This window comes from Delftia sp. Lp-1, assembly GCF_020523835.1.
Taxonomy (GTDB): domain Bacteria; phylum Pseudomonadota; class Gammaproteobacteria; order Burkholderiales; family Burkholderiaceae_C; genus Comamonas; species Comamonas acidovorans.
The window spans coordinates 1-55,714 of sequence record NZ_JAJALJ010000003.1; the positions used below are offsets into that span (position 1 = coordinate 1).

Here is a 55,714-nt window from a genome sequence, read left to right on the forward strand (position 1 = left end):
TCCCGTGTGAAAGTAGGTCATCGTCAGGCTCTTACAGCCCAAGAAACCCCGTAGCCCAAAGCTACGGGGTTTTTTGCATTGGGGTGCAGGAAACGGGGAAACAGGCTGAACAGCCAAAACGGATAGCCAAACGAACATCCAAAACGGACATCCCAGAAAAAGAGAGCGCTGACGCGCTCTCTTTTTTCATCCTGAATGCGCAGTGCTTCAGAGCGGCAGGCATTCACCCTGTACAAAGACCTTGAGTTCGCCCGACTGGATTGATGTCCAGGTTTCATTCTTGGTCAACGGCGCTGTGACGATGATGGCCACACGGTCCTGTGGTGTGGTCTCTCGCGCGAAGTCCACAGTCAGGTCCTCATCCGACAGATGGGCCTGGGCAAAGGGGTGGCGACGCTCGATGTAGCACAGGTGTGTGGTGGCATGGGCCCACAGCGCTTCGCCGTTGGACAGCAGGAAGTTGAAGGTGCCGTGCGGCGAGATGCGCTTGGCCAGTTCGCGCAGCGTGTGCGTGAGTTCCTGCACGCTGGGCAGGCCGGCATGGGACTTCCAGAGCTCCTGAAGAATCCAGCAGAAGGCCTGCTCGCTGTCGGTGTTGCCTACCGGATGGAAGTGGGCGTGCAGTTTGGGTGCGAAGCCCTTGAGATCTCCGTTGTGGGCAAAGACCCAGTTGCGACCCCACAGTTCACGCACGAAGGGGTGGCAGTTCTGCAGGCTTACCGCGCCCTGCGTGGCCTTGCGGATGTGGGCGATGACGTTGCGGCTCTTGATCGGGTACTCGCGTATCAGCTTGGCGATGGGTGAGTCGATGGCGCGCTCATAGCCGACGAAGTGGCGCAGGCCCTTGTCCTCGAAGAAGGCGATGCCCCAGCCGTCCGTATGGTCGCCGGTATTGCCCGCCCGTTGGGTGAACCCCGAGAAGCTGAAGCGCACGTCGGTGGGCGTGTTGCAGTTCATTCCAAGCAGCTGGCACATGGCGGTATCGTTGTTTGCGTAGTTCAAGCCATAGCCTAACGCCTGGCGCGGCAGCTGCAAGCACAATGCGGGGCAACGGCAAAAAAACGGAACACACCCATGCCCATCCTTTGTCTGCATACGGCGCACAGCAACGCCGTGATCTTCGAGCAGGCTGCTGCCGAACTGGGCTGGCCGGCTCACTCGATCACTCATCAGGTACATGAGGCGCTGCTGTTGGAAGCGGAGGCTGCAGGTGGCATGAATGCGTCGCTTCGGCAGAAAACGGCAGGGCAGCTCGATGCACTGGCAGACCATGCCGATATCGATGCCGTGCTGCTGACCTGCTCGACCCTGGGCCCGGCCGTGGCGGATTGCCGCAGTGGCAAGGTCTGGCGTGCCGATGGCATGCTGGCCCGCAAGGTGGCCGCTGCCTTGCAAAGTGACCCCGAATCGCGCATTGCACTGCTGTGCGCCGCTCCCACAACGTACGAAGCCACGCGCAATCTGTTCATGGGAGAACTGCAGCAAGGTAACGCAGATCAACGCATGCAGCTGCAATGTGTTGAAGGGGCCTGGGCTCTTTTTCGCAGTGGTGATGTCGCCGGCTATGTGGCGTGCATGGCCGATGCGGCTGTTCAGGCCCATGCTGCCGGTGCTACCCAGGTAGCCCTGACCCAGGTGTCCATGGATGGCGTTGCCAGGCACTGGAAGCCAGATGCCTCCATGCCTGTGCCCTGGACGGTGGCTGGGAGTGCACTGCAGGCACTCATGGAAATACGGGATTAAAGACCAGGTTTCATGAAAAAAGGCAGCCAAAGCTGCCTTTTGCATGCATTGAGCGAAAGATCCTCAGCTGCGTTCGGACCAGAGCTTGCCGCCCGTGGCCCAGTTTTCGCGCTTGATGTCGGTGATCAGGATGTCCACCGATTCGGGCGAGCCACCGAGGACTTCGACCGAGACGCGCGTGATCTCTTCGACCAGCTTGCGCTTTTGTTCGACGGTGCGGCCTTCCATCATTTCGACGTGGTACGTGGGCATGTCAATCTCCTCAGGGATCAAGTTCTAGGGGTTGGGTCGGCGACATCATATCGGCCGACGCGGGCGGTCGAGGCTTGTCGGTGCCGAGAGCGCAGGCGGGGCACAGGCAGGCCTTGTTGCGCATGGGCTCCGGAATGCGGGCCAATGCATCGGGTGCCACTGGCGTGTCCATGCACCAGCAGTTCAGCGGATCAACGCCCGCAAGAATGGCGCATTGATTGCTGCGGCCGCACAGCGGACACAGGCTGGCATCGGGGGGAGGGGCACTCATCGTGATTCCGAGTGTAGGCCCATGAAAAAAGCACCTCAGGCAAGCCTGGGTGCTTTTGCAGCCTTGGGCGCCGCCAGGTGTCAGGCGGCTGCCTTGACCTTCAGGCGCCAGGCGTGCAGCAGGGGCTCGGTGTAGCCACTGGGTTGCTCCTTGCCCTTGAAGACCAGGTCACAGGCGGCCTGGTAGGCCATCGAGGTATCGAAGTGGCCGGCCATGGGCTTGTACAGCGCATCGCCCGCGTTCTGCTGGTCAACCACGGCGGCCATGCGCTCGAAGGTCTCGCGCACCTGGGCCTCGGTCACGATGCCGTGCTGCAGCCAGTTGGCGATGTGCTGGCTGGAGATGCGCAGCGTGGCGCGGTCTTCCATCAGGCCCACGTTGTGGATGTCGGGCACCTTGGAGCAGCCCACGCCCTGGTCCACCCAGCGCACCACATAGCCGAGGATGCCCTGGACGTTGTTGTCCAGCTCCTGCTGCTTTTCAGCCGCGCTCCACTTGTCTTCCTTGACCACGGGCACCTGCAGCAGGTCGGCCAGGATGGTGGCGCGCTCGGCGTCGGCATTGGTCTGCTCCAGCTGCTTTTGCACTTCGGCCACGTTGACCTGGTGGTAGTGCAGGGCGTGCAGCGTGGCGGCCGTGGGCGAGGGCACCCAGGCGGTATTGGCGCCGGCCTTGGGGTGGCCGATCTTTTGCTCCAGCATGGCCTTCATCAGGTCGGGCATGGCCCACATGCCCTTGCCGATCTGCGCCTTGCCGCGCAGGCCCAGGCCCAGGCCCACGAGCACGTTGCTGCGCTCATAGGCGGCCAGCCAGGCGCTGCCCTTCATGTCGGCCTTGCGGACCATGGGGCCGGCATACATGGCGGTGTGCATTTCGTCCCCCGTGCGGTCCAGGAAGCCGGTGTTGATGAAGGCCACGCGCGATGCGGCGGCGGCGATGCAGGCCTTGAGGTTGACGCTGGTGCGGCGCTCCTCGTCCATGATGCCCAGCTTGACGGTGTTCTCGGGCAGGCCGAGCACCTTTTCCACGCGGCCGAACAGCTCGCTGGCGAAGGCAGCTTCCGCGGGGCCGTGCATCTTGGGCTTGACGATGTAGACGCTGCCCGTGCGCGAGTTGCGGATGCCGTTGGCGCCCAGACCCTTGATGTCGTGGACGGCGATGGCCGTGGTGACCATGGCGTCCAGGATGCCCTCGGGGATTTCCTTGCCGTTGCCCCAGAGGATGGCCGGGTTGGTCATCAGGTGGCCGACATTGCGCACGAACATCAGCGAACGGCCATGCAGCTTGACGGGCTTGCCATCGGCACCCGTGTACTCGCGGTCGGCGTTCAGGCCGCGCGTCATGCTCTTGCCGCCCTTGTCGAAGGTTTCGGTCAGCGTGCCCTTGAGGATGCCCAGCCAGTTGGCATAGCCGACCACCTTGTCCTCGGCATCCACTGCGGCCACGGAGTCTTCCAGGTCCAGGATGGTGGACAGGGCGGCTTCGACCACCACGTCGGCCACGCCGGCGGCATCGGTCTGGCCGATGGCCGTGGTCTTGTCGATGCGGATGTCGATGTGCAGGCCGTTGTTGAGCAGCAGCACGGAAGAGGGCGCCGCGGCTTCACCCTGGTAGCCGACGAACTGGGCGGTGTTCTTCAGGCCCGTGGTGCCGCCGCTCTTGAGCGCGACGACCAACTGGCCAGTTTCCACGCGATAGCCGGCGGCATCCTTGTGCGAGCCCGAGGCCAGCGGGGCTGCCTGGTCCAGGAAATCACGTGCGAAGGCGATCACCTTGGCGCCGCGCACGGGGTTGTAGCCCTTGCCCTTTTCCGCGCCGCCGTCTTCGCCGATGGCGTCCGTGCCGTACAGCGCGTCATACAGCGAACCCCAGCGCGCGTTGGCGGCGTTCAGCGCATAGCGGGCGTTGAGAATGGGCACGACCAGCTGGGGGCCGGCCTGGATGGCCAGTTCCGCATCCACGTTGGTGGTGGTGGCCTTGGCATCCTTGGGCTGCTCGACCAGATAGCCGATCTGCGTCAGGAATTGCTGGTAGCCGGCCATGTCGGTGATGGGGCCGGGATGGGCCTTGTGCCAGGTGTCCAGCTCGGTCTGCAGGCGGTCACGCTCGGCCAGCAGGGCGGCATTGCGAGGAGCCAGATCGTTGACGATCGCGTCGAAGCCTTTCCAGAACGCCTCGGGAGCGACACCGGTGCCCGGGAGCACTTGTTCATTGATGAAACGGTGCAGCTCTGTAGCGACCTGCAGGCTGTGGGCTTGGGTGCGATCGGTCATGGTGGGAACCCCGGGTTGGATGGATGGAAAGGCTTGGCAGACCCTTTTCGGGCCTGACTATAAGGAATACTTTATTAGATTTATTTGCGTACATAAATAGACCATAAATCTTAAAACTCGTGACTTTTACGCAAAAATGTGGGAAGGTTATGCGCGCGCCAAAACCGGCCGGCTTTGGCGCGCAGCCCTATGCATGGTGCACATGGAGGACAGCCAGTGCCCACTATGCAAAAAGGCGAGTCACAGGAGACGGGTGTGCGGTCGCATGCCCCACAAGAACACGGAAAAGAAACGGACAGCGGTCATGGACAAGCTCAAGGCATTCGAGTCATTCGTATCGGTGGCAACGCGCGGCAGCCTCACGGCAGCGGCCAAGGCGGAAGGCGTGGCGCCGGCCATCATGGGGCGGCGCCTCGATGCCCTGGAAGAGCACCTGGGCGTCAAGCTCATGGTGCGCACCACGCGGCGCATCTCCCTCACGCATGAGGGCAGCGCCTTTCTTGAGGATTGCCAGCGCCTGCTGTCCGATGTGTCCAACGCCGAGGCCAGTGTCAGCGCGGGCGGGGTCAAGGCCACGGGCCACCTGCGCATCACGGCGCCGGCGGGCTTTGGCAGGCGGCACGTGGCGCCCCTGGTGCCGCTCTTTCGGGATCTGCACCCGGATGTGACGATTTCCCTGAACCTCAGCGACCGCGTGGTCGATCTGGCCGGCGAAGGCTTTGACTGCGCGGTGCGCGTGGGCGATCTGCCCGACTCGGCCCTGGTCAGCGTGCGCATTGCCGACAACCGGCGCCAGTGCGTGGCCACGCCTGCCTATCTGGAGCGCCGGGGCACGCCGCGCCACCCGAGTGAGTTGACCCAGCACGACTGCCTGACGCTGTCCAGCGACGCTTCGCAGACGCGTGGCTGGGCCTTTCGCATCCCCCATCCCGACAGCGGCACCAGCGAGGTCGTGCACTTCAAGCCGGGCGGCCCGCTGGACTGCTCCGACGGCCAGGTGTTGCACGACTGGTGCCTGGGCGGCTGGGGCATCGCCTGGCGCAGCACCTGGGAGGTCGAGGCCGAGATCACCTCGGGCCGCCTGGTGGCCGTGCTCGAAACCTTCGCGGCACCGCCCAATGGCATTTTTGTCGTCTTTCCCCAGCGCAAGCACATGCCGCTGCGTGTGCGGCTGTGGATCGACTATCTCAAGCACCACTACGAGCAGCCGGATTTCTGGCGGCGTACCCACGCGGCCTGAGCGGGCCGCCCAGCAAGGAGGAATGAGCATGGCAGTGTCGATCGCGACGAAAGCGGTATCCGCAACGCAGGGCGCGGCCCCAGGACGGCGGCGCTGGATGCGCATGGCGCTGGGAGCCGCCTGCCTGGGCATGGTGGCGGGCTGCGCCGTCCAGGGGCCGGGGCAGGGCCGGCCGGACGGGATGCGGCAGGGCGCGGTGCCTGCCGGCATCGTGAGCGTGACCTTTGACGATCCCTCGCGGTTCGACGCCGGGCGCAACGGACCCCAGGAGTCCGAGAAGGCGCGCCGCGCCTGGGTCGATGCGCTGGCCCAGTTCCTGGCCGAGCGTGCCGCGCCCAGGCTGCCCCAGGGCCAGCGGCTTGAAGTTCACCTCACCGATGTGCAGCGCGCAGGCGGCTTCGAGCCCTGGCGCGGGCCCCAGGCTGCCGATGTGCGCATCGTGCGCGACATCTACCCACCGCGCATCGACCTGCGCTTCAAGCTGCTGGGAGCCGATGGAAAGCTGCTGCGAGAAGGCAGCCGCCAGCTGCGCGACGCCAGCTTCATGATGCGCCCGGACCTCTATCCCAACGATCCCCTGCGTTACGAAAAGACGCTGCTGGACGACTGGGTGCGCGCGGAACTGGGGCGCTGACCGGACCGCAGTGGTCTACCGATTGCCTCGGACATCACGATGGCAGTCCCCGTTTCTGGCGTAATGGACGCTTGGCCCAAGAGGCCCAATTTCTATACGGATTCCCCATGACGATAGAAGCCATCCTGGCCAGCCTCCACCTGCTGGCCATCCTCACCTTCGTGGTGTTCCTGTCCAGCCAGGCGGCGCTGTGCCGCAGCGAGTGGATGAGCGCCGCCGTGGTGCAGCGTCTGGCGCGGCTGGACATGATCTATGGCCTTGCCGTGGTCTTCCTGGTGCTGACCGGCATCGCCCGTCTGGTGTGGGGCGTCAAGGGCATGTCCTGGTACGTCTCGCAGCCACTGTTTCATCTGAAGATGACTTTGTTTGTCGTCGGCGCGCTGCTGTCGATCAAGCCCACGCTGGCCTTCCGGCGCTGGCGCCGCGCGCTGGATGCCGGCCAGGGCCTGCCCCAGCCGGCCGAGGTCGCCAGCACGCGCCGCTGGGTGATGTGGCAGGCCCATGTGGTGCCCGTGATCGCCGTCGTCGCGGTGTTCTGGGCGCGGGGCATGTAGGCTCCGTTTTCCTGTCCGGCGGCATGGGGTGGGCCTGCCACGTAGAATCCGCCGATGCTCTCCGTCAAACAGGAACTGCTCGCGGCTCTGGCCGGCGAGCTTGAAACTTTGTCGCCCGGCGCCGGTGCCCGTGCCGCTTTTGAATCCCCCAAGGTGGCTGCCCATGGCGATTTCGCCTGCACGGCCGCCATGCAGCTGGCCAAGCCGCTCAAGCTCAACCCGCGTTCGCTGGGCGAGCAGCTCAAGGCTGCACTGGAGGCCACGCAGTCCTTCCAGCGTTGGGTCGATGCCATCGAGATCGCCGGCCCCGGCTTTCTGAACATCCGCCTCAAGCCCGCCGCCAAGCAGCAAATCATCCGCGAAGTGCTGGAGCAGGCCGAGAAGTTCGGCTGGCTGGCCGACCGTGGCGCAAAGATGCTGGTCGAGTTCGTCTCCGCCAACCCCACCGGCCCGCTGCACGTAGGCCATGGCCGCCAGGCCGCGCTGGGCGATGCCATCTGCAACCTCTATGCCACCCAGGGCTGGGGCGTGCACCGCGAGTTCTACTACAACGACGCGGGCGTGCAGATCGACACGCTGACCAAGAGCACGCAGCTGCGTGCCAAGGGCTTCAAGCCCGGTGACGAATGCTGGCCCATCGATCCCGAGAATCCGGCAAGCAAGGCCTTCTACAACGGCTCCTACATCCAGGACATCGCCGACGACTTCCTGGCCTGCAAGACCGTCAAGGCCGATGACCGCGAATTCACGGCCAACGGCGATGTCGAGGACTACGACAACATCCGCCAGTTCGCCGTCGCCTATCTGCGCAACGAGCAGGACAAGGACCTGCAGGCCTTCAACCTGCACTTTGACGAGTACTACCTCGAATCCAGCCTCTACACCAACGGCTATGTCGAGGACGCGGTGCAGCGCCTGATCGCGGGCGGACATACCTACGAACTCGACGGCGCGCTCTGGCTCAAGTCCACCGACTACGGTGACGACAAGGACCGCGTGATGCGCAAGCAGGACGGCAACTACACGTACTTCGTGCCCGATGTCGCCTACCACATCCAGAAGTTCAAGCGCGGCTACTCCAAGGTCGTCAACATCCAGGGCACGGACCACCACGGCACCATCGCGCGCGTGCGCGCCGGCCTGCAGGCCGCCGACGTGGGCATCCCTGCCGGCTATCCCGACTATGTGCTGCACACCATGGTGCGCGTGGTGCGCGGCGGCGAGGAAGTCAAGATCAGCAAGCGCGCCGGCTCCTACGTCACGCTGCGCGACCTGATCGAGTGGACCAGCAAGGACGCGGTGCGTTTCTTCCTGCTGTCCCGCAAGCCTGACACCGAGTACACCTTCGACGTGGACCTGGCCGTGGCCCAGAACAACGACAACCCCGTGTACTACGTGCAGTACGCCCATGCGCGCATCTGCTCGGTGCTGGCCGCCTGGGGGGGTGACGCGGTCACGCTCAAGGACGTGGACCTGTCGGCGCTGGAAGGCCCGCAGGCCCAGGCGCTGATGCTGCAGCTGGCCAAGTACCCGGCCATGCTGACCTCGGCCGCAGAAGGCAATGCGCCGCACGACGTGACGTTCTACCTGCGCGAACTGGCCTCGCTGTACCACAGCTACTACGACGCGGAACGCATCCTGGTGGACGACGAAAAGGTCAAGCTCGCCCGCCTGGCGCTGATCTCGGCCACGCGCCAGGTATTGCACAATGGCCTGGCAGTGCTGGGCGTCTCGGCCCCGCAACGCATGTAACTTCGAGCGACAAGCGATCTATGAAGACACAGCAACGTGGGGGCACCGTCATCGGTCTCATCATCGGCATGATCGTCGGGCTGGCAGCAGCCCTGGCCGTCGCCGTCTATGTGACCAAGGTGCCCGTGCCCTTTCTCTCCAAGGGCGGCAAGACGGCCGACCAGGACGCGGCCGAGGCCCAGCGCAACAAGAACTGGGACCCCAACGCGCCGCTGCAGGGCAAGAACCCGGCGCCGCCACCACCGGCCGCCGTCACGCCCAGCCTCCCTGGCAGCACCGCACCAACCGCCCCCACCCCGCCCGCCGTGGCAGGAGGCGTGACTCCGCCACCCGCGCCCGTGGACCCGGCCAAGCCGCCCGCCAAGCCCGAAACCAAGGCCGATGGCAAGAGCTCGGCCGATCCGCTGGGTGACCTGGTCAAGTCGCGCTCCGCCGCCGCCGAGAAGGCGGAAAAGGCGGAAAAGGCCGACGCCGCCTTCAACTACTTCGTGCAGGCCGGCGCCTTCCGCAGCCAGGGCGATGCCGATGCGCAGCGCGCCAAGCTGGCCATGCTGGGGTGGGAGGCGCGCGTGAGCGAGCGCGAGCAAAACGGCATCACCATCTTCCGCGTGCGTGTGGGTCCGTTCACCAAGCGCGACGATGCCGAGCAGCTCAAGCAAAAGCTCGATGGCGCCGGGGTCGAGTCCACGCTGGTGCGCGCCGCACGCTGAAAGCGCGTTGCGACAAGAGCGCTGAACTTTTGGCGGGCCCCTGCCTCCTAACCTGCAGCATTGAACGAGGAGTTTGTTTTGATGAATCGCCGCGACTTTTCCCTGGCTGCCTCGGCAGCCGCTGCCAGCGCACTGACGCTGGGCACTTCCGCCGCACAGGCCCAGGCCGCAGCGCCCAAGGAGGGCAAGGACTACATCAAGCTGGCCAAGCCCGCACCCACCAGCGCCGGCGCCGGCAAGGTCGAGGTGGTCGAGTTCTTCTGGTACAGCTGCCCGCACTGCAATGCGTTCGAGCCCACCTTTGCCGCCTGGAAGAACCAGGCGCCGGCCGACGTGGTCGTGCACCGCGTGCCCGTGGCCTTCAACGCCAGCTTCGTGCCCCAGCAAAAGCTCTACTACGCCTTCGAAGGCATGAACCTGCTGGACACCATGCATGCGCGCGCCTTCCACGCCATCCATGTGGAACGCAACCGCCTGGCCAAGGACGACGAGATCTTCGCCTGGGTCGGCAAGCAGGGCGTGGACGTTGCCAAGTTCAAGGAGGTCTACAACTCCTTCAGCGTCTCCAACCAGGTTCGCAAGGCCACCCAGCTGCAGCAGGACTATGACGTGGAAGGCGTGCCGGCCATGGGCGTGGCGGGCCGTTACTACACCGACGGCACCAAGGCCGGGAACATGACCAATGTGCTGCGCGTGGTCGATCAGCTGATCGCCACCAGCCGCAAGGGTTGAGGCCCGGGCCTCGGCCCAGCCAAGCCGCGACAGGCCCGCCATTGCGCGGGCCTGTCGCTTTTGGAAACCTCTTTTTGTGCCTTTGTGTCAGCGCTTTCCGTGCGCGTTGAAAGACGCCAGGAACGGTTGCGCGCGACACCCCCTACAATGGATGCAAGAAGCGTGCCCTCCATGAAACAACGACTTTCCTCCCTCCTGCTCGCCGCCGCCCTGGCGGCTTTCGCCGGTATGGCCCAGGCCGAAAAGGCCGACAGCACCAAGCCCATGAACATCGAGGCTGATGCGCTGCGCCATGACGAACTCAAGCAGACCAGCGTCTTCACTGGCAACGTGGTGATGACCAAGGGCACCATCGTGCTGCGCGGCGCCCAGCTCGATGTGCGGCAAGACCCTGAAGGCTTTCAGTACGGCGTGGTGACGGCCGAGGCGGGCAAGCGTGCCTTCTTCCGCCAAAAGCGCGATACCGTGCCGGGCCAGCCCGAGGAGTTCGTGGAAGGCGAGGGCGAGGTCATCGAATACGACGGCAAGGCCGACCTCGTGAAGTTCATTCGCCGCGGCGAACTGCGCCGCTATCGCGGTGGCCAGCTCAGCGACGAGATCACCGGCTCCATCATCGTCTACAACAACCTCACCGACGTGTTCACCGTTGATGGGCAAAAGACCAGCGGTGGCCAGCCCAGCTCCACGGCCGGCCAGGGCGGTCGCGTGCGCGCCGTGCTGGCGCCCAAGGAAGGCACGCCGGGCTCGCAGCCGCGCGCCCCCGCAGCGGGCACGCCGGGCACGTCCCTGCAGCCCAGCAACAGCCTGGACAGCCTCGGCGGTACCAAGCGATGAGCGGGCAAGCCGCAGCCCCGGCTGCCACTGCACGCGCCGACCAGGGCAGCAGCCTGCAGGCACGCCATCTGGCCAAGTCCTACGGCAGCCGCAAGGTGGTCAAGGATGTGTCGCTGTCCGTGAAAAAGGGCGAGGTCGTGGGCCTGCTGGGCCCCAACGGCGCGGGCAAGACCACCTCGTTCTACATGATCGTGGGCCTGGTGCGCAGCGACGGCGGCGACATCTTCATCGACGGCCAGGCCGTGGGCAACATGCCCATCCACCAGCGCTCGCGCCTGGGCCTGTCCTACCTGCCGCAAGAGGCATCGATCTTCCGCAAGCTCAGCGTCGAGGACAACGTGCGCGCCGTGCTGGAGCTGCAAAGGGACGAGCAGGGCCGGCCGCTGGCGCGCAGCGTCATCGAGGAGCGCCTGACGGCGCTGCTGCAGGAATTGCGCGTGGACCATCTGCGCGCATCGCCTGCGCTGGCGCTGTCGGGCGGCGAACGCCGCCGCGTCGAGATCGCGCGCGCCTTGGCCACGCAGCCGCGCTTCATCCTGCTGGACGAGCCCTTTGCCGGCATCGACCCCATCGCCGTGATCGAGATCCAGCGCATCATCGGCTTTCTCAAGGCGCGCGGCATCGGCGTGCTGATCACCGACCACAACGTGCGCGAGACGCTGGGCATCTGCGACCATGCCTTCATCATCAGCGACGGCCACGTGCTCGCCCAGGGCACACCCGAGGAGATCGTGGACAACGCCGAAGTGCGGCGTGTCTACCTCGGCGAACACTTCCGGATGTAGCGCCATGCCCTGCCTGGCCCGTCTGCGAGACTGTCTGCGCGAAGGAGCTGCCGCTTGAAGCCCGGTCTGTCGCTGCGCGTCTCCCAGCATCTTTCGCTCACTCCCCAGCTGCAGCAGTCGATACAGCTGCTGCAGCTGTCCACGCTGGAGCTGGCGCAGGAAGTGGAGCAGATGCTGGGCGACAACCCCTTCCTGGAGCTGGCGAACGAGGAAGGCGATCACGATGCGGCTGCCGGCACCCGCGAGCCTGCCGCGCCCGGCGCCGAGGCCACGGAGTCCTTCCAGGAAAGCCGCGCAGACCAGCCTTCGGCGGCGGTGGAGTGGGAGCCCTCGTCGGACGCATCCTCCGGCGATGCCGTGGAGACTTCCGGCACGGCCGAGTCCCTGAGCTGGGAAGGCGACGGCCAGACCAACTCGGGCAACGATGACCGCGACTGGGGCAGCGATGCGCCCTCCAGCCGCACGCGCGGGCAGGGCGAGGAAGACGAGGCCGATGCCACCGAACTGGCACGCAGCGCCGAAAGCCTGACCGACCACCTGCACCGCCAGGCCCTGAGCCTGCGCCTGGGCGAGGTGGACCGCGCCGCACTGCGCTTTCTGATCGAGAACCTCAACGACGACGGCTACCTGGAAGACCCGCTCGACGAGCTGGCACAGGGCCTGGCGGGCGACGATCTGGAGGAGTGCGAGGAACTGGTGCACCGCTTCACCGTGGCGCTGCGCCTGCTGCAAAGCCTGGAGCCCGTGGGCGTGGGCGCGCGCGACCTGGCCGAATGCCTGACGCTGCAACTGCGCGACCAGCTGGCCGATGCCGAGCGCGAAGGCAACGGCAGTGCCGAGGACGAAGACCGGCAGGCCGTGCTGCGCACCGCGCTGGACATCTGCGCCCAGCCCATGGACCTGCTTGCGCGGCGCGACCTGCGCAAGCTCGCCAGCCTGTGCGGTGCGCGCGAGGAGCGGCTGCGCGAGGCGCTGGTGCTGATCACCCGACTGGAGCCACGCCCGGGCCGGCGCTTTGCCGACGTGCAGCGCCAGATCGTCGTGCCCGACGTCATCGTGCGCCCCGTGCGCAGCGGCGCGGGCCGTATGGACTTCAGCGTGCAGCTCAACCCCGACGTCATGCCCAAGCTGCGCGTGCACGACATCTATGCCAGCGCGCTGCGCAGCCACAGGGGCAGCGAAGGCCATGCAGCGCTGCAGCAGCGGCTGCAGGAGGCGCGCTGGTTCATCAAGAACATCCAGCAGCGCTTCGACACCATCCTGCGCGTGTCGCAGGCCATCGTGGAGCGCCAGAAGAATTTCTTCGTGCATGGCGAGCTGGCCATGCGCCCGCTGGTGCTGCGCGACATTGCCGATGCGCTGGGCCTGCATGAATCCACCATCAGCCGCGTGACCACGGCCAAGTACATGGCCACGCCGCAGGGCACCTACGAGCTCAAGTACTTCTTCGGCTCGGGCCTGGGCACCGAGGCCGGTGGCAATGCCTCCAGCACTGCCGTGCGCGCGCTGATCAAGCAGTTCGTCGCGGCCGAAGATCCCAAGAAGCCGCTGTCGGACAACCAGCTCGCCGACATGCTCAAGGAGCAGGGTATCGAATGCGCGCGGCGCACGGTGGCCAAGTACCGCGAGCTGCTCAAGATCCCGCCGACCACGCTGCGCAAGGCGCTGTAGCCCAGGCGCGCAAACTCGCCATCGCGCCACCGTGGTGTCTATGGCGTTCGACCGGCCACGGCATCCCACTTCAAGCCGAATTTCAGCAGGTACTTGCGCAGGCGGTCGGCATCGTTGAGCACGCTGCGCTGGGTGCGCGACCGGTCGAACAGACGGCGCCCCGCATCGGACAGCGAAGGTGACTCCCGGCACACGCGCAGCACCGCTTCGAGCTGCATGCGGTCGAACAGATCCAGCGGCTCCAGCACTTCGGCAGACAGCAGGCTTTGCAGGCTGGCGCCGGCCGGTTGCACGGCATCGCCTCTTTGCCACAGCCACTTCAGGCGCTGGATCTCGGCATCGACCAGGGCCGTGGAGATGCGCCCCCCGTCGGCCAGCGTCGCCAGGCGCGTCATGCTGGCCGACAGGTCGCGGAAGTTGCCGCTCCACAGCGCCTCGGGCGAGCGCGCAAAGCGCAGATAGCGCTCGCGGGCCTCTACGTTGAAGCGCACCATCTGGCCAGTCTCGTCGGCCGAGCGCGCGAGCAGGTGGTCCATGTTGGGTTCTATGTCCTCGGGGCGCCCGGCCAGGCCCGGCAGCGCGTAGGACCACAGGTTGATGCGCGCGAACAAATCCTCGCGAAAGCGCCCCTGCGCCACGTCGATGCGCAGGTCGCGGTGCGTGCCGGCGACCAGCTGGAAGTCGCTGCTGACCTCGCGGTCGCTGCCCATGGGATAGAAGCGCCTTTCCTCCACCGCCTTGAGCAGCATGGCCTGTTCGTCCAGCCCCAGCTCGCCGATTTCGTCCAGGAACAGCACGCCCTGGTGCGCGCTGCGCAGCAGGCCGGCGCGGTCGGCCGCAGCGCCCGTGAACGCCCCCTTCTTGTGGCCGAACAGCACCGAAGCCGCTCCATCGCCGCGCAGCGTGGCGCAATTGACCTCCACGAAGTCGCCCTGCACCTGGTGCCTGGCCTTCTTCAACTCGTACATGCGCCGCGCCAGATGCGACTTGCCCGCGCCCGTGGGACCCGTGAGCAGGATGGGCGCGCGCGAGCGCACGGCCACGCGCTCGATCTCGTCGATCAGCGCGTTGAACCCGGCATTGCGCGTGGCGATGCCGCTCTTGAGAAATTGCACGGCCTCGCTCTGCTCGGCGCCGAAGCGCTGGGCGATCACGTCGTAGCGCGACAGGTCCAGGTCGATCAGCGCATAGCTGCCCGGGTCGCCCATGCGCTGGCGCCGGGGTGGCGAGGTCTGGGCCAGCACGCCGGGAATGCGGCGCGACTCCACCAGCAGGAACAGGCAGATCTGTGCCACGTGCGTGCCCGTGGTGATGTGCGTCCAGTACTCCTCGCGCTCGGGGTCGAAGCGGTAGGCCTGCGTCCAGTCGAACAGCCGCGCATAGACCTCGCCGAAATCCCAAGGATCGGCAATGTCCATGGGCACGAGGTTCACCTGGGTCTCGGGCGATGCCGTGGCGATGTCGCCCTGCAGCAGCTGCGCCAGGGCCAGATGGGGCGGCGTGTAGAGCAGCTCCAGCCGCTCCACCACCAGATCCTCGTGCTGCATGAGGGAGAGGGTCGGCCGCCATTTTTCCCAGCGCCCCGCGCCCCTGCCGGAGTCCAGCTGCGTACCCAGAAAGCCGATGACGACCTTTTTCTTTTCCATGTTTCTGTCTAGTTGAATAGCTGAAATTCTAGTTTCTTTGGATCGAATACGAATTCAAGAAAAGTGTGATTTGAGATTTATCCAAATAAATCAATGGGTTGAAGAATTGTTTGGCGCCTGAGGCCAGGCTGGCACGCATCTCGCAATAACCAAGGCATCCAGTGCAGGCGGTGACCGCTCACAGGCCGGGGTTGGGGCAAAGGCCCGCCCCGCCGGTGCTGGAAGTCCGGGCCCTCAGGGGCTTGTCGATTTCCCGCATGCCGCACGCCGCAGGCGCTGGGTAACGGCAAGGTTGTGGAAACCGTCTCGCAAGGGACGCCTGGTTCGACTCCAGGCTTGCCAGCCACTGGTAGCTCAGTCTGGTAGAGCACCCTCGCAAGAGGACTGTCGCAGGTTCGATTCCTGTCCACTCTTCCGGCCGCAAGGCCGGGCTATTGAAACGGTCGAAAGACCACCCGCCGAACGCGGGAGGTGGCCACCGGGTTGCGATGCAGCCCCAGGCCGCCACCCGTCAGCGGCGGCGGCTGTGCCAGGTCCAGGCACGGTCCGCGCCCGCAGCTAGCCACGCTGCAACCTGTTTCCAGGGTTGCCGCCACGGCGCACTGCAAGGCCCGGGCCGTGCCCCCTGGAACCCCGCCGCTGCTGTAACGGCACCCCTGTTGATTGCGGCGAAGACGCCGAACGAGGAGAAGAAGAAATGCTGAAGATCCAACGCATCACCGTCAAGAAGAACGAACGCGCCCTGCTGCTGCGCAATGGCGATTTCGAGCGCGTGCTGCACAGCGGCCGGCACTGGCTGTTTGCCGGCACCGACCAGCTGCGCGTGGAAACCTTTGCCCTGGAGCAGCCCGCCTTCACGCACGGCCTGGCCGACTACCTGATGGCCCAGGAGCCCGCCGTGGTGGCCGCCGAATTCCTGCGCGTGGAACTGTCCGAGACCGAGGCGGGCCTGCGCAGCGAAAACGGTGTGCTGGTCGAGATCCTGCCGCCCGGCACGCGCCGCCTGTACTGGAAGGGACTGGTGGATGTGAGCGTGCAGGTGGTCGACCTGCAGGCCGGCGCCGAGCTGCCCGCCGCCCTGGCGGCGCGCCTGACCCAGACGCAGCTGCGCCAGCGCAGCGTGTCCGGCCTCAACGGTGTGCTGCAGGTGCAGGTGCCCGCAGGCCAGTGCGCGCTGCTGACCATCGACGGCAAGGTGGACCGCCTGCTGCAGGCCGGCAGCCATGCGTTCTGGAAGTTCGGCCGCAGCATTGCCGTGGAGCTGGTGGATCTGCGCCTGCAGGCCGTCGAGGTCTCGGGCCAGGACATCATGACCCGCGACAAGGTCAGCCTGCGCCTGAACCTGAGCGCCACCTATCGCCACACCGACGTTCTGCGCGCCTTTGCCCAGCTGCAAAAGCCTGCCGAGCACCTGTACCGGGAGCTGCAGTTCGCGCTGCGCGCCGCCGTGGGCACCCGCACGCTCGATGAGCTGCTGGAGAACAAGACGGTGATCGATGACGTGGTGACCGCGCACATGGCGGCCAAGCTGCAGCCCTTCGGCATGGTGGTGGAGAGCGTGGGCGTGAAGGACATCGTGCTGCCCGGCGAGATGAAGGCCATCCTGACCCAGGTGGTGCAGGCCGAGAAGCAGGCCCAGGCCAACGTGATCCGCCGCCGCGAGGAAACGGCCGCCACGCGCTCGCTGCTCAACACGGCCAAGGTCATGGAGGACAACCCCGTGGCCCTGCGCATGAAGGAGCTGGAGACGCTGGAGCGCGTGGCCGAGCGCATCGACAAGATCTCCGTGTTCGGCGGGCTGGATCAGGTGCTCAACGGGCTGGTGAAGATGCGTTGACCGGCAGGCTGGTCGGGACACAACGGACAACGAAGAAACAAAAGAGAGGTACGGCCATGGCCGCATTCGAAGAACTATGGAGCTATGAGGTGGGCAAGGCGGGCTGGGCGACGTTGAAGTTCAGCACGCCCGAGGAGGACCTGGTGTGTGCCGTGTCCTACCTGCATGATTCGCTGGGTGATCTGGCCGCCATGGCGCTGGCCTTGGCCAAGGGCGCGCACCGCGCTGCCGCCGTGTTCATGGACGAGCCCGGCGAAGTGCACCTGAGCATGGAGGGTGACCGCGACACCCTTTCATACGAGCTGCGGCAGTACGCGGACTGGGCCAGCTGGGGCATCACCGCCATGGATGACTATGAAGTGCTGGCCCGTGGGCAGGTGGCCCGCGAGGACGTGGTGCGCAGCGTGTACCGCGTGCTGGACGGTATTTATTGCGGCATGGGTGTAGAGGAATACAGAAAGCGCTGGCTGGAGCATGAATTCCCGCTGCGGGACTATCAAAGCCTGGGCAGCGCCATCCGCAAGCGGGACCTGTCTCGCCTGATGCGTGGATGAGCCGCGCGGCAGCAAGACCTAAACAAGACGAACAGACAAGAAGACTGAAGGACAACGCAATGAACTACCTGCAACACAACGTGGAAAACGGCGTCCCCATCAAGATGTGGACCAAGGGTGTGCCCGTCGAGGACGAGGCGCGCAAGCAGCTGGAGAACGCCGCGCGCCTGCCCGTGGTGTTCAAGCATGTCGCGGCCATGCCCGATGTGCACCTGGGCATAGGCGCCACCGTGGGCTCGGTGATCCCGACCATCAAGGCCATCATCCCGGCGGCCGTGGGCGTGGACATCGGTTGCGGAATGATGGCCGCCAAGACCACGCTGCGCGCCGAGGACCTGCCCGACAACCTGGGCCCGCTGCGCTCGGCGATAGAGCAGGCCGTGCCGCATGGCTCGGTGCCGCGCCACCGGGGCCGTGATCCCGGCAGCTGGGAAAACCCGCCCGTGTCGGTGGACCAGGTCTGGGCCACGCTGGCCGATGAGTTCGACCTGCTGTGCGAGCTGCATCCACGCCTGGCCAACACCAACAACCGCAAGCACCTGGGAACGCTGGGCAGCGGCAACCACTTCATCGAGATCTGCCTGGACGAGGCGGGCTTCGTGTGGTTCATGCTGCACTCGGGCTCGCGCGGCGTGGGCAATGCCATCGGCACCCATTTCATCGAGCTGGCCAAGAAGGATGCAGAACTCCATCAGCGCAACCTGCCCGACAAGGATCTGGCCTATTTCGAGGAAGGGGCCCGCTACTTTGGCGACTATGTGCGCGGCGTGTCCTGGGCGCAGAAGTTCGCCATGCGCAACCGCGAGGTGATGATGGCCAACCTCATCGCCACGGTGCGCAAGGTGATCGCCAAGCCCTTCGAGTCGCATGTGGAGGCGGTGAACTGCCACCACAACTACGTGCAGCAGGAGCGCCATTTCGGGCAGGACGTGTTCATCACCCGCAAGGGCGCGGTGAGCGCGCGGCGCGGCGAGCTGGGCATCATCCCGGGCAGCATGGGCGCGCGCAGCTATATCGTGCGCGGCCTGGGCAACCCGGAGAGCTTCGAGAGCTGCAGCCACGGTGCGGGCCGCGTGATGAGCCGCACCAAGGCCAAGAAGATGTTCAGCGTGGCGGACCACATCAAGGCCACCGAGGGCGTGGAATGCCGCAAGGATGCCAATGTGGTGGACGAGATTCCCATGGCCTACAAGGACATCGATGCGGTCATGGCCGCGCAGCAGGATCTGGTGGAGGTGGTGCACACCCTGAAGCAAGTGGTGTGCGTGAAAGGGTGAGTGGATGAGGGCCCCGGGCTCTCATCCTCCAGAACAGAAAGCAGGATGAGAGCATGAGGGAAGAGAAGGTATTGAGCGCGCATCCGGTCTCCGACGCCATGCGCGCCACGGTGCTGGCAAACCTGGCCGAGGTGGAGCGCAGGCACGAGGTCACGGTGCTGTTTGCCTGCGAGTCGGGCAGCCGCGGCTGGGGCTTTGCCTCGCCCGACAGCGACTATGACGTGCGCTTCATCTATGTCCACCGCCTGCCCTGGTATCTGACGGTGGCGCCGGGCCGCGATGTCATAGAGCAGCCGCTCAGCGGCGAGCTCGATGTCAGCGGCTGGGAGCTGCGCAAGGCGCTGGGGCTGCTGCGCGCCTCCAACCCCACGCTGCTCGAATGGCTGCGCTCGCCCGTGGTCTACCGGCAGGAGCAGCCCTGGGCCGAGCGCCTGCATCTGCTGGCCGAGCAGGGATTTTCGCCGGTGCGCGGCTACCACCACTACGTGGCCATGGCGCGCAAGAACCTGCGTGCCCACTTGCAGGGTGATGTGGTGCGCTACAAGAAGTACTTCTACGTGCTGCGCCCCTTGCTGGCCGCGCGCTGGATACGCGAGGGGCGTGGTGCGCCGCCCATGCGCTTTGCGCAGCTGGCGGCGGGCACGCTGGAGGATGCAGTCCTGCTGGCCGAGCTCAACGAGCTGCTGGAGCTCAAGATGCGCCTGGGCGAGGCCGCCAAGGGGCCGCGCCGGGTGCGCGTCCATGATTTCCTGGAGCGCGAGCTGGCCCATGCCATGGCCCATGCGCCCGATCCGGGGGAGCAGGCCGATGCGGCGCCGCTGGACCGCTATCTGCGGGATGCCGTGGCGCGCTTTGGCGGCAATGAATGAAAGAGAAAAATGAAAGTGATCGAGATCGACGGCTCCGCCGGGGAGGGCGGAGGCCAGCTGCTGCGCAGCGCGCTGGCGCTGTCCATGTGCACGGGTCAGCCCTTTGCCATGCAGCGCATCCGTGCTGGGCGCGCCAAGCCGGGCCTTATGCGCCAGCACCTGGCCTGCGTCAATGCCGCCGCCGAAATCTGCGGCGCGCAGATGCAGGGCGCCGAGATGAATTCGCAGGCGCTGCAATTTGCGCCGGGGCCGGTGCGTGCGGGCGAGTACCGCTTCGTGATCGCCTCGGCGGGCAGTTGCACCCTGCTGCTGCAGACGCTGTGGCCCGCGCTGATGCTGGCTAACGGCGAAAGCCGCCTGACCCTGGGCGGCGGCACCCACAACCCGGCCGCGCCGCCCTTCCACTTCCTGGAGCGCAGCTATGCGCCGCTGCTGCACAGGCTGGGCGCGCGCTGCGAACTGCGGCTGCGCCGGCTGGGCTTTTATCCGGCCGGTGGCGGCGAGATGGACGTGACGATCACGCCGGCAACCAATGGGCTTATGCCTTTCGATATCACCGAACGCGGCGCCCCCGTGGCCAGCCATGCCGAATGCTTTGCGCCCGCGCTGCCACGCGCGGTGGCCCAGCGCGAACTGGACCATCTGGGCCAGGCCCTGGGCTGGTCTGGCGAGCAGCTGCAGGTGGCTGCCGTGCGCCAGAACGAGGGGCCGGGCAACGCGCTGCTGGCCACGCTGGCCTATGAGCACCTGTGCGAAGTGTTCACGCAGTTCGGCATGAAGGGCATCAGCGCCGAAAAGGTGGCGCATGACCTGGCGCGCGAGGTGCGCCGCCACCAGGGCTGCCGGGCCGCGCTGGGCCCGTACCTGGCCGACCAATGGGCCCTGCCGCTGGCGCTGGCCGTCTGGCGCAGCGGGCGCGGTGCCAGCTACACCTGCACGGAACTGACGCCGCATGCGCGCAGCAATTTCGAGGTGATCGAGCGCTTTGTGCCTGTGCGCTTCGCCACAGATGCAGCGGGCGACGGCTGGCGTGTTTCGCTCTCGCCAGCCTGAGCGGCCTCAGCGATCGGCCCGCACCAGCGTGCTCTTGCCGAACAGGCTCTCCAGCAGATCCACCACCAGTTCTGCCGTCTGGTTGCGCACATCCAGCGCGGGATTGAGCTCCACCAGATCCATCGAGCCCAGGCGTCCGGTGTCGGCCAGCATCTCCATGCACAGCTGGGCCTCGCGGTAGCTGGGGCCGCCGCGCACGGGGGTGCCGGTGCCGGGCGCGATGTCGGGATCAAGGTAGTCCACGTCGAAGCTCAGGTGCAGGTGGGTGTCGCTGCCTTCCAGGTCTTCCAGCGCGCGGCGCATGACCTCGCGCATGCCCAGCTCGTCGATGGCGCGCATGTCATAGACCTCCACGCCCAGCGAATGCAGCAGGCGCTTTTCCTGGTCATCCACGCTGCGCAGGCCGATCTGGCACAGCGAGGCGGCTGCCAGCGCCGGATCGCCGCCCTGGGACAGCGCGGTGAGCGCCGCGGGCCCCAGGCCGCACAGGCTGGCCACGGGCATGCCGTGCAGGTTGCCGCTGGGCGAGATATCGGGCGTGTTGCAGTCGGCGTGGGCGTCCAGCCAGATCACGCGAAGCGCGCGGCCTCGTCGGCGGCAGTGGGCGGCCACGGCACTGATCGAGCCCATGGCCAGGCTGTGGTCGCCGCCCAGCATCAGCGGCAGCTCGCCGACGTCCAGCGCCTGGCCCACGGCCTGGTGCACGGCCTGCATCCAGGCACGGGCCGGTGCGAGGTGGCGCAGCCCCTGCTCGGGCGGTGTCTGCGGATTGGGCGGGCCTGCCAGATTGCCGATGTCGCTCACCTGGCAGCCCAGCTGGCGCAGCGCCGGGCCCAGGCCGGCCACGCGCAGTGCGTCGGGCCCCATGGCGCTGCCCAGGCGGCTGGCACCGATGTCGGTGGGCACGCCTATGAGTCTCAGGGCGCGTGCGGTCTGCGGGGTCGTATGGGTGTTCATGCTCATGGGACCCATGGTATGCAGTCCCCGTGTCAGCCAAAGCCGCGTTCTGCCTGCCCGGCCTCGCGCACCAGCCGGTACAGGTCGCGGGGGTCGGCCAGCGCAGGCACCAGGTCGATCGACTGCATCAGTCCGGTGTCGTGGGCCAGCGCGCGCAACCAGCGCAGGGCCGAATAGTCCTCCAGCGCAAAGCCCACGGAGTCGAACAGCGTGATCTCCGTGTCATGCCCGCGGCCCGGCGCCTGGCCGTTGATGACCTGCCACAGCTCGGTCACGGGCGCATCGGCGGGCAACTGCTGCAGCTCGCCTTCCACGCGCGTCTGGGGCGTGAACTCCACGAAGATGCGCGCGCGCCGCAGCAGTGCCAGGGGCAGCTCGGTCTTGCCGGGGCAATCGCCGCCGACGGCGTTGATGTGGGTGCCCGGGCGCACGTCGGCATCGGCGATCACGCAGGCGCGGTGCTTGGCGGCCGTCACCGTGGTCACGATGTCGGCGCCCTCCAGGGCCTCGGCGCTGCTGGCGCAGCAGGTGATGCGCTGGGCCGCGATGCCCGCATGGCCCAGGTTGTCCACGAGCTTGCGCATGGCCTGGACATCGATGTCGAAGATGCGCAGCCGTTCCACGCCCAGCAGGTGGGTGAAGGCCAGGGCCTGGAATTCGGACTGCGATCCTGCGCCGATCAGCGCCATGCTGCGGCAGCCCGGCCGTGCCAGCCGGCGCGCGGCCAGCGCCGAGGTGGCGGCGGTGCGCAGCGCCGTGGCCAGCGTCAGGTCGGACAGGAAGACCGGCAGGCCCGTGGCCACGTCGGCCAGGGCGCCGAAGGCCATCACCGTGGGCAGGTCCCGATCGGCGTTGTCCGGGTGGCCGTTGACGTACTTGAAGGCGTAGTCGAGCGCATCGGACACGGGCATGAGCTCGATCACGCCGCCGGGCGAATGGTGGGCGATGCGGGCCGATTTCTCGAAATCGGGCCAGCGCGCGAAGTCTTCCTCGATGGCATCGGCCAGGCCGGCCAGGCAGGCGGCAACGCCGACCTGCGCCACCAGGCGTGCGGCCTGCGTGGCGCCGAGGAAATCCGTGTGGACGGGCGTGGTTCGAGGCTTCATGGTGCTCTCCCTCGCGGTTGCTTCCACTGTAGGCCCGGGCCGAAGCGCAGGCAAGCGGGTTTCGGCTGGCGCCTGCGCGGGGAATCGCGGTGCGCGTATGCTCGGCACCCAAGCTATGAACCAACTGCATCTGTTTTTGCCCTGCGCCGCCGGCGTTGAGGGATTTCTGGCCGACGAGGTCCACGCGATCACCGGCCTGAGCGGCCACGACCTCATGGTGGGCCGTGGCGGCGTGATGGTGCGCGGCCTGTGGCGCGACGCCCTGCTGCTGAACCTGCACAGCCGGCTTGCCCAGCGCGTGCTGGTGCAGCTGTCGCAGACCCTGTACCGCAACGAGAACGACCTGTACCGCGCTGCCAGCGAAGTGGCCTGGGAGATCTGGTTCTCCCCGCGCGAGAGCTTCAAGATCGAGGTCACGGCCCAGCACAGCCCGCTGACCAGCCTCAACTTCGCGGCGCTGCGCGTCAAGGACGCCATTGCCGACCGCTTCCGCGACAGGAAGGGCGTGCGCCCCGACGTGGAAACGCGCCACCCCGACGTGCGCGTGCATCTGCACCTGACGACCGACGAGGCCACCATCTACATCGACACCTCGGGCGAGGCGCTGTTCAAGCGCGGCTGGCGCGAGGACAAGGGCGATGCGCCGCTCAAGGAAACCCTGGCCGCGGCCATGATCGCCGCCACGGGCTGGGACCCGCACGGCGACGATCCCCAGCCGCTGTACGACCCCTGCTGCGGCAGCGGCACGGTGCTGATCGAGGCCGCGCAGATTGCACGCCGCATTCCGGCCGGCATCCTGCGGCGCTTCGCGTTCGAGAAGCTGGTGCCCTTCCAGAGGCATGTGTGGGAAGCCATGCTGGACGAGGCCGAGGCCGCCATCCTGCCCGACAGCCCCGTGGCCATCTATGGCTCCGACGTGTCCCACCGCATGGTGGACTTTGCCCAGCGCAACGCCGAGCGCGCGGGCGTGGGCCAGACCGTGCAACTGCGCGGTGGCGACGCGCTGCAGCGCATGCCGCCCTGCGAGCAGCCCGGCCTGATGCTGCTGAACCCGCCCTATGGCGAGCGCATTGCCGCAGCCGGCTCGGCCGGCCGCAGCGCCGGCGAGCGCATGGAAGTGGTCGAGCGCGCGGGCCGCGAGACGGCCCAGACCGAGGACGGCGTGGAATTCTTCAGCCAGCTGGCCACCCACTGGAAGAAGAACTACAGCGGCTGGAGCGCCTGGATGCTCACGCCCGACCTCAAGCTGCCCGGCAAGATGCGCCTGAAGGAGGCACGCCGCACGCCCATGTGGAACGGCCCCATCGAATGCCGGCTGTTCCGCTTCGACATGATCCGTGGCGCAGTCAAGCCCAGAAAGGCCGCCGAAGGCCCGGCAGAGGGCGCCGCGCCATGAAGATCGTGCTGCGCTGGCCGCAGTGCAACGACGGCTACGAAGGTCCCCTGCCCCGGCCCGTGGTGCTTGATACCAATGTGGTCCTTGACATGCTGATCTTCGACGATCCGCATGTCCCCCCCATCCGCGAACTGGTGGAGCAGGGGCAGATGCGCTGGATTGCCGACCAGGCCCAGCGCCTCGAACTCGAACGCGTGCTGCACTACAGCCAGATCGCGCCGCGCGTGGCTTTCTACGGCAAGACGGTCGAGGGCGTGCTCTCGGCCTTTGACGGAGCGGTCGAGTACGTGGCCGATGCGCCGCGCATCCGCTTTGCCTGCACCGACCCCGACGACCAGCATTTCCTGGACCTGGCCAGCCAGCACCAGGCGCTGCTGATCAGCAAGGACAAGGCCGTGCTCAAGCTGCGCAAGCGCGTGGCCGGCCTGGGCGCCACCGTGGGCAACATCCTGCTGGCCGAGCAGGAAGAGGCGCTGGCCGCCTGACGCCCTGGATGCTGTTGTGCAGCAACCACCCAGGCGGCAATGGGGCAACAGGCTGGGTGCGGCCAGCTTGAAGGCTTTCTCCTAAACTGGCGGCCATGCAGGAGGCGCAAGCCCTTCTGCCAGGAGGACGGCCTCCCCCACATCGGGACATGCATGCGCCGGGACGACCCGGCTTCACAAGGAGTTTTCCATGGCATGGGTCTATCTGTTGGTGGCGGGGCTGCTCGAAGTGGTCTGGGCGTTCTCGATGAAGCAATCGCACGGCTTCACGCGCCTGGTGCCCAGCGCCATCACCATCGTCACCATGATCGCCAGCTTCGGCCTGCTGGCCGTGGCCATGCGCAGCCTGCCGCTGGGCACGGCCTACACGATCTGGACCGGCATCGGCGCCGTGGGCGCCTTCCTGGTCGGCATCACGGTCCTGGGCGAGCAGGTCAGCGCCATGCGCATCGGCGCGGCCGTGCTCATCGTCTCGGGCCTGGTGCTGATGAAGCTGTCCTCGGACTGAGCGGTGCCGCCCCCTGCCGGGCAGGCCGGCAGGAGATCGGGGACCGGGCTCAGAACCTGGCTCAGAACCTGGCTCAGAAGCGGTATTTGACGCCCACCATCAGATTGCGCGGCGTGCCGTAGTGGCTGTAGTAGCCTGCGTAGCTGAAGTACTTGCGGTCCAGGGCATTGTTCAGGTGCACCGAAGCACTCCAGTGCCGGTCGATGTCATAGCGCGCCATCAGGTTCACCACGGCATAGCTGGCCTGCCGCACCGTGGCGTCGCCCACCTCGCTTTGCCAGTTCACGCCGCCGCCCAGTGTCAGCCCCTGTAGTGCGCCGCCCAGGCGGTAGCTGCTGAAGAGCTTGACGCTGTTGCGCGGCAGCATGGTGTTGATGCGCTGGCCCTCTGCATTCGTGGTCAGGGTGTTGGCATAGCCGGCTGAGACCTGCCAGCCCGGCGCCAGCTCGCCGCTCAGTTCCATCTCCAGCCCCTGGGAGGTGGTGTTCTGCTCGGCCTTGTAGACATTGCTGCCCGGGAATTGCGCCTGCCACACCGCCAGGTTGTCCTGCTTGAGGTTGAACAGGGCCAGGCTGGAGTTGAGCTTGCCGTCCAGGTGCCTGCCCTTGATGCCGACCTCCAGTCCCCGGCCTTCCATGGGCGCCAGCGTGGCATTGTTCTCGTCGCGCACCCAGGAGGCCTGGGGGTTGAAGATCTTGGTGTAGCTGGCGTACAGCGCCCACTGGGGCGTCATGTCGTAGACGGCGCCCACGTAGGGGATGAAGGCGCCGTTCTCCCGGGCGCGGGTGGTGGTGGCTTCCCCTGTGTCCGGCGTGCTGGCGGTGTCGCGCCCCCAGTAGATCTGGCGGCTGCCCAGGATCAGGCGCAGCGGCTCGGAGATGCGGAAACGTCCGGTCAGATAGCCTGCGTACTGGTGCTCCCTGGTGGAGAACCGGCCGCTGGTCGCGAAGTCGGGCACGGGATTGCTGCCGTCATAGGTGAACAGGTTGTCTATGCGGCCTGCGGCCGAGCCGGAGTAGTCGTAGAGCCAGCTGCCGGAGGTGGGCCCCTTGTCCTCGAAGCGCGACAGCGTCAGGCCGGCGATCAACTCGTGCTCGCGGCCGAACAGCTTGAGCGGGCCGGTCAGGTACATGTCGAGGTTGTGCTGGCGCGGCTGGCCCTGAAAGCGCACGGGCAGCAGGCTGGTGCCGCTGCCATCGGCCTGCAGCGTGCCGTTGAGGTAGGTGTAGACCGAGTCGTAGCGGTCCTGGCCGTAGGCGTACTCGACCTTGCCGGTCCAGCCGCCGCTCAGCTCGCGCTCGATGGAGGTGAAGAAGCCGCTTTGCTCATGGTTGTTGTACGACCAGTTCGGCGATCCGTTCAGGGCGCGGGGCAGCCGGGTGGCACTGCCGTCCGGAAACCGCGACGGCAGGCCCGAGCGCATCGGCGCATCCACATCGTTGCGCAGGTAGCTGAAGCCCACGGTCCACAGGGTCCGGTCGTCGAGATCGACCTCGGCGATGCCGTACAGCAGGCGCGAGTCCTGGTGGTAGCGCTCCAGCCAGGCATCGCCCGATTGGTAGTCCGCAACCAGGCGCGCGCGGGCCGAGCCGTCCTGGTTCAGCGGGCGGGAGATGTCCAGGCCCGCGCCTCGGCGTCCCCAGCTGCCGGCATCGACATTGAGTTGCGTCTGGGGTCTGGCCGTGGGGCGCTTGCGGATCAGGTTGATGGTGGCCGAGGGGTTGCCCATGCCGCTGATGAGGCCCGTGGCGCCGCGCACGATCTCCACGCGGTCGTACATGGCCATGTGCTGGGTGTACTGGTTCAGGCCGGCGGCCGTGGGCACGCCATCGATCTCATAGTTCTGGATCTCGAAACCCCGCGACCAGTAGCCGTCGCTTTCGGCACCCAGGCCGTCGCGCGTGACGATGATGCCGGGCGCGGCCTCCAGCATGTCGCTGAGCCGCGTGGTGCCCAGATCCTCCAGCCGCTGGCGCGTCATCACGGTCAGCGCCTGGGGCGTCTCCTGGGGAGCCAGGTTCAGGCGCGTGGAGCTGCTGGACGATGCCGTGGTGTAGGAGTCCGTGCCCTCCGTGGTCGAGCCCGGGGCCTTGCCGGACACGGTCACCGTGGCCAGGCTGACGCCTTGCTCCGGCAAAGGCGCTGCCGACGCAGGCAGGGCGCTGGCCTGGGGCGCTGTCCGCACGCCGAGCACGCCCTGGGCATCGCGCGTGAGCACCAGGCCGCTGCCGGCCAGCGCGGCCTGCAGCGCCTGCTCCGCCGTGTAGCTGCCCTGGATGGCAGGTGCCTGCTTGCCCGAGGCCAGGGCGGGGTCCAGCGACAGCGTGCGGCCGCTGTGCTGGCCAATGGCCAGCAGCGTCCGGGCCAGCGGCCCGGCTGGCAGGTCATAGCGTTGGCGCTGGGCGGCTTCGGCGCCGGAGGCTACCGCGGCCTCCTGGGCGGTCTGGGCCTGGACGGGCAGGGTGGCGATGAGGGCGGCCAGGGCTGCGGCATGGGCCACGGGGCGCCATGCGAAAAGAGAGCGGGACATGCTTGTGGACTCCGGAGAATGGGGGATGACACAGGACATGTCGCGCGAGCGGGCCGGATGTGATCACCCCTGGCGCAGTTTTTTTTGGAGCCCCGCGTTGACCGGGCCTCAGGCCGCATCGATCAGCGTCAGCCAGCCGCCGCGATAGCGCGTCACGCGGATGGGCAGGCTGCTGGCCAGCGCCTGCAGCGCACGGTCGGTATCGTCCAGCGGGAAGGTGCCCAGCACGCGAAGCCGGGAGGCGGCAGGGGCGATGCGCAACAGGCCGGTCCGGTAAGGCCGCAGGGCGTCGACCACCGAGTCCAGCGGCCAATCGTCCACGGCCAGCATGCCGCTTTGCCAGGCCGCTGCCGCCTCGGCGCGCGCCAGGGCCTCGGAAATGGCGGCCCCGTCCATCCAGGCGCTGGCGCCGGCCTGCAGCGGGGACTGTGCGCCCAGCCGCGTGTGCAGGTCCACGTCCTGCGCGAGCGCAGCCACCTGCGTGCGCTCTTCCTGCAGGCGCACCATGAAGCGCGCGCCTTGCGCTGCCGGCACCTGGGCCTGGCCATGCCGGGTCTGCACGGCGAAGGGGCTGCCGGCCGGCACCTGCGCGATCAGCGCGCCCTGGCGCAGATGCACGCGGCGGCGGTCGGCGCCCAGGTCGATATCGATGGCGCTGCGCGCGTCCAGCAGCAGCCGGCTGCCGTCGGCCAACTCCAGGCTGCGCCGCTCGGCCGTGGCGGTATGGGCATCGGCCAGCAGGCCGGGCAGCGGCGTGAATCGGTGGGCCACCAGGCCTCCCAGGGCCGCGCCCGCAAAGGCCAGTGCGCCGCCCGCAATGCGCCTGCGGCGGCGGTCGGGCTGCAGCAGTGCGCTCAGCGCTGCATCGGCTGACGCATGGCTGGAGGTGTGGGGCGCCAGCGGTTGGAGCACGCGCTCCAGCGAGCCGCTCACCTGGGACCACGCGGCTTCGTGGGCCGGGTCGGCCTGTCGCCAACGGTCCAGGGCCTTGCGCTGGTGCTCGGTCATGGCTCCCGAGCGCGACTCCACCAGCCAGGCGATGGCCTGCTGGCGCAGGGCGGCGGCCGAGGTGGCACTCATTGCGGCAGCGCCGTTGCGCAGTCCAGTGCGCAGCAGGCGGCTATGGCGCGGCCCATGTGGCGCCGCACGGTGATCTCGGCAATGCCCAGGCGCAGCGCGATCTCCCGGTAGGGCATGTCGTGCAATTGGTTGAGCAGCAGCACGCGGCGCGTGGTGGGTGGCAGCGACTGCAGCACGCGGTCCACGGCCTGCAGCGCCTGCACGATGGCATAGCGTTCCTCTTCCGAGGGCTGGTGCATGGCGGGCTGGGCCGCCAGCGCCTCCAGGTAGGCCTGCTCCAGGTCGCGCCTGCGCCAGAAGGAGAACAGCGTGCGCTTGGCCATGGTGGTCAGGTAGGCGCGCGGGTTGTCCAGCGGTGGAAGGTGGCGGGTGGTGAGCAGTTGCACGAAGGTGTCGTGCGTCAGGTCCTGCGCCTGTGCGGTGTCGCCCAGCTTGCGGCGCAGCCAGCCTTGCAGCCAGCCATGGTGGTCTGCGTAGAGCACGGCGACGGGAGGTGGCGGCAGGGGATGGGCGGGCATGCGGCGGGACAGGTGATGGGATGGGAATGCGTCTCAATTATTACGCCATGCCCTCACTCCCCGTGATTCACCTCGCCCGCGAGGCCCTCAGCGGCCCGTGCCCAGCTCCAGCGTCAGGCGCAGCATGTCGCGATGCTGCACGCCGCGCTCCCACAGCTGGGTGGTGTAGTGCCTGAGGAAGAAATCCCGGTCTATGCCCGTCACGCGAAAACCCGCGCGCTGGTAGAAGACCAGCTGGTCGCCAAAGCTGCCCGTGCCGACCTCGATGCGCGGCGCTCGCTGGGAGCGCGCCCATTCGATGGCACGCCGCAGCAGGGCGCTGCCCAGGCCCCGGTGGTGCAGCGATTCCGCGACCGCGATGTTCATCAGCTCCCAGGCGGGTGGGCCTGAGGCCTCGTCGCCGCTGGCGCGCAGCGGCACCAGCACGCACATGCCCAATACCTCGCCGCGCCCGCCGGGACGCGGCGGCTGGCCTTCGCGCTGGAAGGACTCGCGCGCGGCAAAACAGGTGGAGCCCGCCAGGTAGCCGCGCACCTTCTCCCGCGACGGATCCGCCGACAGCAGCAGCGGCCACGGCGCCTCGGCCGGGTTCAGCGGCTCTATGTGCCAGGGTGCGAGAGAAACGGAAGGCGCGGTCATAAGCCTGAATCATCCCATGCCTGACATTGGGACGCAGTTGGGCTCCTCTGCGGAATCTTGACGTGCGCTTACAACTGTGCGTTTGCACGCCAGGATCTAGTGGTTTATACTTATTCCTAGGGTAAACGCTTAGAGGGTTTTCCCGGCATTCGCGGCACTTGAGATGCATGCCGCCAGTGATTGTTGAGCGTCTCAGTAAGGAAGTTCACCATGCGCCAAGCAATCTATTCCCTGATCGATTTCATCCAGCAAGCCCGCAACGCCGAGCTCGAAATCGCCAACCAGTAATCCGGTTGGAGGCAGGTGCGCCCTGAAGCGCGCCCACCGATGCGATCGCCCCATTGCCGATGATGGCCTTGGGGCTTTTGTGTTTCTGGGCGCCGGGCTTGCGGGCGCCGGGCTGCCCTGTAGCCCTGGCTACAGGCCCAGCACCAGCCTGCCGCTCCTGGCGCGCGAGCAGCAGCTCATCATCTTGGTGCAGGCCGCGCGCTCGCCGCGCGTGAGCACCATGTCGCGGTGGTCCACCTCGCCTTCGAGCACGGGCACTTCGCAGGACCCGCACAGCCCTTCCCGGCAGTCGCTTTGCACTTCGATCTTCGCGCTGCGCAGGGCGTCCAGCAGCGTCTGGTCGTTGCGCACCTGCAGCACAAGGCCCGAGGCGCGCAGTTCCACCTCGAAGCCCTGCTCCCTGGCAGGGTCCAGCGTCCCCACGGTGGAGACGAAATGCTCCACGCGCAGGCTGTCCTCGGGCCAGTGGCGGCTGGCGGCCTCCAGGCCGTCCAGCAGGCGCGCCGGTCCGCAGGCATGGATGCGGGCTCCGGCGCGCGGCGTGGCCAACAGGGCGGCGTAGTCGGCGCGCCGGCCTTCCTCCGCCACGTACAGATGCAGCCTGGCGCCATGGTCGGCCAGCAGCGGCGCCAGCAGCGCCATGCCCGCGCGGCGCCGGCCGCTGTAGTGGATTTCATAGGACAGGCCCAGCGCCCTGGCGCGCCGTGCCATGGCCGAGATGGGCGTGATGCCGATGCCGCCGGCCACCAGGATCAGGTGGCTGGCGCCTTCGTCCAGCGGGAAATGGTTGCGCGGGCCCCGCACCTGTACGGTGGCGCCGCAGTGCAGATGCTCATGCACCCAGGCCGAGCCGCCACGGCCGTTGGCCTCGCGCAGCACGGCAATCTCGTAGCTGCCGGTGTCCTGGGGGTCGCCGCACAGCGAGTACTGGCGTGACAGGCCCGTGTCGCCGCATTGCAGGTCGATGTGCGAGCCCGGCGTCCAGCGCGGCAGGGCGTGTCCATCGGCGGCCTTCAGGCGCAGGCGCAGCACGCCTTCGGCGGCGGCCTCGGCCTCGGCCACGACCATGGGCCGGCTGGCGCCGCCCTGCAGGGCTTCGCCGATGCGCACGGGCTGGCGCGCCTGAAGCAGGGCGGGACGGGCGCGCTCGGGGTTGAGGGCCGGGTCCCACTCCACCCACAGGTGCTCGGGGCCCCGGAACGAGGTGTTGGGCACGTAGGTGAACCGCTGCTCGGCCAGCCGCATGTGGGGAAGGCGGCGCGTAAACTCCTCCAGGAAGATCTGCATCTCCATGCGCGCCAGGTTCTTGCCCATGCACTGGTGCGAGCCATAGCCGAAGGTCAGGTGGTCGCCGGCGTTGTCGCGGTGGATGTCGAAGAAGTCGGCATCGGCGAAATGCCGCTCGTCATGGTTGGCCGACGAGGTCACGATGAGCAGCTTCGAGCCCGCCGGCACGGCCACGCCGCCGATCACCACGTCGCGCGTGGCCAGGCGCCGCCAGGCGGCCACCGAGCCGTTGTGGCGCAGGCATTCCTCCACGGCATTGGGGATCAGCGCGGGGTTCTCGCAGATCTGCTTCCAGGCGCCGGGATGCTGCAGCAGCAGCTTGACGGCGTTGGCCGTGGCATTGGCCGTGGTCTCGTGCGCGGCCACGATGCCGGCCATCATCATGGAGTGCAGGTAGGAGTCGGTGACGACCTCGGGAAGCTCCTTTTGCTTGCGTATGCCGTATTGCATCCAGCCCGGCGCATCGGGGTTCTCGCGCATCTTGGCCAGCACCTTGCCGGCCAGCTGCCAGAAGTTGCCCACCGCATGGGCCACGGCCACCTGCTGCTCGGGCCGGGGCCGGCCCCAGGTGTTGACGGTGTGGGCGATGGAGTACTCGCGCAGCCGGTCCATGTCCTCCTCGGGCACGCCGAGAAAGTGCAGGGCCACGGTCAGCGGCACCTCCCACAGCATCTGGTCCACAAGGTCGGCGCGGCCATCGTCGATGAAGCGGTCCACATAGGCGCGCGCCAGCTCGCGCACCATGGGCTCGTGGTGGCGCAGCTCCTCGGGCGTGAACGGGTCCATCAGCGCGCGGCGGCGCGGCATGTGGGCGGGCTCGTCCTCGTTGACCAGGGTGCGGTTCAGCGCGAAGCCGTAGGAGGCCAGCACGGCATTGGCCTCCTCGCCCGTGGGCGTGATCTTCTCCAGCGCGATCGAGGGACTGAAGGCGATGTTGTCGCGGAACACCGCCTTGATGTCGTCGAAGCGCGTGACCACCCAGTAGCCCAGTTGTGGGCTGTAGAACACCGGCTCCTGCTCGCGCGCCCAGCGCACATATTCGGGCGGGTCCTGCTGGTAGCCGTCGCTGAACGGGTCGAAGGCCGCGGCACCCGCGCTGACGGGGCAGCCCGTGGGGCCGGTCTGGCCGCTGGGCTGGCGGTGGTCGAAGGGGCAGCGCGCGGAGGCTGGCGCAGAGGTGGACGGGGCGGCGTTGGAGGCGGCGGAGGCAGTCATGGCAGGTTCGCAGGCAGGCGCGGAGGGTCAATCCAAAGTGATGTTCTGGTCGCGGATCAGCTGGTGCCAGCGCGTGCTTTCGCTGGCCAGCAGCGCGGCGAACTGCTCGGGTGTGTTGCCCACGGGCTCCACGCCGAAATCCACGAGCTTCTGGCGCACGGCGGGCTCGTTGATCGCGGCCACGACCTGCCTGTGCAGGGCCGCGATGACCGGGGCCGGGGTCCTGGCGGGCGCCACCAGTCCCACCAGGGCGGCGGCCTGCACCTTGGGCAGGCCCAGCTCGGCGAAGGTGGGCACGTCGGGCAACTGGGGCAGGCGCGTGGCGTTGGCCACGGCCAGCGGGCGAACCTTGCCGCCCTTGATGAAGCCTGCGCCCGCGGCCAGGTCCACCATCATCACGGGCACCTGGCCGCCCGCCACGTCGCCCAGGGCCGGCGCCGCGCCCTTGTAGGGCGCGTGCACCAGCTTCAGGCCGGCCTCCACCCTGAGCAGTTCCATGGCCAGGTGGTGCGGGCTGCCGGCACCGGCCGAGGCGTAGTTCACGCCGTCCTTGCTGGTGCGCGCCTGGGCCAGGAAGTCTTTGGCCGTGGCCGCTGCCATGCCGGGGCCGGCCACCAGGATCATCGGGAAGCGGCCCATCAGCGTGACCGGCGCAAGGTCCCTGGCGGGGTTGTAGCTGAGGCTCTTGTAGAGCACGGGATTGAAGACCAGAGTGCCGTTGTCGGCCGACAGCACGGTGTAGCCATCGGCGGCGGCGCGCGCGGTTTCCGAGGCGCCTATGGCCGTGTTGCCGCCCGGGCGGTTGTCCACCACGATGGGCTGGTGCACCTGGCCGCCCCAGGCCTGGCCTATGGTGCGGGCCAGGAAGTCCGAGCCGCCGCCGGCCGCGTAGGGAACGATCCAGCGCACGTTCCTGCTGGGGAATCCGTCCTGGGCCAGCGCGCCGGGCAGGGCGGTGGCCGATAGCAGGCCTGCGGCCAGTGTGGTGAGGAAAAGGCGCTTGTGCATGGGGCTTGTCTCCGGTGAGGCCTGGGTGGAATCCATGGAATCTTGTTTTGCGTAATTTTTCTACGCATTGCGTAAAAACACCGCCCGGGATTACCCGCAAGCTGCGGCACAATGCGCCGCCAGCCCTTAAAACATGCCTTTCCAGACCCGCCCTGCCGCCATGACTTCCACTGCTGCCTCCGAGATCGACGAGCCCGCGCCGCCGCGCGAAAGGCGCCAGCGCGTGCAGGCCGCCGAGACCTGCCTGGCCGTGCTCAAGGCCCTGGCCACGCTGGGCGGACGCGCCAGCCTCACGGCCATCGCGGGCGCTGTGGAGGAAAGCCCGGCCAAGGTCCACCGCTATCTGGCCAGCCTGATGGCCGAGGGGCTGGTGGAGCAGGACCGTGGTGGCACGCAGTACGCGCTGGCGGCCGAGGCCATGCGCGTGGGCCTGGCCGCCATGCGGCAGTCCGATCCCATCCGCCTGGCCGAGCCGGCCCTATTGCACCTGCGCGAGGCCTTGCAGGTCACCAGCTTCGTGGCCGTGATGGGCAACCTGGGACCGACCATCGTGCGCTTCGAGGAGCCGGGCCTGCCGGTCACCGTCAATGTGCGCGTGGGCTCGGTGATGTCGCTGCTGTGGTCGGCCACGGGGCGCGCCTTCTTCGCCTTCATGGACGACGATGCCCGCGTGGATGCGCTGCTGGCCCGGGAGCTGGCCGAGGCGCCGGCCGCGCGGCGCGCGCTGCTCGATGGCGCGGACCCTCTGGGCACGCTGCGCCGCGAGATCCGCACTGCGGGCTGCGCCTCGGTGCGCGACGTCAACCTGCCGGGCATCAGCGCCGTGGCGGCGCCGCTGCACGACTACACGGGCCATGTGGTGGGCGTGCTGTGCGCGCTGGGCGCCAGCGGCGGCTTCGACCCGGACCCGCAGGGCGCAGTGGCCCGGGCCCTGCGCGCCGAAGCGGCGCGCGTCAGCGCCTCGCTGGGCCACCTGCCCGGCTGAGGCCCGACTGAGGCCCGGCTGAGGCCTGCAACCCGCTGCCGCTACGGCGTCACCAGCGTGTAGGCCATGCGCACGCGCTGCATGTCGCGGCCCAGGCGGCGGCTTTCGGGCAGGCGGCGCACCCAGGCCAGCTGTTTCACGGTGCGCGCCATCAGGGCGCGGGTCTCGGGCTCCATGGACTGCACGAAATCCTGCCAGGCCATGCGCGCGGCCGGCATGGCGCCGGCCTGCTCCAGTATCCAGGCCGTGGAGTGGGCGTAGCACAGGGCATCGCGCACGCGGCACAGCGCCAGGGGCAGGTGGGCGGCAGGGGCGTCCTCGAAGTCGATGAAGCCGATCACGCCATCGGCACAGCAGACCATGTTGCGCGCAAAGGCCTGGCTCAGACAGTCGCCGCTGCCATGCACCTGCTGCAGGGTCTGCAGGCCCTGCAGCCACAGCGCCAGCGTGCTGCCATCGCTCCGGGGCAGGGCGGCTTCCATGGCATTGCCCAGCGAGGGCGCTTCCACGCCGGGGCTGCCCAGGTGGCGCATGGCAAAGCCGTCCTCGCACTCGGCCAGCACGGCAGGCACGCGCAGGCCGCGCTGCGCGAGCTGGCGCAGGCGGCGTACCTCGGTGCGGATGGCTTCGTGGCCGCCTGGATTGGGCACGGGCCGCAGCACGGGCAGGCGCAGGCACAAGGCGAGCAGCGCCAGCGCGCGATAGCGCCATGCCGGGTTGCTGGCACCCGCGCGCTTGACCCAGATGGTTTCGTCTTCCCGGTCATAGCGCTGGATGCTCAGGGGCTGGCTCAGCACATGGGCGCGCAAAAAGGCGTCGTAGTCTGGCGGCTCGGTAGGCGGGACGGCGGAGGACGGTTCGGACACGGCAGGCTCTGGAAAGTGAGTGGCTGGCGCGCAACGCCAGCCTGATGCGGCAATTGTGCCGTGCCAGGACTTGCCGCTTGCGCCGGCCGGCGGTGGCGCCAGGGTTTGCACTGCGGCAAGGCCGGTGGATTTGCCGCCCGGCAGCCGGAAAATTGAGACAATCGTTTCATCTTTAGCAGTGCCGAAAACCATTCATGAACACAGAAGACAGTGGCAAGCTGGTGGCCGCCCTGGTGCGCGGCATCTCCGTGCTCCAGTGCTTTTCCAACAAGCACCAGGAACTCAGCGCCCGTGAACTGATGGACATGACGGGCCTGCCCAAGCCCACGCTGTTCCGCCTGATCGACACCCTGTGCGAACTGAACCTGATGCGCTACTCCGAGCGCCTGTCCAAGTACGTGCCGGGCGTGGGGCTGCTGAACCTGTCCTCGCCCGTGCTGGCGCGCATGCACATGCGCCAGTTCGCGCGGCCGCACATGCAGGAGCTGGCCAATCACCTGGAAGGCCAGATCCAGCTGGCCGTGGGCCACGGCCGCCAGCTGTGCCTGGTGGAGCTGGCCAACGGCCTGACCAACAAGGTCTTCCTGCCCGAGATCGGGGTGCACATCTCGCTGTCGCGCACCGCCACGGGCCGCGCCTACCTGCTGAGCCTGCCCGAGGCCGAGCGCGAGGCCTTCATCGCGGAACTGCAGGCCGACGATCCCGCACGCGCCCAGCAACTGCGCGAGCGGCTCGACGATGCGCGGCGCGACCTGGCCGAGCACGGCTTTTGCCGCAGCCACGGCGACCTGCACCGCGAGATCCAGTCCATTGCCGTGCCCATGTCCACGGCCAAGGACGGCGAGTACTGGGTGTTCTCGGTCTCCCTGCCCATCTACAGCCCGCAAAGCCGCGCGCTGGAAAGCGATGCCGGGCCGCGCCTGATCACGCTGGTGCGCCTGGTCGAGGGCATGCTGGGCGCCTCCAGCCTTTCGTGAATCAGCGGGCGCTGCGCCAGACTTCCTGCGCGCGGCCTGCTCTCACCTTCTCCCGCACGCTGGCGGTGTCGGAGCCTGCGGCATTTGCAGGACCCGGCGCATAGGCCTGGCCGTCAAAGCGTGGCGCGGGGCTGGCCTGCAGGGCGCCGCCTTCGGGCTGCAGATAGACGCCACGCGCCTGCAGGTGCGGATGGCTGGCGGCTTCCACGGGACTGAGCACCGCGCCGAAGCAGGCATCGCTGCCCTCCAGCAATTGCTGCCAGTGCGCGCGGGGCCGGGAGGCGAACAGCGTCTGCAGCTGCGCGCGCCGCGCCGGCCAGGCGGCGCGGTCCCACTGGGGGCCCTGGAACGCTGCGGCACCGGCCAGGCCCAGCCTGTCCAGCAGCAGGGCGTGGAACTGCGGCTCGATGGCGCCCACGGTGATGAAGCCGCCATCGGCACAGGCATAGGTTTCGTAGAACGGTGCGCTGTCATGGATGCTGTGGCCGCGCTCGTCGGCCACCAGCCCGCGCTGGCGCGCATGCAGCATGAGGTTGAGCATGTGCGCCGCACCATCGACGATGGCCGCGTCCACCACCGTGCCGCGCCCCGTGGCGCGTGCCTGCACGATGCCGGCCAGCAACCCCGTCATCAGGTACATGGCGCCGCCGCCGATGTCGCCCAGCGTGGCAAAGGGCGAGACCGGCCGGGCATCGGCCGGCGCGCATCCCCACAGCGCGCCCGAGACGGCGGCATAGTTGTTGTCGTGGCCGGCAGCCTGGGCCAGCGGACCGTCCTGGCCCCAGCCCGTCATGCGGCCATAGACCAGGCGCGGGTTGAGGGCCTGGCAGGCCTCGGGTCCCAGGCCCAGGCGCTCCATGGCGCCGGGCCGCATGCCTTCGATCAGCGCATCGGCATCGCGCACCAGGGCCAGCACCAGGTCACGCCCTTCGGGCGACTTGAGATCGGCGAACACCGAGCGCTTGCCGCGCGACAGCGCGGAGGCGGTTGAGGTGGCTGAGGTGGCGGTGGGTTCCGCCTCGGGCCGCACGATGGACACCACATCGGCCCCCAGGTCCGCCAGATGCATGGCGCAGAACGGCCCCGGGCCGATGCCGCCAATCTCCAGCACGCGCACGCTGTCCAGCACCTTCATGGCGTCTCCGTCGAAATCAGTTCAGTCGAGTTGCAGCTGGCGGCTGGTGATCAGCGCGCCCCAGCTCTTGCGGTCGTTGTCCACCAGCTGGGTGAACTGCGCCTGCGGCATGCCGCCGGGGCGGCCGCCGAGCTCGCGGTAGCGGCGCGCCACCTCGGGGTCCCGGAGCACGGCGACAAGGCCGTCGGTGAGCTTGCGCACCACGGCGGGCGGCGTCTGCGCGGGCAGGAAGAAACCCATCCAGCCGACCTTGTCGAAGTCCTGCAGGCCCAGCTCGGTGGTGGTGGGCACGTTGGGCAGCTCGGGCTCGCGCTGCGCGCCCGTCACGGCGATGGGATGCAGCTTGCCCGCCTTGATATGCACCAGCGAGGCCGTGAGGTTGTCGAACATGAACTGCGTCTCTCCCGAGACGATGGCCGCCGTGGCCGGTGCCGAGCCGCGGTAGGGCACATGCACCACGTCCACGCCCGTGCGCTCGCGCAGCAGCTCGCCCATGAGGTGCGTGGTCTGGCCCACGCCGGCCGAGGAGAACGACAGCTTGCCCGGCGCCTGCCGCGCGGCCTTGAGCAGGTCCTCCAGCGAGCGCACCGGCGATGCCTGCGGCACGACCAGTACGTTGGAGAACGAGATCATGTCCGTCAGCGCCACGAAGTCCTCGGGCCTGTAGGGCAGCTTCTTGTAGGCCGTGTAGTTGATGGCGTTGGAGCCCGTGTTGCCCACCAGCACCGTATAGCCGTCCGGCTGCGCGCGTGCCACCTGGCTGGCACCGATGGAGCCGCCCGCGCCGGGCCTGTTGTCCACGATGACGGGCTGCCCCAGCCGCTCGCCCAGCTTGAGCGCCAGCAGCCGCGCGGGAATGTCGGTGGAGCCCCCGGCCGCGCCCGGCACGACCAGGGTGATGGGCCGCGTGGGCCAGGCGTCGGCTGCAATGGCGGCCGTGGCGCACAGCCAGGCGGCAGCCGCCAGCGTGAGGCGTTTGAACATGGTGCTTCTTCTCCGCGCGTGTGCTGGGCCAGGGCGCTTCTCAGCGAGGACTCATCCGAATGGCACCGTCCAGGCGAATCGTCTCGCCATTGAGCATGGGATTTTCAAGAATGTGCAGCGCGGTCATCGCGTACTCGGACGGGTGGCCCAGGCGTGCGGGGTTGGGCACGGAGGCGGCCAGCGACTGGCGGATGTTGTCGGGCAGCTTGGCCAGGATTGGCGTGTCGAACAGGCCCGGCGCAATGGTGCACACGCGGATCATGCGCGTGGCCAGGTCGCGCGCGGCGACGATGGTCATGCCGATGATGCCGGCCTTGGCCGAGGCGTAGGGAATCTGGCCGATCTGCCCCTCGTAGCCCGCCACCGAGGCCGTGAGCACGCAGGCGCCGCGCTCGCCTTGCACGGGCTCGTTGCGCGCCATGCTGGCGGCGGCCAGGCGCAGCGTGTTGAAGGTGCCGATCAGGTTCACGCGGACGATGCCCGTGTACTTGTCCAGCGAGCCGGGGCTGCCGTCCTTCTCCACCAGCCGCAGCGGCCCGCCCACGCCCGCGCAGTGCACCAGGGCGCGGAACTCGCCGAAGTCCTCGGCGGCGGCAATGGCGGCGGCCATCTGGTCGGCGTCGGCCACGTCGGCCTTCACGAAGCGCAGGCGGCTGCCGTGGCGCTGGCGGGCGGCGTCCACCATGGCCGCGCCGCGGTCCTCGTTCAGGTCCACCACCACCACGTTCAGACCGCGCTCCAGCAGTGCCTGGGCCGATGCCTCGCCCAGGCCCGATACGCCGCCCGTCACCAGGGCCGTCATGTTCTCTTGCAGTTGCATGGATGTGTCTCCCGTGCCTGGCTCACAGGCGTTCGATGATGGTGGCGTTGGCCATGCCGCCGGCCTCGCACATGGATTGCAGGCCGTAGCGCGCGCCGCTGTCCTCCAGCGCGTGCAGCATGGTGGTCATCAGGCGGATGCCCGAGGCGCCCAGCGGATGCCCCAGGGCGATGGCGCCGCCGCGCGGGTTCAGCCGCTCGGGGTCGGCGCCCAGTTCCCTCAGCTCTTTCAGCCAGGCCAGGGGGACGGAGGCGAAGGCCTCGTTGATCTCGCAGTGGTCCATCTGCTCCAGCCGCATGCCGGCCTTGGCCAGCACGCGTCGCGTGGCGGGAATGGGGGCCGTGAGCATGTACAGCGGATCGTCGCCCACCACGTCCAGCGCCACGAAGCGCGCACGCGGGCGCAGGCCCAGTTGCTGGGCGCGCTTCTCGCTCATCAGCAGCATGGCGCTGGCGCCGTCGGTCATCTGCGAGGCATTGCCCGCCGTGGTGTGCCAGCGGATCTGCGGAAAGCGCGCCGACAGCTCGTCGTTCTGGAACACGGCCTTGAGCGCGCCCAGCTTCTGCGCCGTGGTGCCCGGGCGGATGGTCTCGTCGGCCGTGACGAGGCCGGCAGGCGTGGTGATGCCCACGATCTCGCGCTCGAAGTGCCCGGCCGACTGGGCCGCATGGGCGCGCTGGTGCGATCGCGCGGCATAGGCATCCAGTTCGTCGCGGCCCAGGCCCCAGCGTGCGGCCACGAGGTCGGCCGACACGCCCTGGCCCACCAGCCCCGGCGCAAAGCGCGCATCGAAGCGCGCGCCCGTGGTGTTCTGCCCCATGCGCGAGCTGCCCATGGGCACGCGGCTCATGGACTCCACGCCGCAGGCGATCACCATGTCCTGCGTGCCCGACATGATGGCCTGCACGGCGAAGTGCACGGCCTGCTGGCTGGAGCCGCACTTGCGGTCGATGGTGGTGGACGGCACATGGGCCGGCAGGCCTGCGGCCAACCAGGCCAGACGGCCCGGCGTGCCGGCCTGCTCGCCGGCCTGGCTCACGCAGCCGGTGATCACATCGTCCACCGCGCCGGGGTCGATGCGGTTGCGCTGCACGAGCTGCTCCAGCACCTGGCTGAGCAGATCGACGGGGTGGAGCTGGGCCAGGGCGCCATCGGGCTTGGCCCGGGCCATGGGACTGCGGATGGCATCGACGATGACGGGTGTGTTCATGCGGATTTAATGAGACTGGAGGTTCATGAAATGAATGATAAGTCTCGAAATTTGCATTGAACAAAGCGTTTTCCCGGATGAAAAACCGAGCGTAAACAAAAATACTTGCTGAAAACCCGATGAATTCGAGACGGCGGATTCAAAAAAGCAAAGGAGACAGGCGTGCATGACTTTCACAGCTGGGCCGATGCCCGGCCCGACCGCGTTGCGCTGACCATGGGCGACAGCGGCCAGCAGCACACGGCGGGCGCGCTGGCGCAGCGCTCGCGCGAGGTGGCGCAGTGGATGGCCGGGCAGGGCCTGGCGGCCGGCGACACGGTGGCCGTGCTGATGGAAAACCGCGTGGAGATCCTGGAGCTGGTGCTGGCCGCGCGCCTGGCGGGCCTGTACGCGGTGGTCATCAGCACCCATCTGACGGCACCTGAGGTGGCCTACATCCTGGGCGACAGCGGGGCGCGCCATGTCTTTGCCTCCGCCGCCACGGCGGCGCAGCTGCCGGCCGCGCTGGCCGCCACCGTGCATTCGGTGGACGGAGACTGCGCATCCACGGGCCTGCCGTCGCTGGCCGATGCCCTGGCCGCCTGGCGTGCGCAGGCGCCCGCGCCCATCGATCTGTCAGGCCGTCCGCTGGGGCGCGACCTGCTGTATTCCTCCGGCACCACGGGCCGGCCCAAGGGCATCAAGAAGGCGCTGCCGGCCGCGCTCTACCGCACGCAGGCCGACCCCGAATTCCTGGTCTGGCAGCGCAACATGGGCTTTGATGCCGACACGGTCTACCTCTCGCCCGCGCCGCTGTACCACGCAGCGCCGCTGCGCTACTGCCTGCGTACGTTGGACGGCGGCGGCGCGGTGGTGATCACGGCGCGCTTCGACGCACAGCAGGCGCTGGCGATGATCGAGCGCTACCGCATCACCCACAGCCAGTGGGTGCCGACCATGCTGGGCCGCCTGCTGCAGCTGCCCGAGGAGGTGCGGCACGGCTATGACCTGTCCAGCCACCGCTGCGCCATCCACGCGGCCGCGCCCTGCCCGGTGGCCGTCAAGCAGGCGCTGCTGGACTGGTGGGGCGACATCCTGCTGGAGTACTACGCAGGCTCCGAAGGCTGCGGCATCACCCTGATCAACTCCGCCGAATGGCGCCGGCGCCCAGGCTCCGTGGGCCGCGCCAGCTACGGGAGGCTGCGCATCGTGGGCGACGACGGGCAGGAGCTGCCTGCGGGCCAGATCGGCCGCGTGTTCTTCTCGGACGTGGCGCCCTTCGCCTATCTCAACGATCCCGCCAAGACCCGCGAGGCCATCGACGAGCGTGGCTGGGCCACCTATGGCGACCTGGGCCATGTGGACGAGGAGGGCTACCTGTTCCTCAGCGACCGGCGGGCGGACCTCATCCTGTCGGGCGGCGTCAACCTCTATCCGCAGGAGATAGAGAACGCGCTGGCCACGCACCCGGCCGTGCAGGAGGTGGCCGTGGTCGGCGTGCCCGAGCCCGACTTCGGCGAGCAGCCCATGGCCGTGGTCGTGCTGCGCCAGGGCCATGCGGCCAGCGCCGAGATGGCGCGCGCCATCGTCGCCGAGGCTGGCGCCACGCTGTCGCGCCTCAAGCGCCCGCAGCGCCTGCAGTTCGTGGACGAGCTGCCGCGCCTGCCCACGGGCAAGTTGCTGCGCCGCGTGCTCAAGGACAGGCTGCGCGAGCAGCCCCACGCGGGCTTCAACCTGCGCAGCGCCTGAACGGCCCTTCACCGTCTTTCCTCACCGACAACCACCGGATACCGACCCATGCAAGACCTGACCGAGCGCTCCGTCTACCGCGAAGACCATGAACAGTTCCGCGAGCAGGCCCGCCGCTTCTTCGAGCGCGAGATCGTGCCCCACCATGCCGAATGGGAGCGCCAGGGCATCGTGCCCAAGGAGGTCTGGCGCAAGGCCGGGCGCGAAGGCCTGCTCAACCCCATGCTGCCCGAGCCCTACGGCGGCGGCGGCGACTTCGGCCATGCGGCCGTGCTGCTGGAGGAGATCGCGCGCACGGGCGCCAGCGGGCTGGGCTTTCCGCTGCATTCGGACATCGTCGCGCCCTACATCCATGCCTATGGCAGCAAGGCGCAGAAGGACCGCTGGCTGCCGCGCATGGCCGCAGGCGAGCTGATCGGCGCCATTGCCATGACCGAGCCCGGCGCGGGCAGCGACCTCAAGTCCGTGCGCACCACGGCGCGGCGCGAGGGCGACCACTACGTGCTCAATGGCCAGAAGACCTTCATCACCAACGGCATCAATTCGGAGCTGGTCATCGTCGTCGCCAAGACCGCGCCCGAGATGGGTGCCAAGGGCGTGTCCCTGATCGTGGTCGAGGACGGCATGCCCGGCTTCTCCAAGGGCCGCAAGCTCGAGAAGATCGGCCTCATGGCGCAGGACACCTCGGAGCTGTTCTTCGACAACGTGCGCGTGCCGGCCGACCACCTGCTGGGCGAGGAGAACGCGGGCTTCAGGTACCTCATGCACGAACTGGCCCAGGAACGCCTGGTGGTGGCCGTGCGCGCGGCCGCCTCCATCGAGGCCTTTTTGCACAAGACCATTGCCTACACGCGCGAGCGCAAGGCCTTCGGCCAGCCGGTGTTCGACTTCCAGAACACGCGCTTCAAGCTGGCCGAGGCCAAGGCCCAGGCCACCATGCTGCGCGTCTTCGTGGACGACTGCATCGCCCTGCACCTGCGCCGCGCGCTCGCGCCCGACCGGGCGGCCATGGTCAAGCTCAATGCCACGGCGCTGCAAAACCGCCTGCTCGACGAATTCCTGCAACTGCATGGCGGCTACGGCTACATGACCGAATACCAGATCGGCCGCGCCTGGACCGATGCGCGCATAGGGCGGATCTACGGGGGGAGCGACGAGATCATGAAGGAGATCATCGCCAGGACTCTGTGAACCCCTGAGCGGCTGCGCGGGCGTGCGGCGCCCTGATCCGGGGGCGGCCAGCCGGGGCGATGTGTGGCGGCAGCACATCATGAAGGCCCTTGCTCCGGCCGCTTGTCCTAGGCTTTTCCCAAGCCCGATCCGGGTGGGAGAGTCGGCAACTTCCCTTTGGCAATCCTATTTTTCGGCAGAAACTGGAATTTCCATGGGGCGGCTCATTCTTCCATGATCTTTCCGTATCGAAAGACCGGGAGGGCGCCCCGACAGGGCGCGAGCACCAATGACACGCCGAGTCACCATCCATACGCCATTGGGCGAGCAGCTGCATTTCCGTGAATTGCGCGGCCAGGAAAACATCAGCCAGCTCTTCAGCCTCGATGTGGAAATGCTCAGCGAAAGCGAAAGCATCGATCCCAAGGCCCTATTGGGAAAAAACGCCACCATCCAAATAGAAACCCAGGGCGGCGGCAGGCGCTTCATCGACGGCATCGTCACCCGCTTCGGCATGCAGGGCCAGGACCATCGCCACTACGCCTACAAGGCCCGCCTGAGCCCCTGGCTGTGGCTGGCCACGCGCAAGAGCGACTTTCGCATCTTCCAGAACCAGACCGTGCCCGACATCATCGAGCAGGTATTGGGCGTCTATGGCCATCCCCTGCAAAAGAAACTCACGCGTGCGTATCGCAGTTGGGACTACTGCGTTCAATACAACGAAAGCGATTGCGACTTTGTCTCGCGATTGATGGAGCACGAAGGCATTTACTACTTCTTCGAGCATGCCTCGGGCCAGCACACCCTGGTGCTGTGCGACGACATCATTGCCTCGCACAGCGTATTGCCCGGGGGCGCCTCCATTCCCTTTTATCCTCCCGAAAAAGCCGCCGCAGGCGATCAGGAAAACATCCACGCCTGGCAGCTGGAGCAGGAAATCAAATCGGGCCGCCATTACAGCGACGACTACGACTTCAAGAAACCCCGGGCCGACCTCACCCACATGCGGCGCGACCCACCAGGCCATGCGCACGACGGCCATGAAACCTACGAATGGCCGGGCGGCTACACGGAGTACGGCGATGGAGATGCCTACATCCGCGTGCGCCTGAAGGAAAGCCTCACGGGCCAAAGCCGGGTGCGGGGCCAGTCCTGTCACCGGGCGCTGGCCACGGGCTACACGTTCAGCCTCTGCAACTACCCGCGCGGCGACCAGAACCAGCAGTACCTGATCACGGGCCTGAGCTACCACCTGAAAGAAAACCCTCGCGTCAGCGCGATCACCAGCGTACGTGGCGCCCCATCCGCACCAAGTGCCCGGGACGGCGCCAAGGAAGACGGCTCCTTCCAGCGCTACGAGTTGCAGGCCCAGCCCACCAGCCTGGCCTACACCCCTGCACGCACCACGCCCAAGCCGCGCACCACCGGCCCGCAGACCGCCGTCGTCGTGGGCCCTGCTGGGCAGGAGATATGGACCGACGAATACGGCCGCATCAAGGTGCAGTTCCACTGGGACCGCCTGGGCAAGAAGGACCAGAACTCCAGCTGCTGGATCCGCGTGGCCACCAACTGGGCCGGCCCGGGCTTTGGCGCCATCTCCATCCCGCGCATAGGGCACGAGGTGGTGGTGGACTTCCTCAATGGCGACCCCGACTACCCCATCGTCACGGGCTGCGTCTACAACGCGGCCAACATGCCGCCCTGGGCGCTGCCGGCCAACGCCACGCAATCGGGCATCAAGACCAGATCGAGCAAGGGCGGCGCACCGGGCGCGGGCATGAAGAACGGCCCGGGCGACGCCAATGCCATCCGCTTCGAGGACAAGGCCGGGCAGGAGCAGCTGTGGCTGCACGCGCAAAAGGACCAGCTCACCGAAGTCGAGAACGACGAGGACAAATGGGTGGGCAACGACCGGCGCAAGACGGTGGACCGGGACGAGACCAGCGTGATCCACCGCGACCGCACGGAGACCGTGGGCCGCAACGAGAAGATCGACGTGCATGGCTGGCGCACGGAGGTTGTGGACCTGGACGAGACCCTCACCGTCCACCAGAACCGCACGCGCACGGTGGACCTGGATGAAAGCATCCGCATCTGCAAGAACCGCACGAAAACCGTGGATGCCAATGGGCGCGACAGCATCGGCCGCAACTGGACCCTGGCCACGGGGCGCATGAAATCCGAAACCGTGGGCATCGGCTACACGCAGGGCACGGGCCTGTTCAAGATGGTCACCGTGGGGTGTGCCTACAACCTCAACGTAGGCGCGGTGCTGATGAGCAACGTGGGTGTCCTGCGAAGCGACAGCGTGGGGATGGACTGGAGCCGGACCGTGGGGCGCAATCGCAGCGCGCAGATTGGCAACGATGAAGGCCTCGTCGTGGGCCACAACCGCAGCAGCACCATCCAGAACAATGACAGCACCGAGGTAGGGCAGGACCAGGCAGTCAACGTCGGCAACGATCACGCGCTGCGGGTGGGCGCCAACAGCATGGTCGATGCGGGCGGGCAACTGGCCCTGGCCGCAGGCACCACGCTGACGGTCGATGGGCAACAGGTCATCGTCACCGGCACCCAAAGCATCCGGCTGCAATCGGGGGCGAGCTCCATCGAGATCTCTCCGGCCATGGTCGAGATCAAGTCGCCGCTGGTGAAGATCAACTGCTGAACCCGGGACACTCGCATGGGACAACCTGCAGCAAGAGTGGGCGACATGCATGCCTGCCCCGCCCACGGGGGCGGGGCCATTCTCTCCGGCCAGGCCAATGTGCTCATCGGCGGCATGCCGGCGGCCAGGGTCACGGACAAGGCGCTGTGCCCCCGTTCACCGCCCGATGCCCTGGCCGAAGGCGAAGCCACGGTACTGATCGGTGGCAGGCCCGCGGCCCGCATGGGGGACAGGACCGTGCACGGCGGCGTGGTCGTCTCGGGCTGCACCACCGTCTGGATCGGTGCGAATGCGGGCCGGTGCCTGGCCGAAGCCGCGCAATCGGGGGCCGCCTTCGTGTCGGCCATGGAGGACTGAATCGCCATGTCCACCTTGATCCCCCCAGGCCCCGGCACGCCGGACGATCTCCAGATGGCGCGCCAGGCCGTGCTCGAAAAGGTGGCGGCGACCTATGACGGCCTGCTCTACGCCATCGTGGATGCGGCGGCGGATGAGCACCTGCATGACGCCATCCTGGCCGAGCCGCCGCAGTCGTGCATCACCTGCCTGTATGACGGCATGCCTGCCGCCCGCTATGCGCGCTACGCGCCCTATCTCATGCGGGTGCATGCAGGCAGTCCGCTGTTCCAGCGCTGGCCGCATGAAGGCTGGCAGGCGCACTGGGGCATTTTCCTGATCAGCCGGCTGCCGGCCCCTGCGCTCAAGCGCCATCTCAAGCGGTTTCTGCAGGCCAGGGGAGACGGCGGCCAGCGGCTGTGGCTGCGCTTTTACGACCCGCGCGTGCTGCCTCGCCTGCTTGCGCAGTTCGACCCGGCGCATCTGGGGGACTGGTTCCGCGGCCACAGCATCCTCGCCTGCCTGGCACCGCATCCCGAGGGGATCTGGGTCGGCTTGGCGCAGCGCAAGTTTCTGGACCACGTCACAGGCCTGGCGCGCCTGGACAACAGGCAATGGGAGGTGTCTTCGCCATGATGGAAATTTCAACCCTGGAAATGCAGCGCACGCTGCGCCGCAACCTGGTGCCCAGCGAGGGAGGGATTGCCGCCATCGTGCGGCAGACCTGCCATCTCAGCGAGCAGGATTGGCCGCATGACAGGCTGCTGGCCCATACCCGGCGAGGCCTTGACCGCGCGGTGGGCTGGGGTCTGTCGACGCCGGACGATGTCATCGGCTTCCTGGCCTTGCGCCACCAGTTTGGCGAGCGCTTCGACGAGTTTCCCGCTGTGCGCAAGTTTCTCTCGCGCACCGACCTGCCGCCTGACGGACGCATCCAGCTGATGATGCTTGAACTGCCGATGGGCATCTGGGACGTGGTGCGGCGGCGCACGCCTGCGGGCGAGTCCTCCTCGCCCCTGGGGGGCCCGGGTGCATGAGTTGCGAGCAACTGGTCCCCGCCTTCATCGCCCTCAATCGCCTGAAGCGGTCCAGGGACCTGTGCAAGGCCGTCGTGCTTGTGGGCTTCAACAAGGTATGCGGTACCCGGGACTTCGACAATGAACTGGACCGCAGGGCGCTGTGCGAGCTGTTTTGCTGCTGCATGACCGGCGGCCTGGGCCAGCGCTGCGTGGCCGGCGTGGTCATGCAGGCCGACGGGTTTGAAGGCTACCGGGGCTACTACAAGCAGGAAGTGCCGTACCTGAACAAGGCCCCCGTCATGTCGCGCAACGAGCCCGTGCGCCCCACGCGCAGCCGGCCTGCGGGCTCGCGCATTCCCGATGTGGTCGTGGTGAAGAACCCGCGCCTGCCGCCTGTGCTGGACAACGTGCAGCGGGTCTATGAGATGAAGTTTCCGGGGGATAAATTTTCTTCAGACCTTGGGCCAGACGGCAGAAGTCAGCTTCAGGCCTACACATATATTTTTGAAGACAAGTTTCAAAAGGATGCCTTGGACGCTGGAAGCTGTGCTTGCGACAGTGATGGCGAAAACGCAAATGAAAGTGTGTTGAACCAGGCAGCGAAATGGCAGGCCAACAGGGAAAAGGTCATCTCTTTGTCCGAACGGGTGAATAAGGATACGGCGGCGGCTGTCGGGGCTGCCGCCGGTGCGTCTGCGCTGGGTCGGGTACTCAGAGGTGTCGGTACGGTAGGGAGTGCACTCGCAAGAGTCCTTGGATTGACCTTTTGAAGCGATGGTTTAGGTACAGCGAAATATGGGGGATGGATATGGCAAAAGACTTCAACAAACCTTTGAGTACCAGAGAGCTACAGAAGGCCACTGTGGCGACTATGGATATTCTCAAGGCGCTGGTATTGAAGAACCAATTTGGGCGTATTTGTGCGCGAGCAGGCTGGACCATTGAAATGGTGTTTCATGATGGGGATTCATTGGCTGTGCGCGAGCGAGCTTGGAAGGTGATAGATCTATTCATTGAAGTCGTTGGTTCTGAAAAGCTTGCAATATGGTGGGGGCTGGCTCCTGTTGCTATGGCCAGCGAGAAAGGGCGGGAGAGGATGGAAAAACACAAACCGAGTACGCTCAATAATCCGAAGGGCTTTGCAATGATGTTTGATCTGGCCTCGGGCAAACCAAAACCTCCAGATGATTGGGTGGAAAATGCACAAGACTTTCGCCTTTGCTGTCGTGTGGAGAATGATGAAGGTATTTGGTATCGTGAAAGATATAGAACCCCGGGGAGAGGCCCTGCCATGTCTTTCATTCGCATGGCATTTCCCGCGTGGTGGATTATGGGTCAACCGCCAGAGCGCAATGTGGGCCGCCTCACCACCCAGATGGTGGAGTTGATGCAGCCCTATTGGTCCATTGCAGGTTGGGGCGTCATGCCCGCAGTGGAAGAACGCAATATCGGACCCGACGGCAAAGGCCAGCAAATACTGTATCCCTACTTGCAGCGTTTTCCAGGCTTGAATGCCCTGGGCAGCCTTGCGTTGATGAGCCATGACTTCAACAACGCCATGTACAGCATTAACTGGCTGAGTTTTGTCAGCGATGCATTGCTGGAAAAACTGGGCGGGCGAGAGGCCGTGCGAAAGCAGGTGGAGGCCAGCCAGTATCTTTCGGCCGGTGATGTAGGCAACTGCCTGGGAATCCGTGCAGGAGACTTTCCTGGTCTGGGGGATATGGATCAAGGACTGACGCTGCCCGCCTTTGGCGAGGCGGCACGCCTGCTCAAGCCTGTCCGTGCCAAATCTCGGCTCAATAACTTCATCGGCCCACCGCCTTCGGGCTCGAATGATGAACATGCATGGCTACTGGCGTGCGATGCCTATATGAGTCGGTTTGATTTGTTCTGATTTCTGGTGTTTTGAAGGAATGGGGAAAGATCACAATGGCTGCGGAAAATGATTTCAACTGGCCTTGCGGCAATGAGGAAGCGGATGCTGCCACCGCGGCGACGATGGATATTCTCAAGGCGCTGGTATTGCAGAACCAATTTGGGCGTATTTGTGCAAGAGCAGGCTGGACGATCGAGATGGTGTTCCATGACGGGGATTCATTGGCCGTGCGTGAGCGCGCATGGAAAGTGGTCGATCTTTTTTGTGAGGCCGTGGGGAAAGAAAAATTGGTTTATTGGTACGACGGAATGCCTGCCATGCTGACCAGCGCGATGGCACAAAAGAAGTTGGCCGCGAAGAAGCAAAAAAGCTTGGTTAACCCTAAAGGTTACGCATTGATTTTCCATATGGCATCGGGTAAGCCAAATCCTCCTGAAGCGTGGGAGAACAACGCTCAAGATTTTCGTCTTTATTGCTGTATTGAGAACGATGAGGGTATTTGGCTACATGATCGCCATATATCACCTGGCATAGGTCCTGCCATGTCATTTATTCGCATGGCATTTCCTGCGTGGTGGATTCTAGACCAGCCACCTGAGCACAATGTGGGCCGGCTTACCACCCAGATGGTGGAGTTGATGCAGCCCTTCTGGGCTATTGCAGGCTGGGGCGTCATGCCCGCAGTAGAAGAACGCAATATTGGACCCGATGGCAAGGGTCAGCAGGTGCTGTATCCCTATCTGCAGCGGTTCCCCGGATTGAATGCCCTGGGCAGTCTTGCATTGTTCGATCATGACTTCAACAACGCCATGTACAGCATCAACTGGCTCAGTTTTGTCAGCGATGCCTTGCTGGAGAAACTGGGCGGGCGGGAAGCGGTGCGCAAGCAGATCGAGGCCAGCCAGTATCTTTCGGCCGGTGATGTAGGCAACTGCCTGGGAATCCGTGCAGGAGACTTTCCTGGTCTGGGGGATATGGATCAAGGACTGACGCTGCCCGCCTTTGGCGAGGCCGCACGCCTGCTCAAGCCTGTCCGTGCCAAATCTCGGCTCAATAACTTCATCGGCCCACCGCCTTCGGGCTCGAATGATGAACATGCATGGCTACTGGCGTGCGATGCCTATATGAGCCGGTTTGACGGGTTTTGAATGGAAAGCACCATGAAGCCACAGCCCATCGCCCCGTTGATGGATGCCGTGTTGCGCACGCTGGGACGGCATAGCCGGCAGGATTACCTGCGCCTGGCTCTGCGCCAGGCGGGATTGAGCGATGCGCAGCTGCTGAAGATCGATCACGTCCCACCTTACCCGGTGACATGGGCGGAGAGGGGGTTGGGCCTGGTCCTTCAACGCCTGGCCTGGGGCGACATGCCAGGCGCTCCGACATGGGGCGTGCACAGCGTGACCCTGGATGCGCAGCGCTGGAAGGGGTCCTGGCCCATGGGCCTGGATCCGGAGACCGTGACCGCGCAGGAATTCGTCAGCCTGCTGGCCCAGGACCCGGCCGAGGCGCTGTGCCTGCCCCAGATGGCCTGCTGCACGACCCGCGGTTTCGACGAGCAGACATGGGCACTGGTGGCAGTCTTTGGCGGCGCCAGCGGCGCTTTGCAGAATTTGACGATGAGCCGGGTCGGGGAATGGGTGGGGCTTTCCATGCTCGCGGCCTGGCAGGGAGCCGGGTAGCGGGTGGGCCATGTGGGAGATAGGGCCCCCTGGGCGCCAGTTCCGACCGGGCGCCACGGACATGGCGGCGCGGCTACACTGCGGGCCATTCATTCGAGGGGCTGGCCGTGGCCGGTTCCTTCCCCCTGTTTTCCCTAGAGATTTCCGCCATGTCCAACGACGCCCACGAAGCCACCGCCCTGCCCGACGAGCCTGCCCTGACGCCCGAGGCGCTGGAGGAACTCGACGATCTGCTCGACGAGCTGCGCACGCGCGGCGACGAGATTCCGCAGTGGGAGTTCTGCGACGGTTTCCTGACGGCGCTGATCTGCACGCGCCGCGAGGTGCCGGCCGCCGAGTGGCTGCCCATGCTGCTGGGCGACGGCGGCACGCTGGAGGCGGCCGAGGGCCAGCCGCTGCCGCTGATGGAAGTGTTCAAGGACGCGGCGCAGCAGGCGCGCTTTCTGGAGCTGGTGGGCCTGCGCATGGACGAGATCCGCACCCAGCTGGACGCCGACGTGAAGACGCTGGAAGACGACCGCACCTTCCAGCCCGAGGCCATGGACATGCGCGGCGCCATCCTGTCGCTGCCCGAGGAAGAGCGTCCCGATGACGGCGAAATCCCCTCGTTCGGCCAGATCTGGGCGCTGGGCTTCATGTTCGTGGTCGAGAACTGGGCCGAGGAATGGGCCGCCCCGCGCGACAAGGAAGCCGCCGGCTGGCTCAACGAGGCGCTCAACGCCGTCGTGGCCCTGACCGAGGACGACACCGGCAAACCCGAAGTCTGCATGTACGACGAGGACGGCCCCGCCAGCACCAGCCAGGAGCGCGTGGAGCAGTTCGGCGAGGCCATCTGGGCGCTGTACGACCTGCGCCAGATCTGGAAGAGCATGGGCCCGCGCCAGGAAACCATCGTCAAGGGCGAGCAGCCGGGCCGCAACGACCCCTGCCCCTGCGGCAGCGGCAAGAAGTTCAAGAAGTGCCACGGCGCCTGAGCGCCCGCGCCACAGGCTTTGGATGCACGGGCCATGAGACATATCGGTGAACGCATACGCGCCCGCCGCGCCGAACTGGGCATGACCCAGGGCCGGCTGGCCGAGGCCGCAGGCATCACGGCCTCGGCCGTGTCGCAGATCGAATCGGGGGCCATCCGCACCCTCAAGAACGACACCCTGGCCCGCGTGGCCCTGGCGCTGCAGACCACGGCGCTGGAGCTGACGGCCGGCCTGGAAGACGACAACGCGCCGCTGCCCGTGGACGAGCAGCGCCTGCTGGAAAGCTACCGCGCCCTGCCTGCACCGCTGCAGGAGATCGCGCACAAGCTCATAAAAGCCTTGCGCTGATCAGCGCATTGAGGCGCTGCAAGGCATGGACCACGGTGGCCTGGCGCACGGCGGCGCGGTCGCCCTCAAAGCGCAGGCATTCGCTGTGCGTGGTGCCGTACACGTTCCAGCCGAACCAGACCGTGCCCACGGGCTTGGCGGCGCTGCCGCCGCCCGGCCCGGCCACGCCTGTCACGGCCACGCTGCACTGCGCGTGTGAGTGGGCGATGGCGCCTTCGGCCATGGCGCGCGCCACGGGCTCGCTCACGGCGCCGTGCTCGGCGATCAGCGGCTCGGGCACGCCCAGCAGGTCGTGCTTGGCCGCGTTGGAGTAGCTGACAAGGCCGCGCTCGAACCATTCGCTGGAGCCGGCGCGGTCCGTGCAGGCCGCAGCGATCATGCCGCCCGTGCAGCTTTCGGCCGTGGCCAGCATCCAGCCGCGCTGCAGCAGCAGGCCTGCCAGGGTTTCGACGAGTTCGTTGGATGCGTTCATGCCCGTTCCTTCAGCCAATGAAATGGCGCCATAGCGCGATGACCAGCAGCGTGCAGAAGGCGGCCACCAGGTCATCGAACATGATCCCCCAGCCGCCGCGCCAGCCGAAGCCCTTGAAGCACCGGTCGGCCCATTTGACGGGCTGGGGCTTGGCGGCATCGAAGAAGCGGAACAGCCCAAAGGCGATGAGCTGGCCCCAGAAGCCGGTGGGCATGACCAGCCACAGCACCAGCCAGAAGGCCACGATCTCGTCCCAGACCAGGTTGCCCGGGTCGGCCACGCGCATGTGGCGCGCCGTGACCGTGCAGGCCCACCAGCCCAGGGGAATGCTGCCCGCGATCAGCAGGCCGATCTGCTGGGGCGTGAACCAGTGCTGCAGCAGCAGGAAGGACAGCCAGGCCCACAGCGTGCCCACGGTGCCGGGCGCGATGCGCCCCAGCCCCGAGCCCAGCCCCATGGCGATGAAGTGGGCCGGGTGGGACATCATGAATTCCAGCGTGGGGCGAGCCATGCCGCCCTGCGGCGGGCCTTCCGGTGGGCGCGCCGCAGAGGCAAAGGTGGGGGTAGCAGGATCGCCGGAAACCTCCGGCCGCAGCGGCGCGTCACTCATGGGGCCAGATCATAAGCGCGGCCCTGGTGCTTCACTGACGCTCTTCGACCGCCAGATCCTGCGGATGGCGGATCTGGTGGCGGGCCTCGAAGCTGGCGCTGGCGCCAGCGGCCAGCGGCTGCTGCCAGGCGATCATGCCGTTGCGGTCGTTCCAGCGCGTGGTGGCCGGCTGCGGGTTGTATTGGGACTGCACGCGGATCTGCTCGTTGCGCGAGACGGGTGCGGCGTCCACCACCTGCAGCTCGATGGCGCGGTCATGGCGGTTGTCCACCTGGAAGCGCCGCGTGACCTGGCGTTCGGTGCTGCTGCTGAGCAGGCCGCCGCTGCCCGTGGCCGAGTCCACGGGCAGGTTGCGCACCACCACCTTGTCGTCACGGCCGAAGGACAGGCCCTGGGCCAGCGCGGCGGCGTTGCCGAAGTCCAGCCGGCCCTGGCCGGCGAAGGCGCCGTCGCGGAACAGGGCCACGGGGCCTGCGGGCCAGACGCCGGCCGGCACGGCCAGCTGGGCCACCAGGTAGGCGGCCTCTTCCACGGCGGGCGCCGTGCGCGTGAGCAGGGTGGCCGGCAGGTTCTGCGAGCCCAGGGCCAGGGTCACGCGCTCGCTGCTGGAGGGCACGCTGATGCGGTAGGGCACGGAGAACTGCGTGGCGTAGGCGGTGTTGAGGCTGGCGACATCGAGCACCGGCAGTTCGGCGGCCTCGCTGGCCGCCCCGGGCTTGCGGGCGCGCTCCAGCATCATCGCAGGGGCCGCCGGGGCCGGCGCTGGCGGAGGGGCCATGGCGGCCACGGGGCGGGGCCGTTCCACATCCAGCGTCCAGGGATTGGGCAGGCGCGCCTGCGTGCTGCGCGAAGGCTGGCCCGTGGACAGCAGCAGCTGCACCTGGCTCCAGTCCTCGCCGCTGTTCTGGGCCACCAGGGCCAGGCGTTCGATGGCCACCGTGCCCTTGGCCGGGTCCAGCTGGGCGCGGTAGGTGGGCTGCCAGCTCGGGCCGCGCACCTGGTAGGTCAGCTGCACATTGGCATCGGCCGGGCTGGCCAGTTGCACGGTGACCTTCATCACCTGGGCGTTGCCTGCGCCCGTGCGGTCGCGTTCGAGCTGCAGCGGCCTGAGCTGCTCCTGCAGCGCCTGCTTTTGCCGCAGGATCTGGTGGGCGCGCAGCGTGTTGCCACGGCTGGTGGTGCGCAACGCCTCGGTGGCGGCGCCCAGCTGGCTGGCGGCGGGCAGGGCGGGGGCTTTGGCGTCATCGCCGGGCTTGGCCAGGCCCTGCAGGTAGTCGCCCACGAGCTTGGCGGCGGACTCGTCGGCCTCCAGCGCGGCCAGCTGGTCTTCCAGCGTGCGGATCTGCTGCTCCAGCGGGCTGGCGCAGGCCTTGGAGGCCAGTTCGCGCGGCTGCGACTGCAGCTTGTAGTCGCCCAGGCGCACGCCGGCATCGGCGCTGACCTGCAGGCTCTGCGGGTCGATGGAGCCGGGCAGGCACTCGAACACCAGCTGGCGCGTGGCGGCCGTGATGCGCGCCGTGCGCTCCACCGAGGCCACGCCCGCATACAGGGTGACGCGCGCGATGGGGGCGCGGGCGATGGTGGCTTCCTGGGCTTGTGCCTGGGCCTGGACCGGGGTGCCTGCCAGCAGGAAGCAGGCGGCGGCCAGGGCAGAGAGGGCGGGCAGGGCGGAGCGTTGAACCATGGGCAGTCCTTCTCGGATGAAAGTGGTTTGGCGCGGCGTCAGGCCGCAGCGAAGTGGTCGAATGAGGTCCACCGGGGCGCCATGGCCGCTCCGTCCGGGCCGATCAGCCGCAGGCCGGGCGGGGCCTCGATGCAGCCGATGCGCGTGACGCGCGTGGCGGTGTCGCGGCCTGCGGCCTGCACGGCATCGCGCCGGTCGGCCGGGGCCGTGAAGCACAGCTCGTAGTCGTCGCCGCCGGACAGGGTGCACTGGTGCAGCAGGTCGATGGCCAGGGGCGTGTGCCGGCCGGCATCGAGCAGCGGCGTGATCAGGCGCGTATCCAGGCTGGCGCCCACGCGGGATTGCGCGAGGATGTGGCCCAGGTCGCCCAGCAGGCCGTCGCTCACATCCAGCGCGCTGCTGGCAATGCCGCGCAGCGCCTGGCCCAGGGCCACGCGCGGCGTGGGCGCTTCCAGGCGCTGGC

At 67.4% G+C, this 55,714-nt stretch carries 54 protein-coding genes (1 of these 54 cut by a window edge); 32 read left to right on the plus strand and 22 right to left on the minus strand.

Annotation, left to right across the window (positions count from 1 at the left end; translation table 11 throughout):
* Nucleotides 1-207: 207 nt before the first annotated feature.
* A complete protein-coding gene (locus LGR64_RS21000) occupies nt 208-975 on the minus strand; it encodes a class II glutamine amidotransferase (RefSeq protein ID WP_099735233.1) in 768 nt (255 codons plus the stop codon).
* Nucleotides 976-1,113: 138 nt separating this feature from the next.
* Between LGR64_RS21000 and LGR64_RS21005 the strand changes: the two genes are divergently transcribed.
* A complete protein-coding gene (locus tag LGR64_RS21005; protein WP_230356868.1) occupies nt 1,114-1,743 on the plus strand; it encodes a hypothetical protein in 630 nt (209 codons plus the stop codon).
* A gap of 63 nt (nt 1,744-1,806) precedes the next feature.
* On the opposite strand, the gene LGR64_RS21010 is transcribed toward LGR64_RS21005, so the two are convergent.
* The 3 genes from LGR64_RS21010 to LGR64_RS21020 all read right to left on the minus strand — a co-directional run bounded on the left by LGR64_RS21010 (nt 1,807) and on the right by LGR64_RS21020 (nt 4,539).
* Nucleotides 1,807-1,995: a 4-oxalocrotonate tautomerase gene (locus tag LGR64_RS21010; RefSeq protein ID WP_012202595.1), complete on the minus strand. Its 189-nt coding sequence runs from the start codon at nt 1,993-1,995 to the stop codon at nt 1,807-1,809.
* A 10-nt stretch (nt 1,996-2,005) separates the two neighbouring features.
* Nucleotides 2,006-2,266 carry a cysteine-rich CWC family protein gene (locus LGR64_RS21015; protein ID WP_230356870.1) on the minus strand — a complete coding sequence of 87 codons (261 nt, stop codon included), beginning with the start codon at nt 2,264-2,266 and terminating at the stop codon, nt 2,006-2,008.
* Nucleotides 2,267-2,346: 80 nt separating this feature from the next.
* Complete coding sequence (locus LGR64_RS21020; RefSeq protein WP_192368918.1) at nt 2,347-4,539, minus strand: malate synthase G; 2,193 nt, start codon at nt 4,537-4,539, stop codon at nt 2,347-2,349.
* 304 nt (nt 4,540-4,843) lie between these two features.
* On the opposite strand from LGR64_RS21020, the gene LGR64_RS21025 reads away from it, so the two are divergent.
* The 9 genes from LGR64_RS21025 to LGR64_RS21065 all read left to right on the plus strand — a co-directional run bounded on the left by LGR64_RS21025 (nt 4,844) and on the right by LGR64_RS21065 (nt 13,451).
* Nucleotides 4,844-5,779, plus strand: coding sequence for a LysR family transcriptional regulator (locus tag LGR64_RS21025; protein WP_013804758.1), 936 nt, complete (start codon nt 4,844-4,846; stop codon nt 5,777-5,779).
* A 28-nt stretch (nt 5,780-5,807) separates the two neighbouring features.
* Nucleotides 5,808-6,413, plus strand: coding sequence for a DUF3016 domain-containing protein (locus LGR64_RS21030; RefSeq protein ID WP_071957015.1), 606 nt, complete (start codon nt 5,808-5,810; stop codon nt 6,411-6,413).
* 107 nt (nt 6,414-6,520) lie between these two features.
* Entirely contained in the window at nt 6,521-6,967 is a 447-nt protein-coding gene (locus LGR64_RS21035; protein WP_034389505.1) for a DUF2214 family protein, read from the plus strand.
* Nucleotides 6,968-7,021: 54 nt separating this feature from the next.
* A complete protein-coding gene (gene argS, locus LGR64_RS21040; RefSeq protein ID WP_230356872.1) occupies nt 7,022-8,719 on the plus strand; it encodes an arginine--tRNA ligase in 1,698 nt (565 codons plus the stop codon).
* A gap of 20 nt (nt 8,720-8,739) precedes the next feature.
* Nucleotides 8,740-9,429 carry an SPOR domain-containing protein gene (locus tag LGR64_RS21045; RefSeq protein ID WP_012202602.1) on the plus strand — a complete coding sequence of 230 codons (690 nt, stop codon included), beginning with the start codon at nt 8,740-8,742 and terminating at the stop codon, nt 9,427-9,429.
* Between the two features lie 81 nt (nt 9,430-9,510).
* Nucleotides 9,511-10,161 carry a thiol:disulfide interchange protein DsbA/DsbL gene (locus tag LGR64_RS21050; protein WP_013804754.1) on the plus strand — a complete coding sequence of 217 codons (651 nt, stop codon included), beginning with the start codon at nt 9,511-9,513 and terminating at the stop codon, nt 10,159-10,161.
* Between the two features lie 171 nt (nt 10,162-10,332).
* Entirely contained in the window at nt 10,333-10,995 is a 663-nt protein-coding gene (gene lptA, locus LGR64_RS21055; protein ID WP_013804753.1) for a lipopolysaccharide transport periplasmic protein LptA, read from the plus strand.
* Nucleotides 10,992-11,780 (plus strand): LPS export ABC transporter ATP-binding protein, encoded by a 789-nt coding sequence (gene lptB / locus LGR64_RS21060; RefSeq protein ID WP_012202605.1) that lies wholly within the window; start codon nt 10,992-10,994, stop codon nt 11,778-11,780. Before lptA ends, lptB begins: the two co-directional genes overlap by 4 nt.
* 54 nt (nt 11,781-11,834) lie before the next feature.
* The gene (locus LGR64_RS21065; RefSeq protein ID WP_071954006.1) at nt 11,835-13,451 is read left to right on the plus strand and encodes an RNA polymerase factor sigma-54; all 1,617 of its coding nucleotides are present in this window, start codon (nt 11,835-11,837) and stop codon (nt 13,449-13,451) included.
* Nucleotides 13,452-13,489: 38 nt separating this feature from the next.
* On the opposite strand, the gene rtcR is transcribed toward LGR64_RS21065, so the two are convergent.
* Nucleotides 13,490-15,097, minus strand: a complete 1,608-nt coding sequence (gene rtcR, locus LGR64_RS21070; protein WP_230356874.1) for an RNA repair transcriptional activator RtcR — start codon at nt 15,095-15,097, stop codon at nt 13,490-13,492.
* 697 nt (nt 15,098-15,794) lie between these two features.
* On the opposite strand from rtcR, the gene LGR64_RS21075 reads away from it, so the two are divergent.
* Genes LGR64_RS21075 through rtcA form a run of 5 tightly spaced genes read left to right on the plus strand, consistent with a single transcriptional unit; the run spans nt 15,795 to nt 20,687 of the window.
* A complete protein-coding gene (locus LGR64_RS21075) occupies nt 15,795-16,934 on the plus strand; it encodes a slipin family protein (RefSeq protein ID WP_046239905.1) in 1,140 nt (379 codons plus the stop codon).
* Nucleotides 16,935-16,990: 56 nt separating this feature from the next.
* Nucleotides 16,991-17,488, plus strand: coding sequence for a hypothetical protein (locus LGR64_RS21080; protein ID WP_034389516.1), 498 nt, complete (start codon nt 16,991-16,993; stop codon nt 17,486-17,488).
* A gap of 59 nt (nt 17,489-17,547) precedes the next feature.
* The gene (locus LGR64_RS21085) at nt 17,548-18,765 is read left to right on the plus strand and encodes an RtcB family protein (RefSeq protein WP_185070646.1); all 1,218 of its coding nucleotides are present in this window, start codon (nt 17,548-17,550) and stop codon (nt 18,763-18,765) included.
* A 53-nt stretch (nt 18,766-18,818) separates the two neighbouring features.
* Nucleotides 18,819-19,634, plus strand: coding sequence for a nucleotidyltransferase domain-containing protein (locus LGR64_RS21090; RefSeq protein ID WP_141831056.1), 816 nt, complete (start codon nt 18,819-18,821; stop codon nt 19,632-19,634).
* A 9-nt stretch (nt 19,635-19,643) separates the two neighbouring features.
* Entirely contained in the window at nt 19,644-20,687 is a 1,044-nt protein-coding gene (gene rtcA / locus LGR64_RS21095) for an RNA 3'-terminal phosphate cyclase (RefSeq protein WP_141831054.1), read from the plus strand.
* A 6-nt stretch (nt 20,688-20,693) separates the two neighbouring features.
* On the opposite strand, the gene rocF is transcribed toward rtcA, so the two are convergent.
* The gene (gene rocF, locus LGR64_RS21100) at nt 20,694-21,659 is read right to left on the minus strand and encodes an arginase (RefSeq protein ID WP_141831052.1); all 966 of its coding nucleotides are present in this window, start codon (nt 21,657-21,659) and stop codon (nt 20,694-20,696) included.
* 17 nt (nt 21,660-21,676) lie between these two features.
* The gene (locus LGR64_RS21105) at nt 21,677-22,750 is read right to left on the minus strand and encodes an ornithine cyclodeaminase (protein WP_012202614.1); all 1,074 of its coding nucleotides are present in this window, start codon (nt 22,748-22,750) and stop codon (nt 21,677-21,679) included.
* A 115-nt stretch (nt 22,751-22,865) separates the two neighbouring features.
* Between LGR64_RS21105 and LGR64_RS21110 the strand changes: the two genes are divergently transcribed.
* The 3 genes from LGR64_RS21110 (at nt 22,866) to sugE (ending at nt 25,139) form a co-directional block, all read left to right on the plus strand.
* Nucleotides 22,866-24,146, plus strand: a complete 1,281-nt coding sequence (locus LGR64_RS21110; protein ID WP_012202615.1) for a THUMP domain-containing class I SAM-dependent RNA methyltransferase — start codon at nt 22,866-22,868, stop codon at nt 24,144-24,146.
* Nucleotides 24,143-24,631 carry a putative toxin-antitoxin system toxin component, PIN family gene (locus tag LGR64_RS21115; RefSeq protein WP_012202616.1) on the plus strand — a complete coding sequence of 163 codons (489 nt, stop codon included), beginning with the start codon at nt 24,143-24,145 and terminating at the stop codon, nt 24,629-24,631. Before LGR64_RS21110 ends, LGR64_RS21115 begins: the two co-directional genes overlap by 4 nt.
* A gap of 190 nt (nt 24,632-24,821) precedes the next feature.
* Nucleotides 24,822-25,139, plus strand: a complete 318-nt coding sequence (gene sugE, locus LGR64_RS21120) for a quaternary ammonium compound efflux SMR transporter SugE (RefSeq protein WP_012202617.1) — start codon at nt 24,822-24,824, stop codon at nt 25,137-25,139.
* 73 nt (nt 25,140-25,212) lie between these two features.
* On the opposite strand, the gene LGR64_RS21125 is transcribed toward sugE, so the two are convergent.
* The 6 genes from LGR64_RS21125 to LGR64_RS21150 form a co-directional block, all read right to left on the minus strand.
* Entirely contained in the window at nt 25,213-27,669 is a 2,457-nt protein-coding gene (locus LGR64_RS21125; protein WP_230356876.1) for a TonB-dependent siderophore receptor, read from the minus strand.
* A 108-nt stretch (nt 27,670-27,777) separates the two neighbouring features.
* Nucleotides 27,778-28,749, minus strand: coding sequence for a FecR domain-containing protein (locus LGR64_RS21130; protein ID WP_230356878.1), 972 nt, complete (start codon nt 28,747-28,749; stop codon nt 27,778-27,780).
* On the minus strand, nt 28,746-29,267 hold the full coding sequence (locus LGR64_RS21135; RefSeq protein ID WP_065347453.1) for a sigma-70 family RNA polymerase sigma factor: 522 nt from the start codon (nt 29,265-29,267) through the stop codon (nt 28,746-28,748). The genes LGR64_RS21130 and LGR64_RS21135 overlap by 4 nt, the downstream gene beginning before the upstream one ends.
* An 87-nt stretch (nt 29,268-29,354) precedes the next feature.
* Nucleotides 29,355-29,906 (minus strand): GNAT family N-acetyltransferase, encoded by a 552-nt coding sequence (locus LGR64_RS21140; protein ID WP_034389533.1) that lies wholly within the window; start codon nt 29,904-29,906, stop codon nt 29,355-29,357.
* Between the two features lie 417 nt (nt 29,907-30,323).
* Complete coding sequence (locus tag LGR64_RS21145; RefSeq protein WP_230356880.1) at nt 30,324-32,696, minus strand: cytochrome P450/oxidoreductase; 2,373 nt, start codon at nt 32,694-32,696, stop codon at nt 30,324-30,326.
* Nucleotides 32,697-32,723: 27 nt separating this feature from the next.
* Nucleotides 32,724-33,704, minus strand: coding sequence for a Bug family tripartite tricarboxylate transporter substrate binding protein (locus LGR64_RS21150; protein ID WP_034389537.1), 981 nt, complete (start codon nt 33,702-33,704; stop codon nt 32,724-32,726).
* A gap of 160 nt (nt 33,705-33,864) precedes the next feature.
* Here LGR64_RS21150 and LGR64_RS21155 point away from each other — a divergent pair, with 160 nt between their 5' ends.
* Entirely contained in the window at nt 33,865-34,689 is an 825-nt protein-coding gene (locus LGR64_RS21155; protein WP_230356881.1) for an IclR family transcriptional regulator, read from the plus strand.
* 41 nt (nt 34,690-34,730) lie between these two features.
* Here LGR64_RS21155 and LGR64_RS21160 read toward each other — a convergent pair whose 3' ends face one another.
* On the minus strand, nt 34,731-35,555 hold the full coding sequence (locus LGR64_RS21160; RefSeq protein WP_230356882.1) for a hypothetical protein: 825 nt from the start codon (nt 35,553-35,555) through the stop codon (nt 34,731-34,733).
* A gap of 194 nt (nt 35,556-35,749) precedes the next feature.
* Between LGR64_RS21160 and LGR64_RS21165 the strand changes: the two genes are divergently transcribed.
* Nucleotides 35,750-36,532 (plus strand): IclR family transcriptional regulator, encoded by a 783-nt coding sequence (locus LGR64_RS21165; RefSeq protein WP_012202623.1) that lies wholly within the window; start codon nt 35,750-35,752, stop codon nt 36,530-36,532.
* Nucleotide 36,533: 1 nt separating this feature from the next.
* On the opposite strand, the gene LGR64_RS21170 is transcribed toward LGR64_RS21165, so the two are convergent.
* The 4 genes from LGR64_RS21170 to LGR64_RS21185 are packed head-to-tail and all read right to left on the minus strand — an operon-like array spanning nt 36,534 to nt 40,681.
* A complete protein-coding gene (locus tag LGR64_RS21170; protein ID WP_230356883.1) occupies nt 36,534-37,667 on the minus strand; it encodes a CaiB/BaiF CoA transferase family protein in 1,134 nt (377 codons plus the stop codon).
* Nucleotides 37,668-37,688: 21 nt separating this feature from the next.
* Nucleotides 37,689-38,651 carry a Bug family tripartite tricarboxylate transporter substrate binding protein gene (locus LGR64_RS21175; protein WP_013804732.1) on the minus strand — a complete coding sequence of 321 codons (963 nt, stop codon included), beginning with the start codon at nt 38,649-38,651 and terminating at the stop codon, nt 37,689-37,691.
* Nucleotides 38,652-38,691: 40 nt separating this feature from the next.
* A complete protein-coding gene (locus LGR64_RS21180; RefSeq protein WP_013804731.1) occupies nt 38,692-39,471 on the minus strand; it encodes an SDR family NAD(P)-dependent oxidoreductase in 780 nt (259 codons plus the stop codon).
* 22 nt (nt 39,472-39,493) lie between these two features.
* Nucleotides 39,494-40,681 (minus strand): thiolase family protein, encoded by a 1,188-nt coding sequence (locus LGR64_RS21185; protein WP_141831039.1) that lies wholly within the window; start codon nt 40,679-40,681, stop codon nt 39,494-39,496.
* A gap of 162 nt (nt 40,682-40,843) precedes the next feature.
* On the opposite strand from LGR64_RS21185, the gene LGR64_RS21190 reads away from it, so the two are divergent.
* The 12 genes from LGR64_RS21190 to LGR64_RS21245 all read left to right on the plus strand — a co-directional run bounded on the left by LGR64_RS21190 (nt 40,844) and on the right by LGR64_RS21245 (nt 52,485).
* Nucleotides 40,844-42,409, plus strand: coding sequence for an AMP-binding protein (locus LGR64_RS21190; protein WP_141831037.1), 1,566 nt, complete (start codon nt 40,844-40,846; stop codon nt 42,407-42,409).
* 48 nt (nt 42,410-42,457) lie between these two features.
* Nucleotides 42,458-43,600: an acyl-CoA dehydrogenase family protein gene (locus tag LGR64_RS21195; RefSeq protein ID WP_012202629.1), complete on the plus strand. Its 1,143-nt coding sequence runs from the start codon at nt 42,458-42,460 to the stop codon at nt 43,598-43,600.
* A 268-nt stretch (nt 43,601-43,868) separates the two neighbouring features.
* Nucleotides 43,869-46,247, plus strand: a complete 2,379-nt coding sequence (locus tag LGR64_RS21200; RefSeq protein WP_141831035.1) for a type VI secretion system Vgr family protein — start codon at nt 43,869-43,871, stop codon at nt 46,245-46,247.
* Between the two features lie 15 nt (nt 46,248-46,262).
* Entirely contained in the window at nt 46,263-46,604 is a 342-nt protein-coding gene (locus LGR64_RS21205; RefSeq protein WP_141831033.1) for a PAAR domain-containing protein, read from the plus strand.
* A gap of 6 nt (nt 46,605-46,610) precedes the next feature.
* Nucleotides 46,611-47,219 (plus strand): DUF4123 domain-containing protein, encoded by a 609-nt coding sequence (locus LGR64_RS21210; protein ID WP_141831031.1) that lies wholly within the window; start codon nt 46,611-46,613, stop codon nt 47,217-47,219.
* A complete protein-coding gene (locus tag LGR64_RS21215) occupies nt 47,216-47,620 on the plus strand; it encodes a hypothetical protein (protein WP_141831029.1) in 405 nt (134 codons plus the stop codon). The genes LGR64_RS21210 and LGR64_RS21215 overlap by 4 nt, the downstream gene beginning before the upstream one ends.
* Nucleotides 47,617-48,372, plus strand: coding sequence for a hypothetical protein (locus LGR64_RS21220; RefSeq protein ID WP_230356884.1), 756 nt, complete (start codon nt 47,617-47,619; stop codon nt 48,370-48,372). The genes LGR64_RS21215 and LGR64_RS21220 overlap by 4 nt, the downstream gene beginning before the upstream one ends.
* Nucleotides 48,373-48,410: 38 nt before the next feature.
* Nucleotides 48,411-49,499, plus strand: a complete 1,089-nt coding sequence (locus tag LGR64_RS21225; protein WP_230356885.1) for a type VI immunity family protein — start codon at nt 48,411-48,413, stop codon at nt 49,497-49,499.
* 35 nt (nt 49,500-49,534) lie between these two features.
* The gene (locus LGR64_RS21230) at nt 49,535-50,629 is read left to right on the plus strand and encodes a type VI immunity family protein (protein ID WP_230356888.1); all 1,095 of its coding nucleotides are present in this window, start codon (nt 49,535-49,537) and stop codon (nt 50,627-50,629) included.
* A 12-nt stretch (nt 50,630-50,641) separates the two neighbouring features.
* Nucleotides 50,642-51,163, plus strand: coding sequence for a hypothetical protein (locus LGR64_RS21235; RefSeq protein WP_230356890.1), 522 nt, complete (start codon nt 50,642-50,644; stop codon nt 51,161-51,163).
* Nucleotides 51,164-51,312: 149 nt separating this feature from the next.
* On the plus strand, nt 51,313-52,137 hold the full coding sequence (locus tag LGR64_RS21240) for a YecA/YgfB family protein (RefSeq protein ID WP_063327597.1): 825 nt from the start codon (nt 51,313-51,315) through the stop codon (nt 52,135-52,137).
* A 33-nt stretch (nt 52,138-52,170) separates the two neighbouring features.
* On the plus strand, nt 52,171-52,485 hold the full coding sequence (locus tag LGR64_RS21245; protein ID WP_034389565.1) for a helix-turn-helix domain-containing protein: 315 nt from the start codon (nt 52,171-52,173) through the stop codon (nt 52,483-52,485).
* Here LGR64_RS21245 and LGR64_RS21250 read toward each other — a convergent pair.
* The 4 genes from LGR64_RS21250 to thiL all read right to left on the minus strand — a co-directional run.
* Nucleotides 52,466-52,957: a CinA family protein gene (locus LGR64_RS21250; RefSeq protein WP_230356891.1), complete on the minus strand. Its 492-nt coding sequence runs from the start codon at nt 52,955-52,957 to the stop codon at nt 52,466-52,468. The genes LGR64_RS21245 and LGR64_RS21250 overlap by 20 nt on opposite strands.
* A 10-nt stretch (nt 52,958-52,967) precedes the next feature.
* On the minus strand, nt 52,968-53,468 hold the full coding sequence (locus LGR64_RS21255) for a phosphatidylglycerophosphatase A family protein (RefSeq protein ID WP_026062211.1): 501 nt from the start codon (nt 53,466-53,468) through the stop codon (nt 52,968-52,970).
* A 130-nt stretch (nt 53,469-53,598) separates the two neighbouring features.
* Nucleotides 53,599-55,251, minus strand: a complete 1,653-nt coding sequence (locus tag LGR64_RS21260) for a DUF4139 domain-containing protein (RefSeq protein ID WP_230356893.1) — start codon at nt 55,249-55,251, stop codon at nt 53,599-53,601.
* 38 nt (nt 55,252-55,289) lie between these two features.
* Nucleotides 55,290-55,714, minus strand: partial view of a thiamine-phosphate kinase gene (gene thiL, locus LGR64_RS21265; protein WP_230356895.1) — the 3' portion only. Its footprint extends 541 nt past the window's final position; only the last 425 of its 966 coding nucleotides appear in the window; its start codon lies beyond the right edge, outside the window; the stop codon is at nt 55,290-55,292.

Bases quoted from the DNA above. Each gene is read 5' to 3' on its own strand.
- LGR64_RS21000 (WP_099735233.1), bottom strand. From the start codon at position 975: ATGTGCCAGCTGCTTGGAATGAACTGCAACACGCCCACCGACGTGCGC.
- LGR64_RS21010 (WP_012202595.1), bottom strand. From the start codon at position 1,995: ATGCCCACGTACCACGTCGAAATGATGGAAGGCCGCACCGTCGAACAA.
- LGR64_RS21015 (WP_230356870.1), bottom strand. From the start codon at position 2,266: ATGAGTGCCCCTCCCCCCGATGCCAGCCTGTGTCCGCTGTGCGGCCGC.
- LGR64_RS21020 (WP_192368918.1), bottom strand. From the start codon at position 4,539: ATGACCGATCGCACCCAAGCCCACAGCCTGCAGGTCGCTACAGAGCTG.
- LGR64_RS21025 (WP_013804758.1), top strand. From the start codon at position 4,844: ATGGACAAGCTCAAGGCATTCGAGTCATTCGTATCGGTGGCAACGCGC.
- LGR64_RS21030 (WP_071957015.1), top strand. From the start codon at position 5,808: ATGGCAGTGTCGATCGCGACGAAAGCGGTATCCGCAACGCAGGGCGCG.
- LGR64_RS21035 (WP_034389505.1), top strand. From the start codon at position 6,521: ATGACGATAGAAGCCATCCTGGCCAGCCTCCACCTGCTGGCCATCCTC.
- argS (WP_230356872.1), top strand. From the start codon at position 7,022: ATGCTCTCCGTCAAACAGGAACTGCTCGCGGCTCTGGCCGGCGAGCTT.
- LGR64_RS21045 (WP_012202602.1), top strand. From the start codon at position 8,740: ATGAAGACACAGCAACGTGGGGGCACCGTCATCGGTCTCATCATCGGC.
- LGR64_RS21050 (WP_013804754.1), top strand. From the start codon at position 9,511: ATGAATCGCCGCGACTTTTCCCTGGCTGCCTCGGCAGCCGCTGCCAGC.
- lptA (WP_013804753.1), top strand. From the start codon at position 10,333: ATGAAACAACGACTTTCCTCCCTCCTGCTCGCCGCCGCCCTGGCGGCT.
- lptB (WP_012202605.1), top strand. From the start codon at position 10,992: ATGAGCGGGCAAGCCGCAGCCCCGGCTGCCACTGCACGCGCCGACCAG.
- rtcR (WP_230356874.1), bottom strand. From the start codon at position 15,097: ATGGAAAAGAAAAAGGTCGTCATCGGCTTTCTGGGTACGCAGCTGGAC.
- LGR64_RS21075 (WP_046239905.1), top strand. From the start codon at position 15,795: ATGCTGAAGATCCAACGCATCACCGTCAAGAAGAACGAACGCGCCCTG.
- LGR64_RS21080 (WP_034389516.1), top strand. From the start codon at position 16,991: ATGGCCGCATTCGAAGAACTATGGAGCTATGAGGTGGGCAAGGCGGGC.
- LGR64_RS21085 (WP_185070646.1), top strand. From the start codon at position 17,548: ATGAACTACCTGCAACACAACGTGGAAAACGGCGTCCCCATCAAGATG.
- LGR64_RS21090 (WP_141831056.1), top strand. From the start codon at position 18,819: ATGAGGGAAGAGAAGGTATTGAGCGCGCATCCGGTCTCCGACGCCATG.
- rtcA (WP_141831054.1), top strand. From the start codon at position 19,644: ATGAAAGTGATCGAGATCGACGGCTCCGCCGGGGAGGGCGGAGGCCAG.
- rocF (WP_141831052.1), bottom strand. From the start codon at position 21,659: ATGGGTCCCATGAGCATGAACACCCATACGACCCCGCAGACCGCACGC.
- LGR64_RS21105 (WP_012202614.1), bottom strand. From the start codon at position 22,750: ATGAAGCCTCGAACCACGCCCGTCCACACGGATTTCCTCGGCGCCACG.
- LGR64_RS21110 (WP_012202615.1), top strand. From the start codon at position 22,866: ATGAACCAACTGCATCTGTTTTTGCCCTGCGCCGCCGGCGTTGAGGGA.
- LGR64_RS21115 (WP_012202616.1), top strand. From the start codon at position 24,143: ATGAAGATCGTGCTGCGCTGGCCGCAGTGCAACGACGGCTACGAAGGT.
- sugE (WP_012202617.1), top strand. From the start codon at position 24,822: ATGGCATGGGTCTATCTGTTGGTGGCGGGGCTGCTCGAAGTGGTCTGG.
- LGR64_RS21125 (WP_230356876.1), bottom strand. From the start codon at position 27,669: ATGTCCCGCTCTCTTTTCGCATGGCGCCCCGTGGCCCATGCCGCAGCC.
- LGR64_RS21130 (WP_230356878.1), bottom strand. From the start codon at position 28,749: ATGAGTGCCACCTCGGCCGCCGCCCTGCGCCAGCAGGCCATCGCCTGG.
- LGR64_RS21135 (WP_065347453.1), bottom strand. From the start codon at position 29,267: ATGCCCGCCCATCCCCTGCCGCCACCTCCCGTCGCCGTGCTCTACGCA.
- LGR64_RS21140 (WP_034389533.1), bottom strand. From the start codon at position 29,906: ATGACCGCGCCTTCCGTTTCTCTCGCACCCTGGCACATAGAGCCGCTG.
- LGR64_RS21145 (WP_230356880.1), bottom strand. From the start codon at position 32,696: ATGACTGCCTCCGCCGCCTCCAACGCCGCCCCGTCCACCTCTGCGCCA.
- LGR64_RS21150 (WP_034389537.1), bottom strand. From the start codon at position 33,704: ATGCACAAGCGCCTTTTCCTCACCACACTGGCCGCAGGCCTGCTATCG.
- LGR64_RS21155 (WP_230356881.1), top strand. From the start codon at position 33,865: ATGACTTCCACTGCTGCCTCCGAGATCGACGAGCCCGCGCCGCCGCGC.
- LGR64_RS21165 (WP_012202623.1), top strand. From the start codon at position 35,750: ATGAACACAGAAGACAGTGGCAAGCTGGTGGCCGCCCTGGTGCGCGGC.
- LGR64_RS21170 (WP_230356883.1), bottom strand. From the start codon at position 37,667: ATGAAGGTGCTGGACAGCGTGCGCGTGCTGGAGATTGGCGGCATCGGC.
- LGR64_RS21175 (WP_013804732.1), bottom strand. From the start codon at position 38,651: ATGTTCAAACGCCTCACGCTGGCGGCTGCCGCCTGGCTGTGCGCCACG.
- LGR64_RS21180 (WP_013804731.1), bottom strand. From the start codon at position 39,471: ATGCAACTGCAAGAGAACATGACGGCCCTGGTGACGGGCGGCGTATCG.
- LGR64_RS21185 (WP_141831039.1), bottom strand. From the start codon at position 40,681: ATGAACACACCCGTCATCGTCGATGCCATCCGCAGTCCCATGGCCCGG.
- LGR64_RS21195 (WP_012202629.1), top strand. From the start codon at position 42,458: ATGCAAGACCTGACCGAGCGCTCCGTCTACCGCGAAGACCATGAACAG.
- LGR64_RS21200 (WP_141831035.1), top strand. From the start codon at position 43,869: ATGACACGCCGAGTCACCATCCATACGCCATTGGGCGAGCAGCTGCAT.
- LGR64_RS21205 (WP_141831033.1), top strand. From the start codon at position 46,263: ATGGGACAACCTGCAGCAAGAGTGGGCGACATGCATGCCTGCCCCGCC.
- LGR64_RS21210 (WP_141831031.1), top strand. From the start codon at position 46,611: ATGTCCACCTTGATCCCCCCAGGCCCCGGCACGCCGGACGATCTCCAG.
- LGR64_RS21215 (WP_141831029.1), top strand. From the start codon at position 47,216: ATGATGGAAATTTCAACCCTGGAAATGCAGCGCACGCTGCGCCGCAAC.
- LGR64_RS21220 (WP_230356884.1), top strand. From the start codon at position 47,617: ATGAGTTGCGAGCAACTGGTCCCCGCCTTCATCGCCCTCAATCGCCTG.
- LGR64_RS21225 (WP_230356885.1), top strand. From the start codon at position 48,411: ATGGCAAAAGACTTCAACAAACCTTTGAGTACCAGAGAGCTACAGAAG.
- LGR64_RS21230 (WP_230356888.1), top strand. From the start codon at position 49,535: ATGGCTGCGGAAAATGATTTCAACTGGCCTTGCGGCAATGAGGAAGCG.
- LGR64_RS21235 (WP_230356890.1), top strand. From the start codon at position 50,642: ATGAAGCCACAGCCCATCGCCCCGTTGATGGATGCCGTGTTGCGCACG.
- LGR64_RS21240 (WP_063327597.1), top strand. From the start codon at position 51,313: ATGTCCAACGACGCCCACGAAGCCACCGCCCTGCCCGACGAGCCTGCC.
- LGR64_RS21245 (WP_034389565.1), top strand. From the start codon at position 52,171: ATGAGACATATCGGTGAACGCATACGCGCCCGCCGCGCCGAACTGGGC.
- LGR64_RS21250 (WP_230356891.1), bottom strand. From the start codon at position 52,957: ATGAACGCATCCAACGAACTCGTCGAAACCCTGGCAGGCCTGCTGCTG.
- LGR64_RS21255 (WP_026062211.1), bottom strand. From the start codon at position 53,468: ATGGCTCGCCCCACGCTGGAATTCATGATGTCCCACCCGGCCCACTTC.
- LGR64_RS21260 (WP_230356893.1), bottom strand. From the start codon at position 55,251: ATGGTTCAACGCTCCGCCCTGCCCGCCCTCTCTGCCCTGGCCGCCGCC.